At 55.3% G+C, this 54,301-nt stretch carries 60 protein-coding genes (1 of these 60 cut by a window edge); 37 read left to right on the top strand and 23 right to left on the bottom strand.

Translation table 11 applies throughout. The features are described from left to right. The 3 genes from E1297_RS33990 to E1297_RS33980 all read left to right on the top strand — a co-directional run. On the top strand, positions 1-249 hold the 3' portion of the coding sequence (locus E1297_RS33990; protein WP_155145966.1) for a lysozyme inhibitor LprI family protein. It extends 129 nt beyond the left edge of the window; the window shows 249 of its 378 coding nt (coding positions 130-378); the start codon falls outside the window, past its left edge; the stop codon is at positions 247-249. Positions 250-327: 78 nt separating this feature from the next. Next, positions 328-1,515 (top strand): 23S rRNA (adenine(2503)-C(2))-methyltransferase RlmN, encoded by a 1,188-nt coding sequence (gene rlmN, locus E1297_RS33985; protein ID WP_155145964.1) that lies wholly within the window; start codon positions 328-330, stop codon positions 1,513-1,515. A gap of 297 nt (positions 1,516-1,812) precedes the next feature. Further along, positions 1,813-2,370 carry a cytochrome P460 family protein gene (locus E1297_RS33980; RefSeq protein WP_209016170.1) on the top strand — a complete coding sequence of 186 codons (558 nt, stop codon included), beginning with the start codon at positions 1,813-1,815 and terminating at the stop codon, positions 2,368-2,370. Positions 2,371-2,375: 5 nt separating this feature from the next. Here E1297_RS33980 and E1297_RS33975 read toward each other — a convergent pair whose 3' ends face one another. The 3 genes from E1297_RS33975 to E1297_RS33965 form a co-directional block, all read right to left on the bottom strand. Next, on the bottom strand, positions 2,376-4,034 hold the full coding sequence (locus E1297_RS33975; RefSeq protein ID WP_155145954.1) for a U32 family peptidase: 1,659 nt from the start codon (positions 4,032-4,034) through the stop codon (positions 2,376-2,378). Between the two features lie 84 nt (positions 4,035-4,118). After that, positions 4,119-4,463, bottom strand: coding sequence for a hypothetical protein (locus E1297_RS33970; RefSeq protein WP_155145952.1), 345 nt, complete (start codon positions 4,461-4,463; stop codon positions 4,119-4,121). Continuing rightward, positions 4,460-5,392, bottom strand: coding sequence for a DnaJ C-terminal domain-containing protein (locus E1297_RS33965; protein ID WP_155145950.1), 933 nt, complete (start codon positions 5,390-5,392; stop codon positions 4,460-4,462). The genes E1297_RS33970 and E1297_RS33965 overlap by 4 nt, the downstream gene beginning before the upstream one ends. 160 nt (positions 5,393-5,552) lie before the next feature. On the opposite strand from E1297_RS33965, the gene E1297_RS33960 reads away from it, so the two are divergent. Then, positions 5,553-5,936 carry a hypothetical protein gene (locus E1297_RS33960; protein WP_155145948.1) on the top strand — a complete coding sequence of 128 codons (384 nt, stop codon included), beginning with the start codon at positions 5,553-5,555 and terminating at the stop codon, positions 5,934-5,936. Here the strand turns inward: E1297_RS33960 and E1297_RS33955 are convergent, their stop codons facing one another. Further along, positions 5,937-7,040, bottom strand: coding sequence for a cystathionine gamma-lyase (locus E1297_RS33955; RefSeq protein ID WP_155145946.1), 1,104 nt, complete (start codon positions 7,038-7,040; stop codon positions 5,937-5,939). 3 nt (positions 7,041-7,043) lie between these two features. Further along, positions 7,044-7,886 carry a TIGR00730 family Rossman fold protein gene (locus E1297_RS33950; RefSeq protein WP_155145944.1) on the bottom strand — a complete coding sequence of 281 codons (843 nt, stop codon included), beginning with the start codon at positions 7,884-7,886 and terminating at the stop codon, positions 7,044-7,046. A gap of 78 nt (positions 7,887-7,964) precedes the next feature. On the opposite strand from E1297_RS33950, the gene E1297_RS33945 reads away from it, so the two are divergent. The 3 genes from E1297_RS33945 (at position 7,965) to dapD (ending at position 10,474) form a co-directional block, all read left to right on the top strand. Further along, positions 7,965-8,882, top strand: coding sequence for a threonine/serine dehydratase (locus E1297_RS33945; RefSeq protein WP_155145942.1), 918 nt, complete (start codon positions 7,965-7,967; stop codon positions 8,880-8,882). A gap of 45 nt (positions 8,883-8,927) precedes the next feature. Continuing rightward, positions 8,928-9,527: a GntR family transcriptional regulator gene (locus E1297_RS33940; protein ID WP_155145940.1), complete on the top strand. Its 600-nt coding sequence runs from the start codon at positions 8,928-8,930 to the stop codon at positions 9,525-9,527. Between the two features lie 119 nt (positions 9,528-9,646). Then, positions 9,647-10,474: a 2,3,4,5-tetrahydropyridine-2,6-dicarboxylate N-succinyltransferase gene (dapD, locus tag E1297_RS33935; RefSeq protein WP_155145938.1), complete on the top strand. Its 828-nt coding sequence runs from the start codon at positions 9,647-9,649 to the stop codon at positions 10,472-10,474. Between the two features lie 98 nt (positions 10,475-10,572). Here dapD and E1297_RS33930 read toward each other — a convergent pair whose 3' ends face one another. Then, positions 10,573-10,956: a hypothetical protein gene (locus tag E1297_RS33930; protein ID WP_196223468.1), complete on the bottom strand. Its 384-nt coding sequence runs from the start codon at positions 10,954-10,956 to the stop codon at positions 10,573-10,575. 636 nt (positions 10,957-11,592) lie between these two features. Here E1297_RS33930 and E1297_RS33925 point away from each other — a divergent pair. The 3 genes from E1297_RS33925 to E1297_RS33915 all read left to right on the top strand — a co-directional run bounded on the left by E1297_RS33925 (position 11,593) and on the right by E1297_RS33915 (position 14,419). After that, the gene (locus E1297_RS33925; protein WP_155145934.1) at positions 11,593-11,868 is read left to right on the top strand and encodes a hypothetical protein; all 276 of its coding nucleotides are present in this window, start codon (positions 11,593-11,595) and stop codon (positions 11,866-11,868) included. 10 nt (positions 11,869-11,878) lie between these two features. Next, positions 11,879-12,415 carry a phage holin family protein gene (locus E1297_RS33920; RefSeq protein WP_155145932.1) on the top strand — a complete coding sequence of 179 codons (537 nt, stop codon included), beginning with the start codon at positions 11,879-11,881 and terminating at the stop codon, positions 12,413-12,415. Between the two features lie 150 nt (positions 12,416-12,565). Beyond that, a complete protein-coding gene (locus tag E1297_RS33915; protein ID WP_155145930.1) occupies positions 12,566-14,419 on the top strand; it encodes a hypothetical protein in 1,854 nt (617 codons plus the stop codon). Positions 14,420-14,466: 47 nt separating this feature from the next. On the opposite strand, the gene E1297_RS33910 is transcribed toward E1297_RS33915, so the two are convergent. The 3 genes from E1297_RS33910 to E1297_RS33900 are packed head-to-tail and all read right to left on the bottom strand — an operon-like array spanning position 14,467 to position 16,468. Continuing rightward, positions 14,467-15,000: a DUF1007 family protein gene (locus E1297_RS33910; protein ID WP_155145929.1), complete on the bottom strand. Its 534-nt coding sequence runs from the start codon at positions 14,998-15,000 to the stop codon at positions 14,467-14,469. After that, positions 14,997-16,115, bottom strand: coding sequence for a DUF3500 domain-containing protein (locus tag E1297_RS33905; RefSeq protein ID WP_155145927.1), 1,119 nt, complete (start codon positions 16,113-16,115; stop codon positions 14,997-14,999). Before E1297_RS33905 ends, E1297_RS33910 begins: the two co-directional genes overlap by 4 nt. After that, positions 16,112-16,468, bottom strand: coding sequence for a hypothetical protein (locus E1297_RS33900; protein ID WP_155145925.1), 357 nt, complete (start codon positions 16,466-16,468; stop codon positions 16,112-16,114). Before E1297_RS33900 ends, E1297_RS33905 begins: the two co-directional genes overlap by 4 nt. A gap of 149 nt (positions 16,469-16,617) precedes the next feature. On the opposite strand from E1297_RS33900, the gene E1297_RS33895 reads away from it, so the two are divergent. The 3 genes from E1297_RS33895 to E1297_RS33885 all read left to right on the top strand — a co-directional run bounded on the left by E1297_RS33895 (position 16,618) and on the right by E1297_RS33885 (position 19,052). Next, positions 16,618-17,304 (top strand): response regulator transcription factor, encoded by a 687-nt coding sequence (locus E1297_RS33895; RefSeq protein ID WP_155145923.1) that lies wholly within the window; start codon positions 16,618-16,620, stop codon positions 17,302-17,304. 37 nt (positions 17,305-17,341) lie between these two features. Further along, complete coding sequence (locus tag E1297_RS33890) at positions 17,342-18,556, top strand: HAMP domain-containing sensor histidine kinase (protein WP_196223467.1); 1,215 nt, start codon at positions 17,342-17,344, stop codon at positions 18,554-18,556. Positions 18,557-18,707: 151 nt separating this feature from the next. Then, positions 18,708-19,052 (top strand): hypothetical protein, encoded by a 345-nt coding sequence (locus E1297_RS33885; RefSeq protein WP_155145919.1) that lies wholly within the window; start codon positions 18,708-18,710, stop codon positions 19,050-19,052. Here the strand turns inward: E1297_RS33885 and E1297_RS33880 are convergent. Next, positions 19,049-20,107 (bottom strand): transporter substrate-binding domain-containing protein, encoded by a 1,059-nt coding sequence (locus E1297_RS33880; protein ID WP_155145918.1) that lies wholly within the window; start codon positions 20,105-20,107, stop codon positions 19,049-19,051. The genes E1297_RS33885 and E1297_RS33880 overlap by 4 nt on opposite strands. Positions 20,108-20,315: 208 nt before the next feature. Here E1297_RS33880 and dapE point away from each other — a divergent pair, with 208 nt between their 5' ends. From dapE to rnr, 3 genes are read left to right on the top strand one after another with little or no spacing between them, the layout of a single operon-like run. Then, positions 20,316-21,455: a succinyl-diaminopimelate desuccinylase gene (gene dapE, locus E1297_RS33875; RefSeq protein WP_155145917.1), complete on the top strand. Its 1,140-nt coding sequence runs from the start codon at positions 20,316-20,318 to the stop codon at positions 21,453-21,455. A 3-nt stretch (positions 21,456-21,458) separates the two neighbouring features. Next, a complete protein-coding gene (locus E1297_RS33870; protein WP_155145916.1) occupies positions 21,459-22,034 on the top strand; it encodes a TIGR04282 family arsenosugar biosynthesis glycosyltransferase in 576 nt (191 codons plus the stop codon). Positions 22,035-22,091: 57 nt separating this feature from the next. Further along, positions 22,092-24,350 (top strand): ribonuclease R, encoded by a 2,259-nt coding sequence (gene rnr / locus E1297_RS33865; protein ID WP_155145915.1) that lies wholly within the window; start codon positions 22,092-22,094, stop codon positions 24,348-24,350. On the opposite strand, the gene E1297_RS50495 is transcribed toward rnr, so the two are convergent. Together E1297_RS50495 and E1297_RS33855 are read right to left on the bottom strand one after the other, a co-directional pair. Continuing rightward, positions 24,341-24,727, bottom strand: coding sequence for a DUF1801 domain-containing protein (locus tag E1297_RS50495; RefSeq protein ID WP_155145914.1), 387 nt, complete (start codon positions 24,725-24,727; stop codon positions 24,341-24,343). The genes rnr and E1297_RS50495 overlap by 10 nt on opposite strands. Continuing rightward, entirely contained in the window at positions 24,724-25,422 is a 699-nt protein-coding gene (locus E1297_RS33855; RefSeq protein ID WP_209016169.1) for a glutathione S-transferase family protein, read from the bottom strand. The genes E1297_RS50495 and E1297_RS33855 overlap by 4 nt, the downstream gene beginning before the upstream one ends. Positions 25,423-25,504: 82 nt before the next feature. Here E1297_RS33855 and E1297_RS33850 point away from each other — a divergent pair, with 82 nt between their 5' ends. The 3 genes from E1297_RS33850 (at position 25,505) to E1297_RS33840 (ending at position 28,099) form a co-directional block, all read left to right on the top strand. Beyond that, on the top strand, positions 25,505-26,218 hold the full coding sequence (locus tag E1297_RS33850) for a YafY family protein (protein ID WP_155145903.1): 714 nt from the start codon (positions 25,505-25,507) through the stop codon (positions 26,216-26,218). 162 nt (positions 26,219-26,380) lie between these two features. Continuing rightward, positions 26,381-27,598: a lytic murein transglycosylase gene (locus E1297_RS33845; RefSeq protein WP_209016168.1), complete on the top strand. Its 1,218-nt coding sequence runs from the start codon at positions 26,381-26,383 to the stop codon at positions 27,596-27,598. An 84-nt stretch (positions 27,599-27,682) separates the two neighbouring features. Next, the gene (locus E1297_RS33840; protein WP_155145900.1) at positions 27,683-28,099 is read left to right on the top strand and encodes a VOC family protein; all 417 of its coding nucleotides are present in this window, start codon (positions 27,683-27,685) and stop codon (positions 28,097-28,099) included. 115 nt (positions 28,100-28,214) lie between these two features. On the opposite strand, the gene E1297_RS33835 is transcribed toward E1297_RS33840, so the two are convergent. Together E1297_RS33835 and E1297_RS33830 are read right to left on the bottom strand one after the other, a co-directional pair. Next, positions 28,215-29,612, bottom strand: a complete 1,398-nt coding sequence (locus tag E1297_RS33835; RefSeq protein ID WP_155145898.1) for an aspartate aminotransferase family protein — start codon at positions 29,610-29,612, stop codon at positions 28,215-28,217. A gap of 76 nt (positions 29,613-29,688) precedes the next feature. Continuing rightward, positions 29,689-30,336 carry a GntR family transcriptional regulator gene (locus E1297_RS33830; RefSeq protein ID WP_209016167.1) on the bottom strand — a complete coding sequence of 216 codons (648 nt, stop codon included), beginning with the start codon at positions 30,334-30,336 and terminating at the stop codon, positions 29,689-29,691. 177 nt (positions 30,337-30,513) lie between these two features. Between E1297_RS33830 and E1297_RS33825 the strand changes: the two genes are divergently transcribed. From E1297_RS33825 to E1297_RS33805, 5 genes are all read left to right on the top strand, one after another. Beyond that, positions 30,514-31,599, top strand: coding sequence for a polyamine ABC transporter substrate-binding protein (locus tag E1297_RS33825; protein ID WP_155145894.1), 1,086 nt, complete (start codon positions 30,514-30,516; stop codon positions 31,597-31,599). Between the two features lie 72 nt (positions 31,600-31,671). Further along, complete coding sequence (locus tag E1297_RS33820; protein ID WP_155145892.1) at positions 31,672-32,799, top strand: ABC transporter ATP-binding protein; 1,128 nt, start codon at positions 31,672-31,674, stop codon at positions 32,797-32,799. After that, positions 32,799-33,689 (top strand): ABC transporter permease subunit, encoded by an 891-nt coding sequence (locus E1297_RS33815; protein ID WP_155145890.1) that lies wholly within the window; start codon positions 32,799-32,801, stop codon positions 33,687-33,689. Before E1297_RS33820 ends, E1297_RS33815 begins: the two co-directional genes overlap by 1 nt. Next, positions 33,686-34,504 carry an ABC transporter permease gene (locus tag E1297_RS33810; protein WP_155145888.1) on the top strand — a complete coding sequence of 273 codons (819 nt, stop codon included), beginning with the start codon at positions 33,686-33,688 and terminating at the stop codon, positions 34,502-34,504. The genes E1297_RS33815 and E1297_RS33810 overlap by 4 nt, the downstream gene beginning before the upstream one ends. After that, positions 34,501-35,802, top strand: coding sequence for an FAD-binding oxidoreductase (locus tag E1297_RS33805; RefSeq protein WP_155145886.1), 1,302 nt, complete (start codon positions 34,501-34,503; stop codon positions 35,800-35,802). Before E1297_RS33810 ends, E1297_RS33805 begins: the two co-directional genes overlap by 4 nt. 11 nt (positions 35,803-35,813) lie before the next feature. Here the strand turns inward: E1297_RS33805 and E1297_RS33800 are convergent, their stop codons facing one another. The 3 genes from E1297_RS33800 to E1297_RS33790 all read right to left on the bottom strand — a co-directional run bounded on the left by E1297_RS33800 (position 35,814) and on the right by E1297_RS33790 (position 38,654). Continuing rightward, positions 35,814-36,587: an aminoglycoside phosphotransferase family protein gene (locus E1297_RS33800; protein WP_155145885.1), complete on the bottom strand. Its 774-nt coding sequence runs from the start codon at positions 36,585-36,587 to the stop codon at positions 35,814-35,816. Positions 36,588-36,740: 153 nt separating this feature from the next. Then, positions 36,741-37,406: a flagellar hook capping FlgD N-terminal domain-containing protein gene (locus tag E1297_RS33795; protein ID WP_155145883.1), complete on the bottom strand. Its 666-nt coding sequence runs from the start codon at positions 37,404-37,406 to the stop codon at positions 36,741-36,743. Positions 37,407-37,409: 3 nt separating this feature from the next. Continuing rightward, positions 37,410-38,654 carry a flagellar hook-length control protein FliK gene (locus E1297_RS33790; protein WP_155145881.1) on the bottom strand — a complete coding sequence of 415 codons (1,245 nt, stop codon included), beginning with the start codon at positions 38,652-38,654 and terminating at the stop codon, positions 37,410-37,412. 111 nt (positions 38,655-38,765) lie between these two features. Here E1297_RS33790 and E1297_RS33785 point away from each other — a divergent pair, with 111 nt between their 5' ends. The 6 genes from E1297_RS33785 (at position 38,766) to E1297_RS33760 (ending at position 42,451) form a co-directional block, all read left to right on the top strand. Next, on the top strand, positions 38,766-39,047 hold the full coding sequence (locus E1297_RS33785) for a rod-binding protein (protein WP_155146007.1): 282 nt from the start codon (positions 38,766-38,768) through the stop codon (positions 39,045-39,047). Further along, positions 39,031-39,390: a flagellar biosynthesis protein FlgN gene (locus E1297_RS33780; protein WP_155145879.1), complete on the top strand. Its 360-nt coding sequence runs from the start codon at positions 39,031-39,033 to the stop codon at positions 39,388-39,390. Before E1297_RS33785 ends, E1297_RS33780 begins: the two co-directional genes overlap by 17 nt. 208 nt (positions 39,391-39,598) lie before the next feature. Next, positions 39,599-40,810, top strand: a complete 1,212-nt coding sequence (locus E1297_RS33775) for a flagellin (RefSeq protein ID WP_155145877.1) — start codon at positions 39,599-39,601, stop codon at positions 40,808-40,810. Between the two features lie 77 nt (positions 40,811-40,887). Further along, positions 40,888-41,265, top strand: coding sequence for a flagellar biosynthesis regulator FlaF (gene flaF, locus E1297_RS33770; RefSeq protein WP_209016164.1), 378 nt, complete (start codon positions 40,888-40,890; stop codon positions 41,263-41,265). After that, positions 41,262-41,663 carry a flagellar biosynthesis repressor FlbT gene (gene flbT, locus E1297_RS33765; RefSeq protein ID WP_155145873.1) on the top strand — a complete coding sequence of 134 codons (402 nt, stop codon included), beginning with the start codon at positions 41,262-41,264 and terminating at the stop codon, positions 41,661-41,663. The genes flaF and flbT overlap by 4 nt, the downstream gene beginning before the upstream one ends. Beyond that, positions 41,660-42,451 carry a DUF1217 domain-containing protein gene (locus tag E1297_RS33760; RefSeq protein ID WP_155145871.1) on the top strand — a complete coding sequence of 264 codons (792 nt, stop codon included), beginning with the start codon at positions 41,660-41,662 and terminating at the stop codon, positions 42,449-42,451. The genes flbT and E1297_RS33760 overlap by 4 nt, the downstream gene beginning before the upstream one ends. A gap of 49 nt (positions 42,452-42,500) precedes the next feature. Here the strand turns inward: E1297_RS33760 and E1297_RS33755 are convergent, their stop codons facing one another. From E1297_RS33755 to E1297_RS33745, 3 genes are all read right to left on the bottom strand, one after another. After that, complete coding sequence (locus E1297_RS33755; protein ID WP_155145869.1) at positions 42,501-44,072, bottom strand: DUF427 domain-containing protein; 1,572 nt, start codon at positions 44,070-44,072, stop codon at positions 42,501-42,503. Between the two features lie 118 nt (positions 44,073-44,190). Further along, positions 44,191-44,892, bottom strand: coding sequence for a helix-turn-helix domain-containing protein (locus E1297_RS33750; RefSeq protein ID WP_155145867.1), 702 nt, complete (start codon positions 44,890-44,892; stop codon positions 44,191-44,193). Then, entirely contained in the window at positions 44,864-45,151 is a 288-nt protein-coding gene (locus E1297_RS33745) for a hypothetical protein (protein WP_155145865.1), read from the bottom strand. Before E1297_RS33745 ends, E1297_RS33750 begins: the two co-directional genes overlap by 29 nt. A gap of 176 nt (positions 45,152-45,327) precedes the next feature. On the opposite strand from E1297_RS33745, the gene E1297_RS33740 reads away from it, so the two are divergent. The 4 genes from E1297_RS33740 to E1297_RS33725 all read left to right on the top strand — a co-directional run bounded on the left by E1297_RS33740 (position 45,328) and on the right by E1297_RS33725 (position 49,265). Then, positions 45,328-45,795: a hypothetical protein gene (locus E1297_RS33740; protein WP_155145863.1), complete on the top strand. Its 468-nt coding sequence runs from the start codon at positions 45,328-45,330 to the stop codon at positions 45,793-45,795. Beyond that, entirely contained in the window at positions 45,756-46,523 is a 768-nt protein-coding gene (locus E1297_RS33735) for a ribonuclease HII (protein WP_155145861.1), read from the top strand. Before E1297_RS33740 ends, E1297_RS33735 begins: the two co-directional genes overlap by 40 nt. A 106-nt stretch (positions 46,524-46,629) precedes the next feature. After that, the gene (locus E1297_RS33730; RefSeq protein ID WP_155145859.1) at positions 46,630-47,733 is read left to right on the top strand and encodes a site-specific DNA-methyltransferase; all 1,104 of its coding nucleotides are present in this window, start codon (positions 46,630-46,632) and stop codon (positions 47,731-47,733) included. A 149-nt stretch (positions 47,734-47,882) separates the two neighbouring features. Continuing rightward, positions 47,883-49,265 (top strand): adenylate/guanylate cyclase domain-containing protein, encoded by a 1,383-nt coding sequence (locus E1297_RS33725; RefSeq protein WP_155145857.1) that lies wholly within the window; start codon positions 47,883-47,885, stop codon positions 49,263-49,265. A 56-nt stretch (positions 49,266-49,321) separates the two neighbouring features. On the opposite strand, the gene E1297_RS33720 is transcribed toward E1297_RS33725, so the two are convergent. Further along, on the bottom strand, positions 49,322-50,458 hold the full coding sequence (locus E1297_RS33720; RefSeq protein ID WP_155145855.1) for an alkane 1-monooxygenase: 1,137 nt from the start codon (positions 50,456-50,458) through the stop codon (positions 49,322-49,324). A gap of 59 nt (positions 50,459-50,517) precedes the next feature. After that, positions 50,518-51,573, bottom strand: coding sequence for an A/G-specific adenine glycosylase (gene mutY / locus E1297_RS33715; RefSeq protein WP_155145854.1), 1,056 nt, complete (start codon positions 51,571-51,573; stop codon positions 50,518-50,520). Between the two features lie 81 nt (positions 51,574-51,654). Here mutY and E1297_RS33710 point away from each other — a divergent pair, with 81 nt between their 5' ends. Genes E1297_RS33710 through E1297_RS33700 form a run of 3 tightly spaced genes read left to right on the top strand, consistent with a single transcriptional unit; the run spans position 51,655 to position 53,952 of the window. Continuing rightward, positions 51,655-52,161: a DUF721 domain-containing protein gene (locus E1297_RS33710; RefSeq protein WP_155145851.1), complete on the top strand. Its 507-nt coding sequence runs from the start codon at positions 51,655-51,657 to the stop codon at positions 52,159-52,161. Between the two features lie 13 nt (positions 52,162-52,174). After that, positions 52,175-52,840 carry a DsbA family protein gene (locus E1297_RS33705; protein ID WP_155145849.1) on the top strand — a complete coding sequence of 222 codons (666 nt, stop codon included), beginning with the start codon at positions 52,175-52,177 and terminating at the stop codon, positions 52,838-52,840. Further along, on the top strand, positions 52,840-53,952 hold the full coding sequence (locus E1297_RS33700; RefSeq protein WP_155145847.1) for a CaiB/BaiF CoA-transferase family protein: 1,113 nt from the start codon (positions 52,840-52,842) through the stop codon (positions 53,950-53,952). The genes E1297_RS33705 and E1297_RS33700 overlap by 1 nt, the downstream gene beginning before the upstream one ends. Here the strand turns inward: E1297_RS33700 and E1297_RS33695 are convergent. After that, a partial coding sequence (locus tag E1297_RS33695; protein WP_196223466.1) for a tetraacyldisaccharide 4'-kinase occupies positions 53,953-54,301 on the bottom strand: 349 nt, incomplete at its 5' end.

Genomic DNA, 54,301 nt, shown 5'->3' with positions numbered 1-54,301 from the left:
GTAGCGATCGAAACCAGCTACTCCTTCGCTGTCGAAGCAGCAAAAGAGTTGGATGATGTGACTGGGCGGGTCGAGGCTGTGCCCGCGCTGGAGGCATCGCAAAGTGCGTGGGTGGCCTTTCGGGATGCGCAATGTGATGCGGTGGGTGCATCGTACGGAGGCGGCTCTGGTACCGGGATTGCCATAACCTCGTGTCGTGTCGACCTGGGCCGGGCGCGTGTGGATGAGTTGCTGCGCTTTGCAAATTGATTTGCACGATTTCTTTTGATCTTGGCGTACATTCCTATATAGAGGCGCATCCCAAGCCAGAATCCTTCAGGTCTCGCCATGTCTGCCAACGCGCCGATCACTCAAGATGTCATGACAATCCCCCGCAAATTGCCGGAGGGAAAGATCAACCTCGTCGGGCTGACGCGTGATCAATTGCGTGAGACCCTTATCGAACATGGCACGCCGGAAAAGCAGGCCAAGATGCGTACGGGTCAGATCTGGCAGTGGATCTATCAGTGGGGCGTGCGGGACTTCGCCGACATGACCAATCTGGCCAAAGCCTATCGTGCGCAGTTGGCTGAGCATTTCGTCATTGAAATTCCCGAGGTTGTGACGCGTCAGGTGTCCGAGGATGGCACTCGCAAATATCTTTGCCGGATTGCAGGCGGCCATGAGGTCGAAGTGGTGTATATCCCCGAAGAAGACCGCGGGACTTTGTGTATCTCGTCTCAGGTAGGCTGCACACTGACCTGTTCCTTCTGTCACACAGGTACCCAGAAGCTGGTGCGCAATCTGACGGCTGCTGAAATCGTTGGTCAGGTGATGATGGCCCGCGACGATCTTGAGGAATGGCCGACCCCTGGCGCGCCCAAAGACGAAACGCGCCTGTTGTCGAACATTGTCCTGATGGGCATGGGCGAGCCGCTCTATAACTTCGACAACGTCCGCGATGCGATGAAGATTGCCATGGATCCCGAAGGGATTTCCCTGTCACGCCGTCGTATCACCCTGTCGACTTCGGGCGTGGTGCCAGAAATCGCACGCACTGCCGAAGAAATCGGATGTCTGCTTGCGATCTCTTTCCACGCGACCACGGATGAAACGCGCGATGTGCTGGTGCCGATCAACAAGCGCTGGAACATCGAAGAACTGTTGGCAGCTCTGTCCAGCTATCCGAACGCATCTAATTCGGAACGGATCACCTTTGAATACGTCATGCTGGATGGTGTGAATGACAGTGACGAGGATGCACATCGCCTTATCGATCACATCAAGCGCCATAACATCCCGGCCAAGATCAACCTGATCCCGTTCAACGAATGGCCTGGTGCACCGTATAAACGTAGCTCGAACAACCGTATTCGGGCCTTCGCTAACATCATCTATCAGGCAGGATATGCCTCACCCATTCGCAAAACCCGAGGCGAAGATATCATGGCAGCCTGCGGTCAGTTGAAATCGGCCACTGAACGCGCCCGGAAATCTCGCAAGCAGATTGAAGCCGAGGCCGGGTTGAATAGCTAAGGCACTCGTTCAGCCAGCGGTAGCGAGGCTAATCTTAATATTTCAGAGCCTGATTTTGCATTCAAATTCTGGTATATTTAACCCGTTCTGACCAAGGATGGATCGCTTTCACCTTTGCGCACAAGGTGGTGAGGTGACTGGGGTGGTCATGGCAAGTTATTTTAGGGCCGCTATCATTTGTACAAGAGCTGGCAGGCGGCATTAAGGCGAACTGTTCATACAGGTAGGCCAAAAATGATTGTAATCAGTAAGAAAGTAATAAGAAACGCGGCGATGTTGCTTTGTTTCGCGGTCTTAATGACCGGTGCCGCAATGGCGAATGATGAGGATGCACATCTTGCCATCGAAAACCCCGCAGATTTAAGCAAAGAGGACGCAGAGGCGTATTATCGATCGCTGACCAAGCGGATGGAGCGCGGCTATGCCGCTGCACAGCTGGACATCCTTCTCAACTACCAGAACTGGCCGTTGTTCAATGATGCCCCATATATCTCGGCCACTCATGGGCAGCGGTATGTGAACAGCTATGCCAATCGCATGGCCCACAATTACGGTACGCTGCAGGAAGGTGAAGAGCTGCCGATGGGATCGGTTCTTGCAAAAGACAGCATGACCGTGACCGATGAGGGCAACGTCCACCCAGGCGCGCTGTTCGTGATGGAGAAGCTGCACAAAGGGGCCAGCCCTGCAACCGCCGACTGGCGCTATATCATGGTGATGCCGGACGGGTCACTGTTTGGCGACACGATGGGAGACCGCTCCGCCGCTGTTTCCTATTGTCACGAATGCCATGAGGCCGTTGCCGACCGTGATTACACGTTTTTTGTGCCCGAAGAGTATCGCGTCGGTAACTGACCGCCTCAGTTTACATTGTCCGGGAGCTTCAACGCTGTCGCCTCGCTGCGGCTGAGTTGCTCACCTTGTTTACGCTTGGACAACACTTCGCGGGCCAGAGCGTATTTTTCGTCCTGCCAGAAGATCAGGCAGCCATTACAGCCTTTACCGCAGCATCCCTCGGTGCCGATCCGGTTGGTCTTGAACCGGCGCTCGTTACCGTCCTCACCGATTTTTTCAACCAGTTCGTCGCGGCGGCGGGCATAGGCTGTTGCATTGTCGCGACCTGATGTTTCCAGCCCCTGCACCAGTTTGTCGAACCGTATTCGGCTCCAATGTTCATCGGTCAGGGCACGTTCTTTGCGCAGAACGGAATAGATCGGGAACCGGGCGCGCAAGTCATCGATATTTTCATGATCGAAAAGGGTGAAAGGCATGCGGATTACGGTTTTCGTGCTGCCATGCACAACATCCAGACGTGCACCGTCGGAGGCGCGTTCGAAATCGTAGACCCGCAGCAGAACCGTTTCGCGCGAGATCGGCGAGACGAAATCCAGAACGTCACCCGGTTCCAGCTTGTTCTTTACCTCGACCAGAAATGCATCCTCGGTGACCTCAGTGACGATCCCGGCATACTCCCACTGCGCGATGGATGCCGTGTGTTCGTAATCGTGCGCATAGTTAGTCAGACGGCCCTCATGAAAAGCCAGCGTGTAGCCGCGGTTCCCGACGGTTTCGAGCTCGCGCATATAGGGTTTTGGATCCCAGTTATCGGGGTCCGCATTATAGTCATCAATGGCCATACGATAGGCACGTGCAACGATGGCGGCGTAGTATTCCGATTTTCCGCGCCCTTCGACCTTTAGGCTGTCGACGCCGATCTTCAGATACTCATCCAGTTTGGGCATGATGCACAGATCGCGCGAGTTTAGGATGTACGAGCCACGATCATCCTCTTCGATGGGCATCAGATCACCCGGGCGGCAGCCTTCTTCCAGCAGGAACTCGAACAGGTCGGCGTTTTCTTCGGTGATGCGGAGTTCCTGATGCGTGCCGTCCTTGAGGCGTAACTTCAGGCCATAGTTCCAGCGGCAGGAATTGGCACAGTTGCCTTGGTTCGCGCCGCGCTCGGCCATGAAATTCGACAGCAGGCAACGGCCCGAATAGGTCATGCACATGGCACCGTGGACGAATGCCTCTAATTTGATGTCAGGGCATTTCTCTCGAATTTCGACCAGTTCGGGGTAGGACACTTCGCGTGCCAGAACCACAAGCTCGGCCCCCTGATCCTGCCAGAACTTCACCGACAGCCAGGAACAGATGTTGGCTTGGGTCGAGATATGCAGTGGCAGTTCTGGCGCGCGCTCACGCACATATTGGAACACGCCGGGGTCGGCGATGATCAGCCCGTCGGGTTTCACCTTGCGCACGGTGTCAATGTACTCATCCAGCTTCGGGATGTCCTTGTTGTGCGAAAACAGGTTCAGCGTCAGATAGGCGCGACGACCGTGCTGATGACAGAACTCGACCCCTTCGATCACCTCTTCCAGCGAGAACTCGGATTTCGTGCGCAGCGACATGTCAGGTGTGCCGAGATAAACCGCATCCGCCCCATAAAGAATGGCGAGTTTCAATTTTCGCAGATTGCCCGCAGGCATCAGCAATTCGGATCTGGATTGGGTCATGGGCGCACCGGGCTCTGGATCGATGGGGCCTTCTAAGGCAGTTTCATCGAGTCCAGAAGAGCAAACCCGCCATGCATCGACAGCTTAGCTGCGACTGAACCGCGCTGTTCCGATCACCTTGATCAGCGTTTCACGAACTGGTTCAGGCTGCGCCTCGACCGCGTTCAACACCTCTCGCAGTTCTGCCCGCAGGCAGTGCATCTGATCAATCAGAGAGATCATCATCGACAGGGCATCCGCCTCCATGTCGTATTGTTCGTGCAACTCGCAGGCCAGTTCCAGTCGGGCAACGTCCAATGTCTGATAGACCAAGCCTTGTTCGGACTGCTGTGGGATCACGATCTCGGCAGCAAGATATTCAGACAACCGATCCGAGGTCAGGCGGGTAATCGTCGTGATAAGCTCGTCTTCTGTCAGGTAGCGGGTCATGACGGCATTCCTTTGCGCGGATCATAGCTGTGGGTTTCGCGCCATGTCTCCATGAATTGCTTCAATTCATCGTCGATTTTGTCCGGCATCGTGATTGTGAGCTCAATCAGTTGATCCCCACGATCGGACGATCCCCGTTTTTTGACACCCTTGCCGCGCAGGCGAAGGGTCTTGCCGCTGCTGGTACCGGCAGGAACACTGACATTCACGCCACCGTCAATTGTGGGCGCAGGAACTTTGCCACCCAGAACAGCCTCATCAATCGTGATAGGCAGGGAAATGTGAATGTCGTCGCCTTTGCGTTCAAAAACCGGATGTTCGGCGACCGAGATTGTGACCAACGCATCACCGGGTGGCCCTTCACCATATCCCGGTGCGCCCTTGCCGCGCAGGCGAATGGTCTGGCCATCGGTGATCCCGGCAGGGATTTTCACCTCGATCCGATCACCATCTGGCAATGTCAGCTTTTGGCTGGCGCCGAAAACCGCGTCCAGAAAACTGATCTGGAGGGAATAATTGAGATTGTGGCCCGGGGCATGAAATTCGTGCGTGCGCTGCTGGCCGAAACCGCCTTGGCCTCGGTTACGCATAAACTCGGCAAATATGTCGGACATGTCGTCCGGATCGCCATAAGTCGCGCCCGAGCGATATGGGTTGCCCGCCGCCTCGGAGTATTCACGATAGTAGTGTTGCTGCGGGCGCTCCTGACCTGAGGCGTCGATCTCGCCATTGTCGTAGCGGGCGCGGGTTTCAGGATCCTTGAGCAAATCATAGGCGGCCGCTGCCGCTTTGAATTTTGCTTCGGCCTCGGCGTCACCGGGTTTGAGGTCCGGATGGCACTCTTTTGCAATGCGCCGATAGGCTTTCTTGATTTCGGCGTCGCTGGCGTTTTTGGATACACCAAGCACCGAATATGGATCGTCGCTCATCTCACTCTCGCGGGTCGGGGGCAGGTCTGATCTAGATGAATGTGTTCTATCATGCGATTTCAACAGGTCAAAATGAAGAGGCGATTGAATTACCTCGTAAAATTTCGCAATCCTGCTAACATCTGCATGTTTCGAGATGATAACTGACGGAGATCCAAGGATGTCGCGCAGAATTAAGTCCGCTCTGGCCCTGTTGGCCGGGAATGCTGTTGGCCTGTTGCTGGCGATGCTGTTGCTGTCCGGTTTTTCGATCCGGCCCCTGTCGTTCATCGTGGTAGTGCTTGTCTTTACCGTTGTTCAGGTCATTGCAGAGCCACTGATCCTGAAGCTGGGAGAGAAGAAAGCACCAGCGATCAAAGGTGGTATTGCCCTGATCGTGACGTTCGTGGGTCTGCTGGTGACGGATTGGATTACCGCCGGTCTGACGGTTGGTGGCATCTCGAATCTGCTGGCCGCCACCTTGCTAGTCTGGCTTGGGGCGTTGATCGCCAGCGTGGTGCTGCCGATCTACGTTTTCAAAGAACTGCGTGAGCCGAAAAAGTAACTAGGCCAGGGCATCAAGGCTGGTCTTCATGGCCTGCCACAGTTCCTCAACCGGTTCGCAGCCAACCGACAAACGGACGAAGGCGGGGTCAACTTCATCGCCCCAACGCGCGCGACGTTCCGCTGAGCTGTGGACACCGCCAAAGGATGTGGCGGGGCGAAGCAGTGTACAGGAATTGATGAACTGCTCGGCCTTTGCTTCGTTTTCGAGTGTCAGGCTCAGCAGAAATCCAAAGCGTGAGGTTTGCGATTTCGCAAGCGCGTGTGAGGGATCATCCTGCAGTCCCGGGTAGCGGATTTGTTTTACTTCGGCATGTGCGGCAAGCCGTTCAGCCAGCACCTGAGCCGAAGAACACATGCGATCGAACCGTACATCCAGCGTTTCCAGTCCGCGGTGCAACAACCAAGCCTCGTGCGGGCCCGGGATCGCACCGGAAACGCGTCGCCATTCCTCGACCCGTTCCATGATCTGGGTGTTTCGACTGGCCACGTGCCCCATTAACAGATCGGAATGCCCGCCCATGGCTTTGGTGTCCGAGGCGACCACGACATCGATACCCAGATCCAGTGGGCGCTGGCCGAGCGGGGTCATGGTCGTGTTATCGGCGATGGTGATCCCGCTGGCAGCGCGAACCTCAGCCGCAACTGTTGCAAGATCAATCATATCGAGACCTGGGTTTGAGGGACTTTCTACAAAGACCACATCAAACCCTTCGAAACCGTCGGTGCTGAATTCGGTGGTTGCGCGTTCCTCGATCGAAACACCCAACCGTGACAAAAACCTATCCGCCAGCAAGCGGGTTACATAATAACCGTCTGAGGGGATCAGAATGCGCGAACCGGCTGTGACGGTGGCAAGCAGCGCCGCCGAAATCGCACCCATTCCGGACGGGAAAGTCAGGCAGGGTGCGTCTTCCAGATGGGACAGTACGTGTTCCAGATGCACCCATGTCGGGTTATCAACCCGCCCGTAAGTCGCATGTCCATCTGGCGCTCCGGGCAGGTGAAACATGCTGCTTTGCGTTAGCGGCAGGGCAACAGGTTCACCTTTGTCCAGTGCATTGCCGCGCAGGTGGAGCATCTCGCCGGTTTTGGGTGTCTTCATGGCTTAACGTCCCGGAATGACATCGCGTGGCGGGGCTGGTTCCCAGTTTTCGATAATGTCGACGGCCTCTTGTGCAGTATCAACAAAACGGAACAGGTCGAGATCTTCGTCCGAGATCGTGCCAGCGTCTGCCAGTGCTTCCCAGTTGATTACCTTTTCCCAGAATTCGCGCCCGAACAGCAGGAACGGTACGCGCTCCATGCGACCGGTCTGGATCAGGGTCAGGGATTCAAAAAGCTCATCCATGGTGCCGAAACCACCGGGGAAAATGGTGATGGCGCGCGCGCGCATCAGGAAATGCATCTTGCGGATCGCGAAATAGTGGAAGTTGAAGCTTAGTTCCGGGGTGACATATTCATTCGGCGCCTGTTCATGCGGCAGAACGATATTCAACCCGATCGAACAGCCACCGGCATCCTGTGCACCACGGTTGCCTGCCTCCATAACGCCAGGGCCACCGCCGGTGACAATCACGTTCTCACGGCATCCGCTTTCATTGGATTTTTCGGTCATCAGCCGGGCGAATTCGCGCGCTTCGTCATAATACGTGGAAAGGCCTGCCAGCGTTTCAGTGCGAGCGGTGTGCTTTTGAGAAGGCTCGGGAATGCGGGCACCACCAAACATGACGATAGTCGAGGTGATTTCGCGCTCGCTCATGATCATTTCGGGTTTCAGCAATTCCAGCTGCAGGCGTACCGGGCGCAACTCGTCCCGGCACAGAAAATCATCATCAGCAAAGGCAAGGCGATAGGCAGACGAGCGGGTTTGCGGCGTGTCCGGTACTTCGCTTGCGGTCGAGCGGTCGGTCTGAGCGTCGCGGAAGGGGCTGAGGCGGTCTTCTCTCATTGCTGGGGATCCCTGCTTGCGTGTTTTTAAAACAGCTATAGGGTTCGCGGGCAGAGTGCCAGTCACGGAAAGACGAGAATGGATTGGAAAGCGGAAATTTTGGCGGCGGCTGATCGCATCAATGGTCATGCGCAGATCACGCCGGTTATGCAAAGTCATTCATTGGGTCTGGATTACCCGATTGAAATGAAGCTGGAGCACATGCAGCACACCGGCAGCTTTAAGGCGCGCGGAGCGTTCAACACATTGTTGAGCCTTGATGTGCCTGCAGCAGGTGTTGTGGCCGCATCCGGCGGCAACCATGGAGCTGCCGCAGCTTATGCCGCGCGGGCGCTTGGCCATCCTGCGAAGATTTTTGTGCCCGAACTGGCGGGGCCTTCAAAGATCGGGTTGATCGAAAGGATCGGTGCAGACCTGAGCGTTGTTTCCGGTGAATATGCCAACGCCCTGACCATGGCGCGCGCGCATGAAGAGACAAGCGGGGCGATGCAGATTCATGCCTATGATGCACTTGCGACTGTGGCAGGGCAGGGCACCTGTTTTGCCGAGTGGGAGGCACAAGGCCTTCAGGCGGACACAGTGCTGGTCGCTGTCGGTGGCGGCGGGTTGATTGCGGGGGCTTTGGCTTGGTTTCAGGGCGCACGCAAGATTGTGGCCGTTGAACCGGAAACCTCCTGTGCCCTGAATTCGGCATTGCAAGCCGGTGAGCCCATTGATGTCTCGGTTTCGGGGATCGCGGCGAACGCTTTGGGCGCTCGGCGGATTGGTCAGATTTGTTTTGAACTGGCGCAGGGGATGACATCTGTACTGGTATCGGACGAGGCCATTGCTGAGGCGCAGGATAAGTTGTGGCAGGCGCATCGCATACTTGTCGAACCTGCCGGAGCGACCGCTCTGGCTGCGCTGACATCCGGCGCTTACCAGCCGGAACCGGGCGAACGGGTCGCCGTACTGATCTGTGGCGGCAACATTGCCCCGGATCCGTTAAGTGCCTGAATTATCGCCTTGAGGGTCGCGTCGTGGGATTTTATCTATAATCCCATGACTGCGACCATCGCCGATTCCATCTTTGATACTCTGAGCCAACGCATAGTGACCGGCGACCTGCCAGCAGGAGAAAAGCTGCGGCAAGACCATATTGCACGTGCTTTCGAGACCAGCCATGTCCCGGTGCGCGAGGCCCTGTTGCGGCTTGAGGCGCGAGGACTGGCCCGCAGCGAACCGCGGCGCGGGATGCGGGTCACGGCCTTGGATCCTGCAGAGGTTCGCGAAGTCATCGAGATGCGTGTCGCGCTTGAAACCCTGGCACTGCAGCATTCGATCCAGAATTTGACGCCGTCAGCGCTTAAGCTGGCGGACGACGCCCGCGTCGCGTGTGACGAAGCGCAGGATATGCCGACGTGGGAGACCAGGAACCGGATTTTTCACCGGGCCATTTTGACACCCTGTGCCAGGCCGCGTCTTTTGCACACGATTGATGATCTGCATATCGCCAGCGCCCGGCATCTGTTTGCACACTGGCGCCAACGATGGGCACAGCGTGCAGATGCGGATCATGCAGCCATCGTGCAGGCAATGAAGCGTCGCGATGCGGCCACCGCGACCGCGATTTTGGTTCGCCATATCCGTCGCGCAAGCTGATTTTCCCCTTTTGCTCTCAGGATCAGCCGCAAAGCGGTCAATCTGCGTCGCATTGTGCCTTGGTTCCGGCTCTCATATAGGCCAAACCAACGTGAACAGATTCTGCAGGGAGTAGCCCCATGTCCAACGCGCAACTGGAAACAGCAATCGAAGCCGCCTGGGAGGCACGGGATACCATCACGCCCGCAACCACCGGTGAGCAGCGCGAAGCCATCGAAGATACGCTGAACGTACTGGACAGCGGCTCGCTGCGCGTGGCGGAAAAGCTGGAAAGCGGAGACTGGCATGTAAACCAGTGGGCCAAGAAGGCGGTTCTGCTGGGCTTCCGCATCAAGGACATGGAAATCCAGACCGGTGGTCCGCAAGACGGCGGCTGGTGGGACAAGGTGGACAGCAAGTTCGCCGGATGGGGTGAAAACCAGTGGCGCGCCGCAGGCTTCCGCGCGGTTCCGAACTGTGTGGTCCGCAAATCGGCCTACGTAGCCCCCGGCGTCGTTCTGATGCCGTCTTTCGTAAACCTAGGTGCCTATGTCGACGAAGGCACCATGGTCGACACGTGGGCCACCGTTGGTTCGTGCGCCCAGATCGGCAAAAATGTACACCTGTCCGGCGGCGTCGGTATCGGCGGTGTTCTTGAACCGATGCAGGCTGGTCCGACCATCATCGAAGACAATTGCTTTATCGGTGCCCGGTCAGAGGTGGTCGAAGGCTGCATCGTCCGCGAGGGCTCGGTTCTGGGCATGGGCGTCTTCATCGGCAAGTCCACCAAGATCGTCGATCGTGAAACCGGTGAGGTCATGTATGGTGAAGTACCGCCCTATTCGGTGGTTGTTGCGGGCTCGATGCCGTCCAAGAACAACGTCAGCCTGTATTGCGCGGTTATCGTGAAGCGCGTTGATGAAAAGACCCGTTCCAAGACCGGTATCAACGAATTGCTGCGGGACTGATCAAAGTACAAGCCAAGTAATCTAAGATAGGCCGCTGCGATAACCGCAGCGGCCTTCTCAATTTCAGAACTACAGCAAATCGTCAGATGTCGTCGCGGTCATTTTTGCTGCCTGCAAAACCCGGGCAGCAACTCGCGACCAATGTCATTCAACATTTGATCTATTTCCGGAGAGACCAGAAATCTGGAGAATGCTTCCTGCAGGATTTCGTTGATGTCGCTGGAATCTTGATCGTTGTCATAAAACAGTTTCGCGAGACTTATGGCATTCAGTGACACAGATGTTGTGCCGAAGGAAGGGCTCGGTAGTCTGGTTTCAATAAGTGAGCCAACCCTTTGGTTTATACGTTTCTCCGAAAAGACCACGTTGACCACAGCATCTTTTCCCCAATATTTTTCCAGCCAGGATTTGGAAACCATATGATCCACATTGTGCGTGGGTAGCGGGTGATCAAAATCCTCTGACTCCTTGATGACGTCCAACATAGCTTTCCGGTAAAGTGAATAAGATGCACGAACCCAAAGCTGAGAGTAGAACAAGCTGCCATTGTTAGATGGGATTCGGACTTTTCCGGTTAGATATCTGGTGCTGTTCTCAAATCTTCGGCCAACTTTGACTGACACGAGCTCCGGCTGCGTCGAGCGCCAGTTTTCAAGATGCGCCCAACTCTTGAATGCAATTGGTGGTCTGTATCCGTCTTCCAAGAGTGTCAGAAAGTCCAACTCAGTGCTTTTCAACGCAAAAGGAAGCTGATCGGCGTCGTATATTCGTTGCAAGCTGTTCGGCCCTTTCCACTTGTTTGTCCAGTTGGCGTTTTCTACCGGACTTGACGGATAACGCAGTAGAGGACGACCGTTATAAAACTGTTCACGCCGCCCCTTGGCGAGATCTCCTGAGATAATTTACGTCGTGTGGAATTTGGTAAATCTGCAAACGCCAATATGCGCCAATGAGACCATTCCTTGGTCGATGTTCTGCTTAGCGCATCGTGGTGTTTCATACATTCGGACCAAAAGACCTCGGGGCTGAGAGGCTATCAATCGTATCAGGACCGTTTCCGGGAAATGTGCTACGAAAGGACAGATATTCACCTTTATCCAATTTCGGACGGACAAAATATGGCGACAAAAGCTGAGCTTCTAGAAGAGCTTGAAGACCTAAGGGCGAAACTGGCTGAGACCCGGAAAACCAAGTCTTCGCCCGGCGCAGAGACCGGTGAGCCACCCGATGATGACCCTCCAAACGGCGATGAACGAATGTCGCAGCTGGGCGATCTCGAAACACTCTGGCCTGAGATTTCGGAAGAACTGGAGAGGTTTCAACAACATTACCCACGCCTGACGATTGTCGGTGCATTCGCCGCCGGTTTCCTCCTTGGACGTACATCGAAGTGAAAGGGTCATCATGAGCTATTCTTTGCGCAAAGAAATCAGCCGTAGCACGCGCCGAATTGGTCGCAACGCCAACATTGCGTTTCGGGCTGAAAAGACAATCAGCCGAAGACGCTTTGCGGTACTCAGGATGCAGACGGGTATGCTTGCAGCTGCGGGGCTGCTTGCGGGGATCGGGATCATCATGCTTAACGTCGCCGTATTCTTTGTAATTGCCGAGCATGTCGGGAATGCAAATGCGGGGCTTATCCTTGCCGCTGGCGATTTCGTCATAGCGGTAATTCTGGTCATGGTCGCGATGCGTATGACCGCCGAGTCGGAACTGGAGCCTCTGGTAGAGGTACGGGATATAGCGATTGCCGACATAGAAGCCGATCTGGAAGAGGCCTTTGATGAATTAACGGATATCGCCGACGGCGTTCGCCAGATCATCCGCGATCCTCTGGGCGCGCTGATGGGAGGACTGGCAGGCCCGTTGTTGGCCGCTCTGTTCCGCTCGGTTAACTCAGACAACCAGAAGGACAAAGGCGAAAACGGATCGCAGGCTTGAATCTGGTCGGTTCGTGGACTCGAGCCATACCAGCGGTTAGCCGACCGCGCTGATCAATAATGGCTGCGAAACGAGATTTATAGAAACTTCGCCGCACTGTGGCCCAGATTGCCATCCAGATTTACCCAAAAAGCTGTCGGAGTGGTCTGTATGAAATGGTTGTGGGCGTTGTTCGGCGTCGGCGTTGTTCTGTCTGCAATTGTATTGTCCGAAGCGGGGCAGGGTCTTTTGATCGTGCTCATGCTCAGCATGGTTGGCATACCTTTGGCAGTGGCCCTGATGTATGTGCCGATTCCCACCGGGATTCTGGGGATTTACCTGCTCATCCGAACAGTGTTGCGTCATTTGCCGGGGTTCCGGCGGGCGCACGGGTTGGTTCTCTTTGGGCTAAGCGCGGCGCTGGTCGCTGGGGTGATGTATCTAGTTCCGATCTATCACAACCAACAAGTCGACAAAGCTCTTCCACTTGTGGTCGCCGAGGATGTGCCTTTGTCCGGGGCAAAGGCTCAGGGGTTGGTTGTTGGGCTGTATTCCAACGCCGACCGATGCGGTCAAACCTGTGCCGAGTTGCTGATGTCATCACCGGATATTCAGGTGGTGCTTGGCCGTTTTGAGCGGATCAAAGAGGGCGACCCCGCTACACCTCCTGCCGGTTCTGCCACCTGGGGGCTCGTTCCGGCAGGGATCGGTTTGTGCCCGTGGCCGCTAAATCAGGCCTCATCGGCCTTGCGTATCGCGATTGCCGAGGCTGAACTGGACGGTTACTGCTTTGCAGAAGTGCCTATGGCAGAACAGATTGACGTGGTGATCCAGGGCTATGATCTGCCTGGTGATGCTCCGGGCCAGGTCCGGGATGACAAACGTACCGAGCTGTTCCTGCGCAACGGAGACAATCTGAGGTTATCATACCGGACAACAACGGGATTTCGTAGTAAACTGTCCGTGCCGATGGTGTTCTTTTCGGAGGATGGCAATGGGCTTGATTTGGGCCTTTCGCTGGCTCCACCCAAAGAAATGGTTTCATTGGCCAGCCCCGTTCCCGACCTGTCGCGCGTGGCCCTCTATCAATCTGTTCTGCCCGGTGACATTGTTTTACCAAGTTTCGAGGCCTACGCTGAACTGAGCCGGGATCAGCGGGATGCACTGCGAAAGCGAGAAGCTGAGATGCGCAAGCGATTGGCCACTGCGCGTTATGATGCCGCCCTGACTGCCCTGGGATCAGGCGACACGATAGAAATCGCCAAAGGAATCAAGATTGCCAACAGCTATCTGCGCAAGCTGACCGGAGGTGGCGTCAACACATCGGATGTGCCCTTGTTTGTGGCACTGATGTCAGCGCCGGGGGACCCGCAGAGGACGGCGTATCATGTATTGGACGATGCACCACCCGAAGTGCTCATGCCCGTGGTCGATGCAATTCTGGACCGGTTGATCGCGGCAGGCGAAGGGCCGATGCCTGGAAAATCCAAACAACGATATGCTGAGATTCTACGCCTGGCTGAAGATCAGCCCGCCGAAGACATCGCTGCGCGCACCGATCGTCTCGACCAATTGGTCGCCACCCCTTTGGGACGCGAAATGGCCGGTGGCCTGATGGCGTCGCGCGGTATCATTGGGCCGGACCAGGCCGCGATCCTGTTTGATTTTCTTGACGCGCGTATAGCGGACGGAGATCCCGAAGACGGATTTCAAACTGTGTTCCACGGGTTGTGCCTGATGGGGCATCAGGGGGTGTCCTATCTGAACGATATGGCACAACGCGAAAGACACCTTGGCACGGTTAAACACAGCCCCTCGGTGCGAACTTCAGTTTACAATATGGTCCTGATGGGGATGGATGATGATGCGATCCGTCAGATATTGCGTTTCGATAATTATACCGACGCATCACGCCGCCAGTGGGCTGAAAGCATCCTCAGTAAACTCCGCGCCAAAGCGGAAAGCTCGCTTGACCGTCAGAAGGCGCGCGGTGTTGTGCCGCCTTGGCGGCATCTGTGCCTATAGGGTATTTCTGCTGCGAAACCGGTGTCTTACCTCTCTTCCAGTTGACATCATTTATCCGACAATTTGATCGTCATCGTCGATCCGTTCTCTGACCTTTCTATGCTTTGCTTGGGGAAAGCTTCGGACAAATTGACAAAGAAGAAAGGCTGGATGAACCAATTGTGTGACAGACCCTCATACCTGACCGAGAGGCCGATCACGTGCTTGGCGTTGTCGAGTTTCCGAAACCGGGTATTAGCCTGTACCTCAATAACTCCTTCGCCTGCAGCAACGAACTGAAAATCGGGGACCGTAACCAACCGGTTGTCGAATGTGGCTGTGGTTTCGTCGATGATAAGCTCTGTTGCGGCAAGCACCTCCTCTCCGAGCTGTGTGGCTTCGGTGGCCGAGACTTTTCCGTCGCCGTCCAGATCAATATGGGCGAAAATTACAGAGCCTTCATCATACGAGGGCACGATACGTATGTTGAGGACAGCTTGATCGAGACCGATGGAGAGCATGGCTTGCTGTTCGACTTTGCTGTGCGGGTGTGCCGAAAGTGGGCCCGCCAAAAGGAGCAGTGCTACTAGAAAACGCATCATTTTGCTCCGATCCAGGCTGCGCCATAATCGTTAGACGGGTTCCGGTACATGCTGTGCGCGTGCTCCTGCTCTGGTGATTCAGCCAGTGCGTCCTGCGGAGCATATTCGATCACCGTCGAAGGCGCGGTGATCCGATAGTAGGCGAACCCGGGCGCGTCCTGTGGCCCCCACCAACCGAAATATGTGTCGTCCAATTCGGCCATGACGGTCTGTATCTTGGCCGCGTTGTCGTTGTCATTGATGAAACCGAGGCGCGTTTGGATCAGCGAGATGAGAAGGTTTTTTTGCTCTGGGGAAAGGTCACTGCCTTTCACACCTTCTGGTGCAACAACGGTGCCATACTCGCCGGGACCGAGCAGCAAATTGATAGCCGCGTCTCCACGCACGGCATCGGCTTTTTGCAGGTCGGTCAGGCTCTCCAGCACGGCCTGAGCCGCGTCCACTTCATCCTGAATGATGAACACCCTCTTGCCTTCATAATCGATGTATAGTGGTTGGCCTCCGGTCAGCATGGGCGAGAAGGTCACGTCAGCCCCATAAACCGTAACGTTGATTCCCAGATGATGGCCGCCGAACTGGAACATCCATGGTTGCGTCTCAGAGGGCTCGCCAAGAAACGCGACGTAGAATTTATCGACACCGTATTCGCCGAAGGGGTCGTCCGTTGGAAACGTACGCTCTGCGGCGAGCTGATAGTCAATATTGCGAACACCGTCTTCGCTCATGAATTCTGCGATCAGAGCATCCATAAGAGCATATTGCTGCTCGGACAGTGTACCAATGCGCAGCCCGCCTCGTGGAATCATACCTTCGGGGAAGTTCGACCATTTTGAGCGTTGTTCATTGTCGGAGAATGCGTATGTGGCAGCATCCCGTTGGGTCGTGTCGAGCGAGCCAAGAAAGGCGTCCGCAGCCGAGACAATGGCCGAGGTCTTGGCATCCGGAGCACGGTCCTTGAAACTGTCGCGCAGGGGCAGCTCGACCGGGGCTGTATTCACTCCGAAGGCTACGCTCGTGATCAGGCGGGGATTGAGGAAAAAGCCTCCGACAACACCACCGAGGAGTACAGCCGCAGCCATACAGATGATGCCTGTGAAAATCAGGATACGTTTCATGAAGGCTCTCCTTGTTGGTCGACAAAGACAGAGATTGTTGTGTTCCGGTTCAGCGCCGTGGTGATGAAGCCTGAATTCGACGCAGAAACGCGGGCAAAATACTCTTTGCCTTCCGAGAGGTTGATATTGTCGCCGATAACAATCGCGCCGCGCTTGAGCTTGGGAAGCAGCACGTCCAGCACACCGTTGTAGAGGCCTTTCCAGCCGTCGAGGAATACCAGATCCACGTCAGGATCGACGTCTTGCAACGTTTCAAGAGTTTTGAAGACCTGCGCGTCATTCAGTGTGCAGGTCATTTGCGCGTTCGAGCGTGATATCCGCGCAGAGGTTTTCAGTTTGGCACGCTGGGCCATTTCGGTTCTCCGATTTACATCGACCGTCATATGGCCTTGCTGTTTTTCTGCCGCCTTTCTGCAACGTAAAGTTATGTAAAGGTCGACAGCAGCAGCCTTTTCAGATGTGCCAGTTCGCGCCAAAACAAAGAGGAAAGGAGCCCGCTACGATGGCGGAACGCATTCTGCTGATCGATGATGACGCCCGGCTTGCCGAAATGGTCGGCGAGTACTTGCAGGGATTCGGCTACTCTGTGTCCGTGATCGGAAGTGGGGTCGAAGGGCTTGAAGCTCTTCGCGATGGTCAGTTCGATGCGCTGATCCTTGACCTCAGCTTACCGGATATAGATGGGATGGACGTGTTCCGAAGTATTCCCGCTTCGGCAGCCTTGCCGGTCATCATGCTGACAGCGCGTGGTGATCCGATGGACCGCATCCTGGGTCTTGAATTGGGTGCCGATGACTATCTGGCAAAACCGTTTGAACCACGCGAGTTGCTTGCCCGGCTAAAATCGATCATCCGTCGTGGGTCTCGCAATCAACCGACACAGATTATGACATTCGGGCGGCTGGGCATCGATCTCGATGCCATGGAGGCGCGGATCGACGGGCAGCGATGTGATCTGACCAGCTATCAGTTCCAGTTGCTGTCGGCTCTTGCGACCCGCGCTGGACGCGTCCTGAGCCGGGATCACCTCATGAATTATTTGCAGGGCACGGATATTGATGCTTTCGATCGATCCATCGATGTGCATGTCTCACGCATCCGCGCGGCCATAGAGGACGATCCAAAGCACCCCAAAAGGCTGATTACCATTCGCGGGGCAGGTTATCTGTTTGCGAAGTCTCAGGATTGAAATGAAAAGCCGTCTTTTCATACAGGTGGCGCTGGTGATGATCACCGGGCTGGTCCTTTTTGCTGTGTTGGTCTCAGTTTTTTGGAGTCGTGTGTTCGACGCGCGTTTCAACGCGGCAGTGGACAAGCTGACTTCTGATGTATCCGTGCTGCTGTTGCCCGCGGCTGGGGTGCCAGACGCTACGCAGCAGGCAGCGATCCAGCGAATTGCCGAAGGTCTTTCCGTTAACCTGACAGTCTACGGACCAGACGGCCATTTGATTGGCTCCAGCGGGCCACCCGTTCCGCTTTCGCTACAACCAGTCACGGAAGGTCAATGGGAGGAGTTGATCGATGGCACCCATTGGATCAGCCGCCTGGCGGACGGGCGTATTGTCATTGCGGATCTTAGCCTTCTTGGATTTGCCGGTGACAGCTTGGCGGTCACTTTGGTTTTTGGACTTCTGGTCTTGCTTGTATTTTCGCTCATGTATCCGCTGGTTCGGCGCATTACTGTCCGGCTGGAACGCCTCCAGAATGAGGTCGAAGCGATCGGCACTGGTGATCTGTCCAGGCGCGTCACGGTGGAGGGAAATGACGAAATCGCCAAACTGGCGGCCAGTTTTAACGCCTCGACGGAGACCATCGAAGATCTGCTGAACCGCCAGCGCATGCTGCTTGCCAACGCCTCTCACGAGTTGCGCACGCCGCTTGCGCGTATTCGGATAGGGCTTGAACTGTTAGACACAAAAGACACGCCGAAAAGGCGCGCTGGCCTTCGGCAGGACATTGGCGAGTTGAATGCCTTGATCGACGACCTGATAGCCATGGCCCGATTTGACGCGGGGGCAGCGGAGATCTGTTTTGAGCCTCTGGATCTACTGACGCTTGTCTCCGAAGAGGTCAGTCGCGTGGAGGGAGGTACAGTTACCGGAAGCCACGTAGAAGTGTCAGGAGACCGCAGGATGCTGTGCCATTTGATTCGAAACCTGCTGGAGAATGCACAAAAGTACGGTGCTCCGCCGATAGAAGTATCCGTCCGTACCAACGAAAATGGGGTGCAGCTCAAAGTTTCTGACCAAGGTCCAGGCATCTCCCCGAATGAACAGCAGCAGGTCTTGGAACCATTTTATCGGGGCGTAGGAAAACAGAACATTCAGGGTTCTGGATTAGGTTTGTCCCTGGTGGCGCGGATTGCGCAGATGCACGGGGCGCGCGTAGTGATCGAAGATGTGCCTAAGTCTGCGGTTTCAATTGTTTTCCCTCGTCCTTGACGAACGGAAGCAACGTCTCGCACAGCCAAGAATTCCACATTCAACACCGGATACGATTGCTGCGTGCGCTCCTGTCGGTTCCAATCAGTCATTACCAAGGTTAACTTGGTTGAACTTGACCACATTCGGGCATGTCGCTAAGGCCGCGTCTATGGAAAAGCAAAAGAAACCCTCACGCCAGCAAGTCTATACCCTTTTGGTCCAGATTGGTCGCAAAGACGGCGACGGCCTGCCCGAAGGCGCAACCGGGGCGGCGCTTATGTGCTACGCCAGTGGCGTGGACGAGGCAGAAGCCGTGCGTGAGACCGTTGCCATCCTAAAGCAAGCCGACACTGCGCCGCTTGATGTGACAGGTTATGGCACTTTGGCCGAACGCGAGGCACAGGGACATGACATCGAACCTGATGAACGGGCTCTGATGCAGCGTGCGCTTGATGAAAACGCGGTTATCGTAGCGCAAATGACACCGTTTTTCGGGGATCAGGAAACAGTTTAGTTTCGCACTCCAAACCACTTGCGGTAGATTTCGTCATAGGTGCCGTCTTCTCGCAGGAACAGCAGCGCCTGATTGACATCTTCGACCAGTGGGGACCCGGTTGGGAAGGCGATCCCGTAATTCTCACGCAGGAATACACCACCGGTCATGGTCGCAATTTTGCGCCCTTCGTGTGAGGCAAAGTAGGACAGGATAGGTGCGTCGAACACAACGGCGTCGAGTTCTTCGTTCCTGAATGCCGTCAGCATTTGTTCCAGTCCGGCATAACCGCTGTATTGTACCTCGCGCCTTTCAAGGAAACTGGCGGCAGTCGAACCGGATATTGTGCCCACCTGCTTGCCGTACAGGTCGTTGACTGAATTCACGTTGCCGGCAATCGCCTCGACGGTCATGACCGATGTGATACGGGCGGTGAATACCGACACAATGAAAAGCGAAGACACAACAAGTACAACACCCAAAAACCGTCCAAACGGGGTGCGGGGCATACGTTCTTCAAATCCGCCATTCACGACCAAATTGAGCGCCCACCAAAACGACGGGAACCACGCTTCGTTCAGCTTGCGGTCAAAATAGGGTTGTGCGCGCCGCTCAAAGCTCCACATCAACATGCCACCGCCCAGAAGGATGGCAAAGGCCAGACCGATCGCGATGAACAATTCGGCTGACAATAGCGCCTGCAGCAACGATGGCCTGCGCGCCGCATCTGAGGGGACCATGATCTGCAGCCCAGCCTCGAATATGGGCTGGCTGAAATCCATCCGAGCCTCGCGAGAGGCGGTAATCGAGATATTCGCGATGGCAAGATCTGCTGTTCCGTTCTGCACGGCGTCCAGCATATCGGCGAAGGCGTCTACGCGATTGATGGTGTAATCCCAGCCCAGCGACTCAGACAGTGCCTCAAGCAGATCCATCGAGAATCCGGTTTGCGCCTCGTCCTCGACATATGAGAACGGGGGTCGGGTCACAGTCGTGACCGTAAGGGTCTGGGCCTGGCTTTGCTGTGCAAGTACTGCGAAAGTCAGGCAGAGCAGGGCGAAAACTACGCGCATCATTGTCAATTTACCTGTTTCGCGGCCCTCTAACGCAAATGAGGAAGGCGCGGCAAGACAGTCGCAGGGTAAAGGCTGACGATTTCTTGCGGTGTTGTTTCAGGGCACGACACAGATCACACGAAGAATTTGACCGGTTGGGGTTGGCAATCCTTCCAATTCGTTGAATCTGTGCGCGAACCCCGGCGCAAATTAGATTGAGAGGTATCCCATGACCGATCCAGTTCAGTTGACAGCGGATCTGATCCGTTGCCCATCGGTCACACCCGAGGAAGGTGGTGCACTTGTTCTTTTGGAGCGTGTCCTGTCGGACGCCGGGTTCGAATGCGCTCGGGCAGACCGTGGCGATGTCAGTAATCTGTACGCGCGCTGGGGCAAAAAAGGGCATGCCCGCAGTTTTGGTTTCAATGGCCACACCGACGTTGTTCCGGTAGGGGATGAAGCCGCGTGGACGAAGCCGCCTTTTGGAGCCAAGGTCCATGATGGAGTGATGTATGGGCGTGGCACGACCGACATGAAATCGGGTGTCGCAGCATTTGCCGCCGCTGCGATTGATTTTGTGCGTGAAACACCTCCGGACGGGGCGATCATTCTGGCGATCACGGGTGATGAAGAAGGGGATGCGGTGGATGGGACGACCGCGTTGCTGGATTATATGGACAAGGCTGACGAACGTATGTCGGTTTGTTTGGTCGGAGAGCCAACTTGCCCCAACCAGATGGGTGAGATGATCAAGATCGGGCGGCGTGGTTCGATGACGGCGTGGTTTAACGTGACGGGTGTGCAAGGGCATTCGGCCTATCCGCATCGCGCAAAGAACCCGCTGCCGGCCATGGCGCGCCTGATGGACCGATTGGCCAGTCACGAGCTGGATCAAGGCAGTGATCATTTTGATGCCTCGACGCTTGCGGTTGTGAACATTGATACGGGTAATTCAGCGACAAATGTCATCCCGGCGCAGTGTACAGGAGCGGTGAACATCCGGTTCAATGATCTTCATTCTGGTGCCAGCCTCAGCGAATGGCTGCAGACCGAAGCCGATTCCGTTGCCGAGGCTTTCGAGGTGGCGATCGAGACAAAAATCAAAATCTCAGGTGAAAGTTTTCTGACACCTCCTGGGCCGCTGTCGGATCTGGTGGCGAACGCAGTCAAAGCCGAAACTGGTATTCAGCCAGAGCTATCGACCACAGGGGGAACCTCGGACGCTCGTTTCGTCAAGAACCATTGCCCGGTGGTAGAGTTTGGTCTGGTGGGTCGCACCATGCACCAGGTCGATGAGTGTGTTGAAGTTGCGCAAATTGACCAGCTCAAGGCGATCTATTCGCGAATACTGACCGACTATTTTTCCTGATCCATGCAGCGTTCCTTGGTCATCATGGTCAAAGAACCCCGGCCGGGGCGGGTCAAGACGCGTCTTGGGCGCGATATTGGCATGGTTGGCGCGGCCTGGTGGTTCCGGCATCAGACACGTTCATTGATCCGGCGCCTGCGTGATCCGCGCTGGCAGATTGTGTTGGCTGTTTCCCCCGATCGCGAGGGGCTGAACAGCCGGGTCTGGCCTGCCGATCTGACCCGTGCTGCACAGGGGCGGGGTGATCTGGGGCATCGGATGGGGCGGATGTTGCGGGTCGTGCCGAAAGGACCGGTTTGCCTGATCGGTGCTGACATTCCCGGCATCACGCGTCGACATATTGCACGCGCCTTTGATGAGTTGGGAAAGGCTCAGATGGTGTTCGGACCTGCTCCTGACGGCGGTTATTGGCTGGTCGGTGCGCAGCGATACGGTGCGTTGCCAGAAGGTCTGTTTCGTGATGTGCGCTGGTCGACGGAACACGCTTTGGCCGACACGCTTGCCTCGGTACCGGATCTTCGGGTCGCGATGCTGGACCCGTTGCGCGACGTGGATACTGTCGCTGATTTGCGTACCTGACCTAAAGCGCCGTTTTTTGGTCATGACGCAGTCGCATCCCCGTGCTAGGGCGGAAACATGACACGTATTCCAACCAAGCAGGAGGTCCTTGACTGGATCTCGGCGAACCCCACCCTCACTTCGAAACGCGATATCGCCAAGGCCTTTGGCATCAAGGGCGCGGACCGGATCGATCTAAAGCGCATATTGAAAGAGCTTGAGGCCGAGGGGCATCTGGAAAAACGCAAGCGCAGCTATCGCGACCCTGACCGCTTGCCGCCGGTCAGCGTGCTGCAGGTCAAGGCACCCAATTCGGATGGCGATCTGTTTGCGCGCCCGCTGGAATGGCACGGCGAAGGGGTGGAGCCCATCGTTTTGATTGTTGCGCGCGCCAGTGATCCGGCGTTGGGCGAGGGCGACCGCATTCTGGCTCGCCTGACAGTGGTGCATGAGGAAGACCACAATTACGAAGCTCGCTTGATCCGGCGCATTGGCTCGAACCCGCGCCGCATTGTGGGTATTTTTCGCAAGGGCGCCGAAGGCGGGCGGATCGTGCCCATCGACAAGAATGGTCAGACCGACTGGCTGGTTCACGACGGAGCAGTTCACGGCGCCAAAGATGGTGAGTTGGTGGAGGCCGAGCAAGCCGGTCCAAAGAACCGCATGGGCTTGCCCCGCGCGCGCATCGTGGAACGGCTGGGGGATCCTTCAGCTCCGAAGGCCGTTTCGTTGATCGCGATTCACCAACACGGCATTCCGGATGATTTCCCGGACAAGGTGATTGAAGAGGCTGACAAGGCCAAACCTGCCGGTCTGAAAGGGCGGGAAGATTTGCGCGAGATGCCCTTGCTGACCATTGATCCATCAGATGCGCGCGATCATGACGATGCCTGTTATGCCCATGCTGATGATGATCCAAAGAACCCCGGCGGTTATGTAATCTGGGTCGCCATCGCTGATGTCGCCGCTTACGTTCAACCCGGTACCGCATTGGATCGCGAGGCGCGCAAGCGTGGCAACTCCAGCTATTTTCCTGACCGTGTGGTGCCGATGCTGCCGGATCGTCTGTCAGGCGATCTGTGTTCGTTGCACGAAGGTGTCCCGCGCGCTTGTATCGCCGTACGGATGCAAATCGATGCAGACGGTAACAAGATCGGTCATCGGTTCGTCAGGGGTTTGATGCGATCCGCTGCATCTTTGCACTACGCAGAAGTGCAAGAGGCCATTGACGGCAATCCGAATGATCGGACGGGGCCATTGCTGGAACCCGTTCTGAAACCGCTTTATGCCGCCTACGAAGCGCTGAAAAAGGCGCGGGCCGAGCGCCAGCCACTGGATCTGGACCTGCCTGAGCGAAAAATTGTACTCAGCGACGCTGGGGAGGTCGAAAGTGTTGCGTTTCGCGATCGTCTCGACGCGCACCGTCTGATCGAGGAGTTCATGATCCTCGCCAATGTTGCCGCGGCCGAGACCCTGATTGCCAAACGCCGGCCATTGCTGTTCCGGGTGCACGAGGAACCAGCACCCGAAAAGCTGGAGAGCCTGAGGGAGACTGCACAAGCCGCCGGGTTGAACCTTGCGAAAGGTCAGGTGCTGCAAACCCGCCATCTGAATGCCCTGCTGAACGCGGCAGCAGGAACTGAGGATGCTGAGCTGATCAATCTCAGTACGCTCAGGTCCATGGCGCAGGCCTACTATAATCCGGAGAACTTTGGTCATTTTGGCCTGGCACTGCGGAATTATGCGCATTTCACCTCACCCATCCGCCGATATGCAGACCTTATCGTGCACCGTGCGCTGATCACAGCGCATGGCTGGGGCAAGGACGGTCTGACCGAGGAAGAGATCGACAGGCTGGAGGAAACGGCCACCCATATCTCGGACACCGAGCGCCGCTCGATGATGGCCGAGCGGGATACCACGGATCGATATCTGGCGGCCTATCTCAGCGAACGTGTCGGAAACGAATTCTCCGGGCGTATCAGCGGGATTGCCCGGTTCGGGGCTTTTGTGAAGATGGACGAGACCGGCGCGGACGGTCTGGTGCCCGTCCGATCCCTTGGACGCGAATTCTTTCATTTCGACCGTGAGGCGGGAACGCTGATGGGGTCCGACACGGGGTTGATTATCGCAATTGGCCAACGCGTGACAGTGCGCCTGACCGAGGCAACGCCGGTTACTGGCGGGCTGGAGTTGGAATTGCTGTCAATTGACGATCAGGCCCTTCCGCGCGGGCGCGGGTCAAAAGGACGGCCGACACGACGCAAGGCGGTCAGTACCAAGCGGAAGAAAGACAAGATCAAACGCAAGGTCGAGCGCAAACGCCGTCAGAGGTGATAGGTCAACGCCCGGGCGATCAGCCAGCCATGGCGGGTTTCGTCAATCTGATCCGGGCTGTCGAACAGGATTGCCCGGTTCCCGTCGATCCGGTCTTCGCCCGGAAAGGCCGATGTGAATTCGCACATCAACCTGCTTTGGCAATGGACGAAGAGTGCGAACCGCGCTGATTTGTGACCGCCCAGACGGATCGTAGACCCTTTGGGTGCCAGATAGGCTGGCTGACCCCAGCGCAGCGCCTCTTGCAACGGTAGTGCTTTGGGCAATTCCTGCGCCGTTTCAAAGATCAGCTCTCGCAGCTTCAGGACACCGGTACGGGTGTCCTGAGGCAGGGCATCGAAAGCTGCAGAAATGGCGGGGTCTTCAAAAGGTCTCATGCCAGTGGGATCGCTTTTTCCATTCTGTCTACATAACTGTTGATCAGACTATCCTCTTTGATGCGTCGGGTCAGCGGTGTATCTACAGGTGTTGCGCGCATCGCGGCCAGCATGGGCCCGACGCTCATATCCGCCGAGGTTGGGCGATCCCCCAGTAGAAATGGCGATTGCCAGAGATAGGCAGAGATCGCTTCGAGATCCCGTTCGACCCGGTCCAGGCGTTCGGCTGGCGAGAAACGGGCAACACCTTGTGCAACAAGGCCTTTTAGAACCGATTTTCGGATTGAGCTTGAAACAGGCTTTCGGATCAACGCGGGTATTTCGATAAAGAACGTCTTTTGCAGAATAGGCCAGACCTCGTCATTGGCCCAGCGATCCTGCACGATCTGAAAATAAAGATGCTCTTCAGCCATTCTGATCAGGGTACGTGATTGCGCCCTTTGAATGTCGCTGAGGCCCGTATCAAAATTTGCACCATGCGCCTCGAGCCAGTCCCGGATCAGATCGCTGTCGGGGACAAGCCGCTCGGGCGTGCGTAGCACGGGCAGTTTGCTGTGGGGCATCTTGCGCGGGTCAAGCATGTCGGACCTTTGCCATCGATGACCGGATTGCTGCAGCATATAGGCGGTTTTCACGCAGAACGGACTGGCACTGAACAGGCCAAAGGCAGAGGGGTAGGTCAGAAGGGTCAGCATCATTGGCTCCATGGTGGGGATGCCTGATGGATACCCGTCTCTGATGACAGAAAGTGTCATTAGGTTTAAGCTAAGGTTTGTCATGTCTCGTACCGCCCGTCTGTTTCAACTGATGCAAGCCTTGCGTTCTGGTCCGTCGCCAAAGACCTCGGTCCAGTTGGCGCAGGATCTGGGCGTTTCGGCGCGCACTGTGCATCGCGATGTCGACGCCCTGCGTGGGCTGGGAGCTGTCATCGATGGAGAAGCTGGTTTCGGGTTCACTCTGATCGAAGATGCTACGCTGCCCCCGCTGGGGTTTACCGACGATGAGTTGGAGGCACTTGTCCTGGGGTTGCGAGAGGTGCAGGTCATCGGCGATCCCGCGCTATCCGAGGCCGCCGCTGAAGCACTGCGAAAGCTGCAGGGGCGGTTACCGCAGCGTCAGTCGCATCGCCTGAGCCACGCGGTCCTGGCTGCAACCCGCTTTGACCGGCCTGCTGTGCCAACGATCGAAGTGGCCGAGTTGCGTCAGGCCGCCTGGGATGAGCGTTCGATCGAATTTGCCTACACAGATGCAAAGGGTGACAACACACGTCGAAAGGTCAATCCGTTGAGCATCGTTTACATGGACCGGTCCAGCGTGCTGCTCAGCTGGTGCCATCTGAGGCAGGATTTTCGCGTGTTTCGATTGGACAGGATGCAGGAAATGTCCGTGACCGATGAAAGCTTTAGGCCCAATCGCGTGCCATTGCTGCGTGAGGCGCTGGCTCGCATTCGGGCTGAACACACAGCAAAACAACGTGACTCGCAAACCTGAGTGCTTTGTGAATTTTCGTTTTTGCGCTATCCTGAGGTTGAGCAGTAATCAGGAAAAATCGGAATGCGTATATGCGTAGGTGGCGTCATGACCGCCGCATTGTGGGCATCCATCGTGCAGGCGGACACAACAAACAATTCACTTCGGCCGCAGGTCAGGCCAATGTTGGACAATATCCAACTGGCATCGGCAGACGTAACCGTATCGGTTCGTCCGATGCCAAGACCTTCGGCTGAGGTTCATCGCGTGTCAGCAGGTGGAAATGCCAGATTTCAGGCCTGGCTCGGCGCGTTTCGGGAACGCGCGGCAGAACAGGGTTTGTCTCATACAACGCTGGATCGGGCGTTGACGGGAATAAATTATGATAAAGACATCATAAAGAGAGACCGCAATCAGGCTGAGTTCTCGAAACCGATCTGGGAATATCTCGATTCAGCAGTGTCTGATACGCGGATTTCCAATGGTCGCGCGGCATTGGAGCGGAACCGGCAGACGCTGGAGCGGATCGAAACCGAATATGGGGTAGAGAAAGAGGTTGTTACGGCGATCTGGGGGTTGGAAACCTCTTTCGGGACATATCGAGGTGGCAATCAGACCATCCGTTCACTTGCGACTTTGGCGTTCGATGCACGTCGTGCTCAGTTCTTTGAAACGCAGCTGGTGGCAGCGTTGCAGATCATACAGGCAGGCGATGTCAGTACCGGCAACATGATCGGCAGTTGGGCTGGCGCGATGGGTCATACCCAATTCATGCCAACCTCGTATCTGGAACATGCGGTGGATTTCGATGGGGATGGACGACGCGATATCTGGTCCGATGATCCAACGGATGCGTTGGCATCAGCAGCAGCCTATCTGGCGCGTCACGGCTGGACCAAGGGTCAGCCTTGGGGAGTTGAAGTCCGCCTGCCTGAGGATTTCGATTATGCAACGGCCCGGCGGGATCACACCCTGATGCCATCAGAATGGCGCGCGCGTGGAGTTCGGTCCATCGACGGCAGAGCAGTTCCCGATCACGGAAAGGCCGCGATCCTGTTACCTGCAGGTGGGAAAGGTGTGGCGTTGATGATTTTCGACAATTTCAAAGTGATCGAGCGTTACAACGGTGCAGATGCTTATGTGATCGGCATCGGTCATTTGTCCGACAGGTTGATTGGAAAACCTTCATTTCAGGCGGACTGGCCGCGTAGCGACAGAGTGCTGAGCTTCACCGAACGCAAAGAGTTGCAGCAACGTCTGACGCAGGCCGGGTTTGACACCCAAGGGATTGATGGACGAACCGGGCCGAACACGATCGAAGCGGTGCGGGCATATCAATTGGCACAAGGGTTTGTACCGGACGGATATCCGACGCTGAAACTGTTGGAAGGGTTGCGATAAAAAGTTCGCACCTGGGATAACCTTGGTTGTGGTCGCACTGCTATTGCGTTGCAGTAAGCATACTTACCGAAGGGAACACGCAGAATGATTGCCTACGTCACTGTCGGTGTTGACGATATGACGCTTGCGGAACGTTTCTATTCTGCGTTCCTGCCAGCTCTTGGCTACGAGCTGGAAGAGTATCACGGAGACCTGAGTTACGTGTTGCCGGTAGAGCCGGGCCAGACTCCCGTTTCTCCGGATTTCTACGTGAAATCACCCTTTGATGGCGGTCCGGCCTTAGCTGGGAACGGCAACATGGTTGCGTTTCAGGCCAGTGGTCAAAAGCAGGTTCGCGATCTTCACGCTGCAGCGCTTGCTGCGGGTGGTTCTGACGAGGGGCAGCCGGGTTTTCGTGACTCGTATGGACCCAATTTTTATGTTGGCTATCTTCGCGATCCTCAAGGCAACAAGATCGCTCTGTTCGCCAGTAATCCAGACGAACCCGGGCGTGACGGATAAGGCAGGCTTCAAAGGCGACAAAGCTGTCTGTCGTGCTGCCTCACAAAACTTAGCAAAAAAAGGGGTGGGCCTGAATTGGCCACCCCTTTGTTGTTTCGTGCTTACAACCGCCTTCTTACGAAGCCGCCTTCATCAAACCTCTTTCGATGATTTCAGCGTGCGCCTCATCCAGCGATTTGTGAATCCGCACGAACATCTCATCGATTTCCGCCGGAGTCAGGATCAACGGGGGCGAGATGATCATGCGGTCGCCCACGTGACGCATGATAAGATTGTTGGCAAAGCAGCGGTCACGGCAGATGTATCCGATTGTTCCGGGTTCAGACGCGAATTTTGCACGGCTTGCCTTATCGGGAGTCAAAGCAACCGATGCCATCATGCCAACGATCTTGGCTTCGCCGACTAACGGATGGTCGACCAACGCTTCCCATTTTTCTTTCAGGTAAGGGGCCGCGACATCACGCACATGCTCAACAATCTTCTCTTCTTCAAGAATGCGCAGGTTTTCCAACGCGACCGCCGCTGCGACCGGGTGGCCCGAGTAGGTGTAGCCGTGGTTGAATTCGGTACCGCCGATAACTTCTGCAACCTCATCACAGACGATTGACCCGCCAATGGGGGCGTAGCCAGAGCTGAGGCCTTTGGCGATGGTCATGATATGCGGTTTGATACCAACGGTTTCGGACCCGAACCAGTTGCCCGTACGACCAAAGCCGCAGATCACTTCATCCGCGATCAGCAGGATATCATACTTGTCGCATATGCGCTGGATTTCCGGCCAATAGGTGTCGGGGGCAACGATCACACCGCCCGCACCCTGCACTGGCTCGGCGATAAAGGCCGCAACGCGGTCTTCGCCCAGCTCGAGTATCGCCTCCTCCAACTCGCGTGCGCGGGCAAGGCCAAACTCCTCTGGCGATGTATCACCACCTTCCGCCCACCAGTTCGGCTGATTGATGTGGTGAATGTTAGGGATCGGAATACCGCCTTGAGCATGCATGCCAGCCATACCACCCAGCGATGCCGAGCCTACCGAAGAACCGTGATAGGCGTTTTTGCGGCTGATGATGATGTTCTTGTCCGGCTGACCTTTTTCGGCCCAGTACGTGCGAACCAGACGAATGTTGGTGTCGTTCGCCTCTGATCCGCCTGCAGCAAAGAAAACATGGTTCAGATCACCCGGCGCCAGTTCTGCGATTTTCGCGGCCAGAGCGATGGCGGGAACGTGAGTCGTTTTGAAGAACGTGTTGTAATAAGGCAGTTCGCGCATCTGACGGGCTGCAACTTCGGCCAGCTCATCGCGGCCATAACCAATATTGACGCACCACAGACCCGCCATGGCGTCCAGGATTTCCTCGCCTTCGCTGTCCGTCAGGTAAACGCCATTGGCTCGGGTTATGACGCGTGCGCCTTCTTCACCCAGTGATCCATTAGCCGAAAAAGGATGCATGTGATGTGCTGCATCCAGGGCCTGCAACTCAGCAGTTGGCATGTGGTTTGTGATGGTAGACATCGGAGAATCTCCTGCAACAGCGGTTGCGGATCACAATATGATCAAATTTTGTGCTGTCAATCGAATCGAGACAAAACTAGGCGTTGGTGAGGGCGCCGGCCATAAGTTCCATTCCCTGCTCGATGTCTTGTGCGGTAGCGATTGCCGCTTTCTCGGCATCGCCATCGCGCAATGCCACGATGATGTCCTTGTGTCGATCAGGCAGGCTTTGGGTCCCGAATCGTCCACATACAACGCGCAGTGAAGGACCGAACCGAAGCCATAAACGTTCCGCCAGATCCTTGAGAATCGGGGCGTCAGCGTGGGCATAGAGTGTTTCGTGAAAAGCATGGTTCAATCGCAGGTACCCACCAACATCCCCGTCCGCGATGGTGCGGTCCAAACGCTGATCGATCCTTTCGAGCTGGTCTATGTCGGCAGCGGTCATATTCTTTGCCGCTCTTCTCGAAAGGTCTGATTCTATTGACTTTCGCGCAAAAATCATCTGCTCGATATCGTCGTCATTCAGCAGTGGTACACTCACGCGCCGATTGCCTTGAAAGATCAATGCTCCATCCGAGATCAGGCGGCGGATCGCTTCACGAACCGGGGTCATGCCGACGCCCAGAGAATCAGTCAGACCCTGTATCGTGACCGGCTGTCCGGGTATCAAATCGCCAAACATGATCTGTGATTTCAGTGTGCGATAAACTTGTTCATGTGCCGGTTGCTTTGGGTTGTCCATCTGCTCCGAGGATGCCTTATTTTTGATCAAATCCAAGTGGTTCATACCGTTTTGAGGAACCTTCTCTTGTCATGTTCCTTAGCCTCGTGAAACCATACGCTGTATCGAGTGAAAACGCAAAACTTGATCAAATCCAAAAAAAAGGGAAAATACCCTCACACACGCAGGGAGAAGAAAATGAAAATCAAAACGCTGACAATGACAGCGATCGTCGCGTTGGGGACTTCGGCTGCATTCGCCGAAGAAGTACGCGTCTATAACTGGTCAGACTACATCGACGAAGAACTGCTAAGTAAGTTCGAAGAAGAAACCGGTCTGACGCTGATCTATGATGTGTTCGACAGCAACGAGGTTCTGGAAACCAAGATGCTGGCCGGTGGGTCGGGTTACGACGTTGTTGTTCCTTCGGGAACTTTCCTGCAGCGCCAGATCCAGGCTGGGGCGTTTCAGGAACTCGACACGTCGAAACTAGCAAACTCCGGCAACCTTTGGGACGTCATTCAGGAACGCACCGCGGGCTATGATCCAAATAATGCCTATTCGATCAACTATATGTGGGGAACCACTGGGATCGGCGTAAATGTCGACAAGGTCAAAGAAGCGCTGGGCGAGGACGTGGCGCTGAACAGCATGGATCTGGTCCTGAAGCCGGAGAATATGGAAAAGCTGGCCGAATGCGGTGTGCATTTTCTCGATGCCCCAACAGAAATCATCCCGATGGCGCTGCAGTACATTGGTGAAGATCCGGACAGTCACGACAAGGATGTTATCGCAAAGACCGAGGAAATTCTGACCGCAGTACGTCCGTATGTACAGAAGTTCCACAGCTCGGAGTACATCAATGCTCTGGCCAACGGTGATATCTGTGTAGCGGTGGGTTGGTCGGGTGACATCCTTCAGGCCCGTGATCGCGCAGCCGAGGCCGACAACGGTGTGAACATCGAATATTACCCCTTTGCCGAAGGGTCGTTGATGTGGTTCGACCAGATGGCAATACCGATTGATGCACCGAATCCTGAAGGCGCACACAAGTTCCTGAATTTCATTCTGGACGCCAATAACATGGCTGCCGCGTCGAACTATGTGTACTACGCCAACGGCAACAAAGCCTCACAAGAGTTTCTGGAAGAAGACGTGATTGGCGATCCGGCGATTTACCCGGATGAAGCCACGATGCAGAACCTCTATATCACCACTCCTTATCCGGCCAAGACCCAGCGGGTCGTGACCCGTCTTTGGACCAAAATCAAATCGGGCACCTGATCCGATTGCTCAGTGCAAGGCGGCAGGCCCGCCTTGCACATCATTTGTCCAGACCGACATACGGGGGCCGCTTTGAACTCTGACGTCTTCGCGCCGTGGGATGACCCACAGACGAAACCCTTGATCCAGTTTCAGAATGTTACCAAGCGCTTTGGTTCATTCACTGCTATCGACAACCTGTCGCTGGATATTTTCGAACGTGAATTTTTTGCTCTGCTCGGACCATCGGGCTGTGGCAAAACCACGATGATGCGAATGCTGGCCGGGTTTGAAACCCCGACTGAAGGCCACATTCTGCTAAGCGGCCAGGACATTGATCCGATCCCGCCGAACAAGCGGGCGGTCAATATGATGTTCCAGTCATACGCCCTGTTTCCGCACCTGAGCGTCTGGGAAAACATCGCCTTTGGTCTGCGTCGCGACAATATGCCAAAACGGGATCTGGAAGACCGGGTAGAAGAGATGTTGCGCCTGACCCGACTGGAACAGTTTGCGCGCCGCAAGCCGCATCAGATTTCAGGTGGTCAAAGACAACGTGTGGCACTGGCCCGGTCATTGGCAAAGGCTCCAAAACTGTTGCTGCTGGATGAGCCTCTGGGTGCCCTGGATAAAAAGCTGCGCCAGGATACGCAGTTCGAACTTATGGATATTCAGGAGAAAACCGGCACCACCTTCGTGATCGTGACGCATGATCAGGAAGAGGCGATGACTGTTGCCAGCCGCGTTGCGGTCATGGATCAAGGACAGCTCAAGCAGGTGGCAACGCCTGATCGGATCTATGAAAACCCAAATTCGGTTTATGTCGCGGACTTCATCGGCGACGTGAATATCATCGAAGGGCGCGCATCCGCGAACGGGGATGAAACCTATCAGATCGACTGGGCAGAAGGTCAGGCACCTCTGACCGCGACATCTTCTTCCGGGTTTTCGAACGGGCAAAACTGTCATCTGGCGATCCGGCCAGAGAAGGTGGCTATTTCCGCAGAACGGCCTGCGGATGCAATCAACGCGATACAGGGCAAGGTGCACGACATTGCCTATCTCGGTAATCTATCGACCTATCACGTTGAGTTGCCGAACGGCACGATCATCAAGGCGCAAACGGCAAATACCCGTCGTATCTCGCGCCGATCCTTTACCTGGGAAGACCCGGTCTGGCTGTCGTTCACGGCCACGGCTGCGGTTCTGTTGGCCAGCTGATGCGCCGCGCCTTTCTGATTGCCGTTCCTTATCTATGGCTGTTGGCGCTGTTTCTGGTGCCATTCTTCATCGTCATGAAGATTTCGCTGTCGGATACAGCACTGGCGATTCCGCCCTACACCCCAACCTTGGATTTGTCCGAGGGTTGGGCCGGTTTGAAAGACTTCTTCAGCCAGCTTGATTTCGAAAACTACGTCTGGCTGACCGAAGATGATCTCTATTGGAAGGCTTATCTTTCAAGTGTCAAAATCGCTCTGATCTCGACCATTCTGACCCTGATTGTCGGCTATCCCATTGCCTATGGAATGGCCCGGGCACCCGAAGAATGGCGTCCGACTTTGATGATGCTGGTGATCCTGCCCTTCTGGACCTCGTTCCTGATCCGCGTCTATGCGTGGATGGGTATCCTTAGCAACGAAGGGTATCTGAACCAACTGCTCTTGTGGACAGGCATCATCTCGACTCCTCTGACGATCCTGAACACCAATACTGCGGTCTATATCGGTATCGTTTACACCTATCTGCCCTTCATGATCCTGCCCATCTATTCCGCATTGGAGCGTATGGATGGATCACTGATCGAAGCGGCCGAGGATCTGGGATGCTCGCGCCTGCAAGCCTTTTGGCTGGTGACCATCCCGCTGTCGCGCCCCGGTATCATCGCTGGGTGTTTCCTCGTCATGATTCCGGTGATTGGTGAGTTCGTGATCCCGTCTTTGCTGGGCGGATCGGGTACTCTGATGATCGGCAAAGTTCTGTGGGAGGAATTCTTCTCGAACCGTGACTGGCCAGTGGCCAGCGCAGTGGCAGTGGTCCTGTTGCTCATCCTGATCATTCCGATCGTGCTGTTCCAACGGAATCAGCAGAAACAGACGGAGGCCGAGCAATGAACAGGCTGAGCTGGTTCAACGCAGTATCCCTGACGCTGGGGTTTGCCTTCCTCTATATTCCGATGGTTATCCTGATCGTCTTCAGCTTCAATGAAAGCAAGCTGGTGACGGTCTGGGCCGGGTTTTCAACGAAATGGTATGGCGAACTTGCCCAGAACGAGGCCTTTCTTGATGCGGCATGGGTTACTTTGCGTGTCGCTGTTTTCTCCTCAACTCTCGCCACTATTTTAGGGACTGCAGCTGCCTATGTTTTGGTACGTGGTGGTCGTTTCTTTGGCAGAACCCTGTTTTCAGGAATGATCTACGCACCGTTGGTGATGCCCGAAGTGATCACAGGCTTGTCGTTGTTGCTGCTATTCATTGGTATCGGGCTGGATCGGGGTATCCTGACAATTGTTCTGGCGCATACGACCTTCTCGATGTGTTTCGTTTCCGTGGTTGTGTCTTCACGTCTGGTGACTTTCGATCAATCGCTGGAAGAGGCCGCACTCGATCTGGGTTGTTCTCCGGCTCAGGCTTTCCGTCTTGTGACGCTGCCCATCATTGCCCCTGCAGTAATCTCGGGCTGGTTGCTTGCCTTTACCCTGTCATTGGATGATCTGGTGATTGCATCCTTCACCTCCGGGCCTTCGGCCACGACACTTCCGATCAAGATTTTCTCGGCGGTGCGTTTGGGGGTTAGCCCGGAAATCAATGCCTTGTCCACCATCATGATCGCTGTCGTCACAGTGGGCGTCATTACTGCGTCGCTGGTGACCAAGCGCGCGATGATGCGTCAAAGGCAGGATGAAATGGCAGCAGCGCGCGCAGAATGAGGCGGATTTTTCCAGACTACACCTACGGACCCGGTCCGCGCACGAATTGCTGGTGGGATGAAACCATCGACAGCCCGGATTGGCCGATTCAGGACGGCGATCTTAGTGTCGACGTGGCAATTGTTGGTGGCGGGTTTACGGGTATTTCTGCTGCGTTGCACCTTGCCGAGGCGGGCGCTTCGGTTGCGGTGCTTGAGGCTGAAACGCCGGGATGGGGCGCATCCGGGCGCAACGGGGGGTTTTGCTGCCTCGGCGGATCGAAACTCGATCACGCCAAAATGGTCAGGCGATATGGTTCGGGTGAAACCGAGGCTTATGAGCAGGCCGAAACAGACGCCGTATCGCTGGTTGCGAAACTATTGGCGACACATCAGGTTGACGCCGATATCCACTCCAATGGTGAAACGCAATTGGCGCATACACCACGCGCTATGGAGAAACTGCGTCGGAATGCCGATGAAACCGGTGTGCTGCATGAAGCTGCAGATCTTCCGGAACTGGGGTTTGGGGGGAATTTCTTTGGCGGTTACACCACCCCGATAGGGTTTGGTCTTAACCCGCGAAAATACCTGTTTGGAATTTCTGCCGCAGCGCAGTTGCAGGGCGCTCAACTGTTTCAGCAAAGCGCAGTGACCGAGATTAATCGGGCGGCATCAGGATTTGAACTACAGACCCGGAGTGGCAGTATCAAAGCCAGAACCGTCCTGATCTGCACCAACGGATATTCCAGCGAAGATCTGCCGCGTTGGATGGCTGGACGTTATATGCCTACGCAATCGACGGCGATGGTTACGCGTCCGCTAACCGATGCGGAACTTCAGGCGCAAGGCTGGACATCGGATCAGATGTCATATGATACACGTAACCTGCTCCATTATTTCCGCTTGATGCCGGATCGTCGTTTCCTGTTCGGAATGCGCGGTGGGTTGTTATCTTCACCCGGCGCAGAGGCTGGAATTCGTAAGAAAGCCCTCAAGGATTTCAGAACAATGTTTCCAGCCTGGGCAGAGGTAGAAGCCACACATATGTGGTCAGGAATGGTGTGCCTGACACGCGGCTTAACCCCCTATGTCGGACCGGTACCCGGACAACCTGGAATGCTCGCAGGCTTTGCATATCATGGAAATGGGGTCGCGATGGGAACCTATTGTGGCAGGGCGCTGGCCCGCTTGGCGTTGGGTCACAGTATTGAATTGCCTTCCCCTATATCACAACCACCGGGCCGATTTCCTTTGGGAACGTGGCGCCGGGCATTGATGCCCCCGGCCTATGCACTCATGGGATTGGCTGATCTCTGAATGTCTGGTGCCTAAAAAAGGGCTGCGATTTCCAGTTCATACCCTGCGTTATAGTCCACAGCACCTGTCTCCACGCGCCAGAGGCAGTACGCAGCCATACGCCATGCGTACCAGGGGCGCAGGGCCTCATATCGGGCAGCAACATCTGACTGGTTATAGCCAGATAAAAATTCTGCAGTCTCCGACGCGGACAGCGGCTGCCCACGATAAAGCAGCTGCATAGCCGGTGAGAGAAACATTGCCAGATCTTCGCAAGGATCACCCAAAGCCGGGCATTGCCAGTCAATCAGAGTGAGCCCGGTCGGCGAGACAAGGATGTTCCCAGCCACCGGATCTCCGTGGATCAGCTGTCTTTGCGTCAGAGGTTTTACGTGTTTTCGCGGGCGCAATTGCCGTAACTGCGCAACGCGCTTGGATTGACAACCAGCCAGGATACGCTCGCCATGATCAGCAAGGTCCTCACTACCATTGCACCCTTGAGGCGCATCTATATCTACCCGAAGTGAATGCAGGTTTTTGAGCAGTTTCCCGACATTTTCAGCTTGCCTGTTCCATGGCGTCCCGGGGGCGTGATCATAAAACACCCAGCGATCCGGTCCAAAGATCCCGGCCGCCCGCAAGCGGGGCACGAAACCGGTTGAATCAAGGACGTGTAGACATTGGGCCTCAAGCTCTGCATCGTTCCGGAAAAGAGGGTTTCGTAGCTCAGAGTTGTAGAGCTTCAGAACCTTGTCACCGTCGCCACCCACAACCTTCCATACCCGATTGGTGCGCCCTCCATACAGCGTTTCAAAACTGGCGTTGGCACTGACAAAACCCTCGTCAAAGAGTTGCGCGATAAGACCAGTTGGAGGTGAGGAAAGATCAGGCAGGGCTTTTTACCAGTGGCTTGAGGCGAATCGCAATTCGCCAAGACTTGACCTGTCCCACCTGTCAGATCAAGCGCCTGCCCTAACTGCGGTCACATCTCTTGCGGAAATCACGGTGCCGCCTTCTAGTTTTAGTATGATGGTGCCTTCACTTACCTGGGCTTCTACAACGCGGCTGTAGACCGACGCAGGTTTGTCAGACAGCAGCTTTCCGTCTTTGTAGCTTTCGAGAGAGGCCGAGTAGTTGCCAGACGGCAGCGGATTTCCCGATTCATCCATGCCCGCCCAGGTAAACTCTTTTTCAGTTGCCGATACGGAGATGCGGTCAATGACTGTGCCTTCGGCATCCTTGATAACAAGAACGGCCTTATCAGCAGTGTCCTCGGGATTTGCAAAGATCTCGACAGGGGTGTTGTCGAATTGAAAGGCCGAAGCTGAGCGAACATCCATGCCGACCCAGTTGGACAACTCTTCCAACTTTACGCTACCCATAGCCTGAGTAAGAGTGGCGAGCATATCATTGGTCTGAACCTGTTGTTCAACCATGGAAAACTGCGCCAGCTGCGAGGCGTATTCCGAAGAATCAAGGGGCTTGAGCGGGTCTTGATTCCGAGCCTGCGTTGTCAGCATCAGCAGAAAAGTCTCAAAATCTGAGGTCAGGCCCGAGCTTTTCGATTGCTGTGTGGTTTGTTGCTGCGAAGCAGGCTGAGCCGCTGAATTGGTTGCCGAGATCATCGTCTAAAGCCTCATATCCAGACCCCGATCCGGGATCGTTTTTTGAATGGTAGCCGTGTGTTGAAATTCGCTATCAGGCTCAGCCACATCTGGTGTTGCTTCGGAATTATCTGCCTGATTGTCATGATGTGCGTCCGAAGGCGTATCCAGATCGAATGACAAGTTAGCGTATCCCAGTTTTTGGAATTCAGCTGATAACAGCGAAATATGCCTACGCATCAGATCCAGTGTTTCGGGCCGTTCGGCAGCGATCACCAGTTGCAGTCCATCTTCACGACCGTTCAGAACAATAGAGACACGGCCCAGTTCCTCAGGGCTTAGGGCGATTTCAATACTGCCCGCTCCCGGTCGTGCCGTTACCATCGTTGCCATTTGCCCCGCGATGGCGCGCGCGATTTCGGCACGCGCTGTAGGCGGTGCTGAATTCGCGATTGTTCCGCTGTCTCTTGGATTCTGAGTTTGAACTGCTTCCTTTGAGGACGGAATTTCTCCCACTTCTTGCAGCACAAAGGGCTCGTCAGTTCGGTACTCACTGGTTTTCGCCAGCAATTGCATATGCGCAGGAGCTGATAGCATCTGCGGAGCTGAATTGTGAATTTGAACCCGCTGTGGGGTATCACTCAAAGATGCGCGTTTGCTCCAGTGTTCCGGCACTAGATCCATCTTGTTTTCATTGATTGATGAGCTGGAGTCGATCACGCTGACTGCTCGTGTGATAACCGCCTGCTCTGTAATGAGACGTGTTTGATCTGAAGAGGACAGATTTGGCTGACTGGCTTTGCTGTGCCTTTCGAATGAAACAGAAGAGACCCTTAACTCAGAGTTTGTCTGGATTCTGGCCGGATCGATGGGTTTGGCTGACTTCTGATCCGGCAGCATGTTCCCGGCTGGAATTGGATTTCGAGATTGCTGCACCTCAGTCTCATGGAAGCCAGGCTGAGATGCTTTGTCCTTGTCGGGCAGCTCTGTTGCCAACTCCGCTTTGGTAGAAGGGCTAGTTATGGTGTGAACCACAATTTCGGGCTCAGGGTCGGCGTCTGTACGAATTTCATCACCGACTATATCGCCATCAGTTTCCCGTTCAGAGAAGACAGCGGCGTCATCATCGACATCGTCTTGATTTGCGTTCTCGTCAACGATGTCCTGAAATATCAACCCGCCATTGGTTTCACGTTGCTCCGGCTGACTTTTATCGGGATTGGCATTCGGCTGTACCGATGCGGTCATTAATGTCAGAGGGTTGGGCATTTTGCTCCGGCTCCGTTTGTTTGTCCGGAAACTTGCCCGCAGGAGGTTACGTTTATTTTAACCGCTTTCCTCTTTGATCGTGAAAGTTCGAAGCAAATTTCGGAGATAATGATGGAAATCGTGCACACCCCATCCTCAGAGCCAGTCCGACCGGTTACGGAAAGGTTAAAGTCCGCAGCGACGGAGTTGGAAGCGACCTTTCTGGCAGAGATGCTCAAGTCTGCAGGGATGGGAAAATCACGCCAGCTCTTTGGAGGAGGAGCGGGTGAGGATCAGTTCACCTCGTTTCTTGTACAGCACCAGGCGCAGCAATTGGCGCGATCGGGTGGGGTTGGTTTTTCTGAAATCCTGTTCAACGCCATGATGGAGAAAGCGGATGCAAAGAAACCCTGAATCGGACCCGATCAAAGCTCTTGAAGAAGTTTTGGATCTTGAGCGCGCAGCTCTTGTTGATGGAGAGCTGGATAGTCTAGATCATATGTTTCCCGAGAAGGAAAAGCTGATCGGAGCACTCAATGACGTGCAGGTGTTCGACAGTGCTGATTTGATTCGGGTCCAAAAAAAAATCGAGCGGAATCAGACCTTGTTGAATAGCGCAGCGGACGGAATTCGCGCGGTAGCCACCCGTATGGCAGAGCTGCGCCGGGTGCGTCAGGAATTCAGCACATATGACTCATCCGGGCAGCGCAGCGGTTTCGCCGTGCGCAGTCATGCCAAGCTGGAAAAACGGGCATGATCGATGGTTTGAATCAAATGCAAGATTTACGGGCAGCGGGTCTTAGCATTCCGTTAGTGGATCGCGCTCAAAAGTGGTCCCGCACCTGAAACAGCAGGTGGCGCGAACACCGGATGGTACATCGCACAGGTCAGAACGACAAAATGCCTGCGGGTTTCCGCAGGCGCAAATGGGCGACGAATGCCCGAATGAAAAAGGATGAAAGAAAATGTCCAGCATTCTGACAAACAATGGCGCAATGGTCGCGCTGCAGACGCTCAAGTCGGTCAACAAGAACCTGGCGACAACTCAGAACGCGATCTCGACGGGTAAAGATGTTGCGACAGCCAAGGACAATTCGGCTGTTTGGGCGATCTCGAAGGTGATGGAATCCGACGTAAAAGGTTTCAATGCCATCAAAGACAGTCTGGCATTAGGTGAATCGACTGTGGCGGTTGCGCGAAACGCTTCTGAGACCGTTACTGATCTGCTGACCCAGATGAAAAGCAAGATCGTAGCGGCGCAGGAAGACAACGTAGATCGTGACAAGATCAACGCGGACGTTACAGCGCTGAAGGATCAGATCGCTTCGGTTGTTGGCGCGGCACAATTCAACGGTTTGAACTTGGTAGACGGTTCGGCTGGTTCCGCCTCAATCTTGGCTTCTCTGGACCGTGACAACACCGGCAACGTGACCGCATCGTCCATCAACGTTGCGGGCCAGAACCTGTCCACCGGTGGTTATGTCACCAAGCAGGTATTTGACGGGTCGACAGGGTCCTCCACTGGTAATGATCGGGTTGGTGCAACGATCGCAAACACCGCGACCTCGGCAACCGCATTAGTAACTGACGAATCCAGCGGTGCCTTTGCAGCTGGTGACAAAGTGGTTGTGGCTATCGATGACCGTGTTGTCTCATACACGGTTACTGCGGCGGATGCTGCCGCTACGACAACTGGTGATATTGTAGCGGTCGGGCTAAAGGCCAAGATCGAAGAGATGGGCATCACCGGGCTGACCGTCGAATATGACTCCGGCACGGCAGGTACGTTGGCGATCGCAAATAACACCGGTGCGGACATCTCGTTCTCGGCCCAGTTTGTGAATGCTGGATCCGGTGGCCTTGGTGCGATGGCGGGTATTGATGTGTCGACCGGCGCCGGAGCGACAGCTGCTTTGGCCACTGTTGAAACTTTGATCGATACTTCGATTGACGCTTCGGCAGCATTCGGTTCGGCACAGGGGCGGATCGAAACTCAGAAAGAGTTCATCTCGAACCTGTCTGACTCCTTCAAATCGGGGATCGGCGCATTGGTCGATGCCGATATGGAAGAGACGTCGGCACGTTTGCAGGCACTGCAGGTTCAGCAGCAATTGGCAACGCAGTCGCTTTCGATTGCTAATCAGGCGCCGCAATCGATCCTGTCACTGTTCCGCTAATCCTGAACACAGAATGGGGCGCAAGTCTGCGCCCCATTCCTGATTAGCCCAACGAACGCCAATTGGAAGGATCTCCAGTGACCCCTCAAACGCTTGCACAACGCGCTTACGCGCAAACAGCCGCTCCAACACGAACACCTCGCGATACGGAATATGAGGCGATTTCCAAAATCACTCATCGCCTCAAGGCGGCAGCAGCACGCAAGGCTACAGATTTTGGTGCATTCGTGCAGGCACTGCACGAAAATCGGCGTCTATGGACTCTGCTGGCGACGGGAGTTTCGGATGATGACAACGCGTTGCCTCATGATCTGAGGGCACGGATTTTCTATCTCGCGGAGTTCACCGAACAACACAGCAGTCAGGTTCTGGGAAACAATGCAGCAGTTGAACCGTTGCTGGAAATCAACATGGCCGTGTTGCGCGGGCTGCGTCAGATGAGGGCCACGGGATGAGCGGGCTTGTTCTGAAACTTGCACCCAAAGAAAGGGTGTTGATCAACGGCGTGGTTATAGAAAACGGAGATCGCCGCAGTCGCTTTTCAATAATGACGCCGCAGGCAAACGTTCTACGACTGCGCGATGCCATTCATCCGGACGAGGTGAACACGCCGGTGCGACGGGTTTGCTATGCCGCACAACTGGTTCTTTCCGGAGATATGGCGGCTGGCGATGCACGCCAGCAATTGCTGCGGCGGGTCGAGGAATTGAGCCAGGTATTCACGGATGCCGACAGTCGTCGCGTGTTGGGCGAAGCGACCGAGGCGCTGGTCGCAGAACAATACTACAAATGCCTGAAATCACTCCGCTCGTTACTGCCACGTGAAGAGCGACTGATGGCGTACCACCAATGACTTTTCAACCGGTGGTACCTGCGGGGGGAGTGGCAGGCTGGCGATTTCTGCACCGAACTTATGATACTCAACTGCAAACTTTCTCCGCCTCGCCGGTTAATGACAGGGAAACCAAGTACTTCCTTGAGAACATCAGCAATGTGAAGTCGGCTGAGGAGCTCGTCTCGGATCGGAGATTGTTGCAGGTGGCATTGGGTGCGTTTGGGTTGGAAGGTGATATCAACAATCGTTACTTTGTCCAAAAAATCCTGTCGGATGGAACGCGGTCCGATGATGCTTTGGCGAACAGGCTGTCTGACAAACGGTACCGCGAATTTGCTGATGCCTTTGGGTTGGGCCCCGGGGATGTCCGCAAGACTGGTCTGATCACAAATATGGAAGAGGTCGCCCAAAACAATCTGATATCACAGTTTGAGATTTCGGTCGGTGAAACTGATGAGACGATGCGGATGGCGCTTTATGCTCAGCACAAGTTGTCAGATCTGGCATTACAAGGCGGCAGCGAGACCAGAAAGTGGTACGATTTGATGGGTCTGCCGCCGTTGCGCAAAATGATGGAGACCGCTCTGGGTTTGCCAGCTGCGTTCTCTCAACTGGATATCGACAAACAACTTGGCGTGTTTAGGGACAAACTTTCCGATCTGACAGGATCTGCTGAATTATCACAATTCTCTGATCCGGATGCAGTCCGAAAACTGACAGACACCTTTCTTGCCCGCAGTCAGATTGCACAACTCCAGAATACGATTTCACCGGGTCAAACTGCGCTGATTTTGTTGGGTGCGTGAATTTGAGTTGGATTTAGCAGACCTGTGAATGTGAACAGCGTCGATAAATTCATGCATCTAAAACCGCATCAGCTGACGTGCGAAGGGCATAAGATGTGACGGGTCGGGAAACGTTGTGAAGTTTGACATCACCAAGTGGAACCGCATGTTTGCAAGCGGGCTCGATATCTTCAGACACGACGATTCTGTGATTGACCGATTTGCCGAATTCCCCCAACCGAGCCGCAATATTTGCGGCCTGTCCGATCACGGTGAAGTCCAGTCGCTCGCGCGAACCGACATTCCCATATGTGACGCGCCCGAAAGCAACTCCGATAGAACAATCGCAGTGATGATCATTATCCGAGGTTCGAAGTTCCGCCAATCGTTCGACAATCTCGATTGCGGTGCGCTGGGCGTTTGTTCTGGCCGTTGCGGCATCGTCGCCGGCAGGGAAGACAGCCAGGACAGCGTCGCCAATGAATTTCAGAACTTCACCACCATTTTCGTGAATTATGCCCGAGACTGTCTCGAAGAACTCATTGAGCAGTGTAATATACGCGCTGCGTCCCAATTGCTCTTCAAGACTGGTTGAATTGCGCAGGTCACAGAACATAATAGCCGCGTCTATGTCGTCACCGTCGCCGCGGCGAATATCACCCCCCAGCACACGTGCGCCGGTTCGCTTGCCAACATAGGTTTCAAGCAACGCCTGTGCATTTTCGCGTTGCATGAATACTTCATAGTATCGCGCGATAACGGACGAACACTCGAAGACAAGGCCCAGGTTTTCGGTTGTGAACCCATCGGGGTGATCGCAGGTAAGTGTCAGCACGTTCGTACGGCCATCGGAAAAGGGCAGCGGCATCGCCACATAGTCCGTGGCACCTTTGGCGCGTAAATCTTCCATGATTGGAAAGCTGTTATGCGGATTGTCGCTGTTCAGGCGCTGCCGTACCCCGCCAAGCCCGTTTGACACATGGCGCAGGGGACTGTTAGTGAAAGCGGGGTGGTCATAAATCTCGTACGTGGGAGCGAAGGTAGAAATCTCGTCCTCACCCTTTTCCCAGATGTAGTGTTTACCCGCGATCAGGGGATGTAGGGACCATGCCAGAATGCTGAGTCGCTGAATCGCGATCCCATGATCCAGCATCTTTTCAGCAAGCGCTTTGGTGAAGGCTTCCGGAGTATCAACGACCGAAGCGCCCCGCATTAACCAATCTATAAGCGGGCCACTGATGTTGCCATCATCGGGTTCTCGCAACTGGTTTTCGCCGAGATCTACGTTTGTATATGCTGCGGGCATAAAGCCGATATGACCTTGAATAGCCTTGCTTTCGGGCAAGGCGTCTTCATATGCCCAAACCGAGTTTGCAAGCTGTTCACCCGGCAACAGGATGTCGTGGTAGCTGGCAGTCCCTTTGAACGGGCAGAATGTCTGCAACTCTGTTTCGTCACTCAGATCGACGCAAACGTCTTTGCGCGGGACGTAGATCGCAGGCGGCAGACGGGTTTCATACATGACTTTGGCATCGTGGCTTTCAGCCAGCAGGGTATCATCACGATAAATGGCGATCCGACCATTCAACCGTTCAACGGATATCCCATAGCCTTTGATCTTTGGGGTGGCGTGGACGTTCATCAGTAACCTCCTGTGCCCGGGCCTCTATAGGATGGGCCCTGAGGTTGATATTTCCAAGAGGGTCGACGCAGAATTTACCAAATGAGACCGACAATGGCCGCCAACCGATTGGTCAGCATCACACCATCTGGATGACATCCTTTTCGATAGACAACATGTATCCGCGTTTGGCGATGTTCTTGACCAGCAACTCGCTGACCATTTGATTGCCCAACGCGTCACGCAGTCTCTTGATCCTTGTGGCGCCGGCGGCTTCATCACAATCGGCTGCATCCCTGCCGGAAATCATCGCCTCGATCTGAGCACCGGACAGAACTTCATCATCCAGTCGGGATTCCGCCAGTACAGACAGGGTCTCCATCGCGGCCGGTGTCAGCTTGAAATCCATGTTGTTCAGATAAACAGTGTTTTCTTCGCGGCTGATCAGCAGAGAGGTCACCTGAATCCCTGTCCGTTCTATCTGAGCCATGCGCCGGTTCAGCATGACAAGCATGACAAGAAACACCAATGCACTGATCAGCATTGCTGTGGCGAAGACCAGCAGAACAAAAATCACCATGCGATAGCTGGACAACGTATCGGCAAAGGCAGTGCCTGACTGCGCCAGTATTTCCAGCAATCGGATTTCAGCCTGCGACGTCAGATCGCTTTCTATGAACAGTCTCTCAACCCGGGCGTTAAATGCATTCGCATCCGGCAAGGTCCAGAACAGAAAAACGGCGGCTGTGACGAGGATCAAAACGATCGCCGCGATACCCGCGCCGACAAGCCTTACCCCTGAACGCCGGGCCTCAGAAACGGAGATAGAATTTTCCGGCATTGGCCTTCCTCTGATCCAATCCTTCCGATCCGAATACGGTCAGAACATTCAGCAAGGTCCAACCCGAAGCTTTCAGTCGTTGGGCGACCTCCTGCTGGGCCTGTCCTTTGTCGCAGGCCGAAACCTGCATGACGCCGTAGTGAAGGCGCAGAGGGTTATCTTGCTTGGCCTTGTAATCGGCATAACATTCCGCCGCCGCAACGGTGGCTCCAAGCGATATCAGGGTCGCGATAGTCAGAGAAGAGACGATCTGTTTCATAGGCCGCATCCTGCGCATGTGTTTGCGTGATATTCAATAACTCAAAGGGTTTTGCGGCACTGATATTCGATAACAAGCCGTCGTTATTGCTTGTCTGATGGGGGCAGGACCAGAGTTGACCCATCGAATTCGCGGCCAATCTCCGGTTCGCCCCATCATCCGAAAGGACGCGCATCATGCACAAGAAATTCATCGCTCTGATCGTTGCAACAGCTGTCACAATCACTGGTGTTTCGGCATCAAAGGCTCGGGCTGCTGACGCTCATGATATCCTGGGCGGTCTGGCCGCGATTGCGATCATCGGGGCAGGGGTCCACTACTATAATCAGGAAAAGCGCAAGCAACGGACGACGCGCCATCAGACTTATACGCCTCAGCCCTACGTGGCTCAGCCCAGCTACCCGGTGCGCCCTTTGCCACAACACGTTGCGCGGTACGACCTGCCGCAACAGTGCCTGCGCACCTATAACGCCTATTCAAACAATCAGCCGCTTTTGGCCCCGAAATGCCTCAAGAAACACTACAAACATGCCAATAGCCTGCCGCAAGAGTGCAAGGTCGGTTTCTGGAATGGCAAAAAGGTGAAGCGGGCATATGAACCCGCATGCCTGCGCCAGCAAGGTTACCGCGTCGTTTACAAGTAATTACTTTCGAGCAGGAGCGGTGCCAAAGAAGCAGCGCGCAGGAGAGGGTGGTGCAGGCCGCCCTCTCTTTTTGTCTTGCGACGGGGCGCGAAACGCGGTTTTCGATGGGTATGACAAAACCGGATTATTCAATTGAACAGGCGGCAGTGGCGCAGGGGTACCTGCGAATTGCCGGCGTGGATGAGGTTGGCCGCGGGCCCCTGGCCGGACCGGTGGTTGCAGCGGCGGTTATTCTGAACCCCAAGGATATTCCCGAGGGGCTGAACGACTCCAAGAAGCTGACGGCCAAGCGGCGTGTTGCAATGGACGCGGCTGTGCGTGACCGGGCCGAGTTTGCCATTGCCGAGGCTTCGGTTGCCGAGATTGACGAACACAACATCTTGCGTGCCTCGCATCTGGCGATGGAACGCGCAGTTGCTGCCCTGAACCCGCCGCCGGACTATTTGCTGATCGATGGAAACATGATCCCGAGGGGGCTGGCGATCCCGGCGCAGGCGGTTGTCAAAGGCGATGCGCATTCGGTGTCGATTGCGGCGGCTTCTATAATAGCTAAAAACTGGCGCGATCAACTGATGGTGGATTTGGCGCAACAGCATCCTGGCTATGGATGGGAGAAGAACGCAGGCTATCCGTCAAAACAACACAGAGAAGCACTGCAAAATCTCGGCGTGACCCCACATCATAGGCGTTCGTTCAAACCGGTACACAATATCTTGTATCAAGAGTAAATCGTAAGCTGCTGATTCAAAAAAGAAATTGACGGCGAATCGACTTTGACTCATCCTTGTCTCAACCAAATGAGCGCAAAAGCGCCGTGGAACTTGAGGCAGAGATATGACAACGACCAAGACAAAGGGCGCAACCGCGCTCCCTTTAAACATGATTCTTTCCGGGGACTGCATCGAAGTGATGAACAGTCTGCCTGCGGAATCTGTTGACCTGATTTTCGCGGATCCGCCCTATAACCTGCAGCTTAAAGGTCAGTTGCACCGTCCCGATAATTCTCAGGTCGACGCGGTCGATGATCACTGGGATCAGTTCTCGAGCTTTGGTGTCTATGACCAGTTCACTCGCGAATGGCTAAAGGCCGCGCATCGTCTGCTCAAGCCGAACGGCGCGATTTGGGTGATTGGCTCGTATCACAACATTTTCCGCGTTGGTTCGGCTCTGCAGGATGCTGGGTACTGGATTCTGAACGATGTCGTCTGGCGCAAATCGAACCCGATGCCGAATTTCCGTGGCAAACGGTTCACCAACGCGCATGAGACGATGATCTGGGCCTCCAAACGTGAGGGTGCCAAGTACACGTTCAACTACGAAGCTCTGAAGGCGCTGAACGAAGGCGTACAGATGCGCAGCGACTGGGTTTTGCCGATCTGCACCGGGCATGAACGCCTCAAGGATGAAAACGGCGACAAGGCGCACCCGACGCAAAAACCGGAGTCGCTTTTGCACCGTGTTTTGATTGGCTCGACCAATCCGGGCGATGTGATTCTTGATCCGTTCTTTGGTACGGGCACGACCGGTGCTGTTGCCAAGATGCTGGGACGCGAGTTCATCGGGATCGAGCGCGAGGAAAGCTATCGCAAGGTCGCCGAAAAGCGCATCTCGAAGGTTCGCAAGTTCGACCGCGAAGCGCTGGAAGTCAGCGCCAGCAAACGCGCCGAACCGCGCGTTCCTTTTGGCCAACTGGTTGAACGCGGCATGCTGCGCCCCGGTGAAGAACTCTATTCCATGAACCAGCGCCACAAGGCCAAGGTTCGTGCAGACGGAACGCTGGTCGGCGACAATGTCAAAGGCTCGATCCATCAGGTCGGCGCGCATCTGGAAAACGCACCGTCCTGCAACGGATGGACCTACTGGTGCTTTAAACGTGACGGCAAAACGGTTCCGATTGACGTGCTGCGTCAGCAGATCCGGGCGGAACTGCACAACTGAATTCACCCATACCGCCGGTGCCTGTGGCCTGACACAAGGCACTAAGCCTTGCCCCGCCGTATCCGGCGGGGTCTTTTGTTTTCATCTATGGGGTGTTTGGATGGGGCACCGATCCCCATATCCGGCAGTACAACGAGGGAGCATTGGGTATGTCCGATACCACCGCAAACCAATCCCGTTTCGAACGTTTCTTTGTCACGCAGCCGGACAACTTCGATCTGGACAACAAATACACCGAAGCCGCGTTGGAGCGGCACAAGCGAGAAGGGCTGGAACTGGCTGTCCGCGCCCGGTGGATCGCGATGGGTTTGACTGGCATTTTGCTGATTTATCTTAACCCGTATTGGGATGTTCTTTGGTATCATTTCATTCTGCTGCTCATTTGCGCAAATGGCTGGCTGATCCGTAGGGCTGGTCGCGTGGGACAGTCGCGAACGGAATTGCTGCTGATATTCGTGGATCTGCTGATCATGACACTGGGGATGATCATTCCTAACCCGTTCAGCGATGATGTGCGACCGCTGGCGATGCAGTACAGGTTCGACAATTTCCAGTACTTTTTCATCATTCTGGCGGCGGGAACGTTGGCTTATTCTTGGCGTACGGTCATCGCGATCGGATCCTGGACCGCAATGATGTGGACTGCTGGCTGGATCATCGCGTGGTGGGTGGCCACGCCAATTCCCGGCATCACGGAACGCGTCAACGAAGCCTTGGCTGGGTTTCCGGATGTGGCAGAGATGCTGGATCCCAACAGCTTTATGGCACCCCAGCGCATTCAGCAGGTGATTGTCTTTCTAATGGTTGCCGTGACACTTGGAGTATCGATGCGGCGGTTGAACCGATTGCTGATGACCAATGCCGGACTTGAACGCGAGAGAGCAAACCTGTCGCGCTACTTCTCGCCCAACGTGGTCGACGAACTCAGCCAGAATGACGAGCCGCTTAAGCAGGTGCGCAAAGAGAATGTAGCAGTTCTGTTCATCGATATTGTGGGTTTCACGAAATTCGCCTCAGGTCGTGATCCGTATGATGTGATCGAAGTCTTGCGCGGCTTTCATGCGCGGATGGAGACCGAGGTGTTCCGCCATCACGGGACGCTCGACAAATATCTCGGCGACGGATTGATGGCCACTTTTGGCACGCCGGTACCGACGCCCCTGGATGCCAGCAATGCGCTGGCCTGTGCCCGATCGATGGTAGAGGTGATTGATCGCTGGAACCTTGAACGTCGCCGTGCGGGCGAGCCGGAAATCCACGTGGGGATCGGGCTGCACTATGGCTCGGTCGTTCTGGGTGACATTGGCGCCAATCGGCTGGAGTTTGCCGTGATCGGGAACGCGGTGAACGTGGCGGCGAAGCTGGAGGCGATGACCCGTGAATTCGGCGCGCGCGTGGTGATGAGCGACGACTTAAGCACACAGGTCGCCCGAGAAAGCCCAACAGGGTCGGAGTTGATGGCGGGGTTTTCCCGACACGACAACAAATCTGTTCGGGGCGTCGAAAACAACATGAATGTCTGGATGATGTAATTTCAGACAAACCTGTCGGTTGATGCCGCAGTATTGATGCGGTTGAGACGTACGGGTTACGTGCGCGGCATCGGATTCTGGGCTTTGTTGTAAGGTTTCCAGTTGGTCACTTCGGGATAGTACTGACGTCTCCAGGCGCGAACGCGCGGATTCATGACCCGCCGCCAGAGCGGGGGGATCATCGCTGCCACGGTCATAACAGGATACCCGTAAGGCAGTTGTGGGGCGGCCTCTTCGGCATGATGCTGCAACAGCGGGAAGCGGCGACTTGGTTTGAAGTGATGATCAGAGTGACGCTGCAGATTGATGAGTAGCCAGTTCGACGCTTTTTGCGACGCATTCCATGAATGGCGCGGGCGGACTTGTTCATATTTCCCCTCACCCAGATATTTGCGGGTCAGGCCGTAGTGTTCAACATAATTGACCAGCTCCAGTTGCCAGATGGCAGTTCCCGCCTGTACCAGAAACAGGGCCAATCCAGCCCAGCCACCGATCAAAACAGCCAGCAACAGCATCGCACCCTGCAACGCCCAGTACCGCCAAAACGGGTTTGTGGAAGCGGTCCAGGGCAAATCCTTGCGCGCTAGTTTATTGCGCTCAGCATTGAAGGCCGAAACTAGGCTCTGCCGCAGCACACGCGGATAGAAACGGTAGAAGCCTTCATTGTAGCGCGCCGTTACGGGGTCACGCGGTGTACCGACATAGCGATGGTGGACCAGCAGATGCTCTGACCGAAAATGAGAATACAGAACCATCGCAAGCAAAATATCCCCAAGCCAGCGCTCAAGCTTACCCTTCTGATGCATCAGCTCATGGCTGTAGTTGATCCCGATCGTTCCTGAAATTACGCCCATTCCGAAAAACAGGCCAATCTTCTCGATTGTCGAAAGATGGTCGGTGTGCGTCGTGTACCAGATCAGTCCATAAAGCGTGACGAATTGCACCGGCGCCCAATACTTGGTCAGCAGGATGTACCAGCTTAACTGGTCCTCCGAAGTATCAGGATCCGCATTCTCAAGGTTGAGGCCTGTCAGCCGATCCAGAACTGCAAACGCCCACCAAGTCGACAACGGAACCAGCAGAATCCACCATCCTCCGACCAAAGCTGAGAACCAGAGGAGCGGAATCAGAAGATATGAAATCCAGAAAGGCAATGCAGACTGCCAACGAGACATGGTGTCAGATGCGATCATGTTTGGTGCTCCGAATTCCACGTGCAGATTAGTCGGCGTCTGTACATTTGCACAGCGGTCTATTGGCCGCGCCAGAGATCATAGGCCTTTCTCATTACAGTAGGCAGATCGCTGGGTCGGAATTCGTGCTTGTCGAGAATGACCAATGTGTCAGGGGCCACATTTACAGGCAGATCGGCAGACCAGATACGAAGTATCAGGTGGAAGTGGGTGAATGTGTGACGTACCTCGCCGGGCAACTCTTTCCAATCTGCCGGATAGGGAGGGGTTTCGTTCGGGTTTTCCGACCATTCGGACCCGGGCCAGCCAAGCATACCTCCCAAAAGACCTTTGTCGGGACGCCGCTCCATCAACATGGCGCCATCGTCCCGGCGAGCGATATAGACATGCCCCAACCGGGTGGGTTTGGGTTTCTTGGGAGATTTGCGCGGCAACTCTGAGTATGTCCCTGCAAGCTGTGCCTGACATGGGTCTCGCACCGGGCAGATGCCGCAAGCAGCGGACTTTGGTGTGCAGATCGTGGCACCCAGATCCATGACCGCCTGCGCGTAATCACCGGGCCGAATTTCGGGCGTCAAAGCTGCAGCTTTTTCCTTTAGAAATGGCTTTGATCCGGGCAACGGGTCGTGGATGTCGTAGAGACGCGCCATCACGCGTTCAACATTCCCATCCAGAACTGTTTCAGGTTGGTCAAAGGCAATGGCAGAGATTGCGGCAGCGGTATAAGGGCCGATTCCGGGTAGTTTTAGCAACGCGTCATAAGTACTTGGGAACTTCCCGTCGTATTCGTCGGCGACGACACGCGCGCACTTCAATAGATTTCGGGCGCGGGCGTAGTAGCCCAGCCCGGCCCACTCGCCCATCACCTGTTCATCCGGGGCGGCTGCCAGAGATTCGACAGTCGGCCAACGGGTTGTGAAACGAATGAAATAGTCCCGCACAGCAGCTACTGTTGTTTGCTGCAGCATGACTTCGGATAGCCACACCCGATAAGGATCGGGCAGGACACCCATCGCTCGATCTGCTGGGCCAATTCGCCATGGCATTTCGCGGGCATGGCAGTCGTACCACTCCAACAGGGCAGAGCTCACATCAAGTTCATTGGTGTCACGCAAGTTTTATCTAACTCCCTGTCGGGTTTCGCTGGCGCCCGGCTGCATGCCCATTACAATAGCGGCGCAGGAGTTGGAAACCAGATGCAGCGCAGACGTTCCTCGACCCGCGGTTTCAAACGTACCGCGACTTTGCTGAACGACAAGATACGGCGTGCCGGTGAAAGCCGGGGCTTTGCCGTATCAAGATTGCTGACTCATTGGGCCGAAATTGTCGGACAGGATACTGCCTCGATCGCGCGACCCGTGAATGTGGGATATGGCAAAGGCGGGTTTGGCGCGACACTGACCGTGCTGACCACCGGTCCGCAGGCTCCGATGTTGGAAATGCAAAAGGAACAGCTGCGCGACAAGGTGAATGCGGTTTATGGCTATAATGCTATCAGCCGTGTCAAAATTACGCAGACCGCTCCGACAGGATTTGCCGAGGGGCAGGCCAGTTTCGATCACAAGCCGAAACAGGTAAAACCCACAATTGCACCAGAAATTGCCGCCGAGGCAGACAAAGTGTCACGCGATATTCACGATGGTGATTTGCGCGCGGCCCTTGAACGACTGGGCCGCAACGTTTTATCCAAGCAGAAACGCTGAGAAAGGGCTGAGAATGAGCCGTATTGCAACCGTAATCTGTGCGGCCGTAGCCGTGGCCGCAGGCGGCTACTGGCTGACGCAGTCGTCCAACACCGCACCTTCGAACCTGCTGGTTGGCGCTGCCCAGGCGCAGGATGCTGATCTGGACACGTCAACCATCGTTGAAATGGTTCAAGGTGCCGAAGACGCGCCTGTCGAGATCATCGAGTATGCATCCTATACCTGCCCGCATTGTGCGAATTTCCACGCCGGGGCTTACAAGCAACTCAAGAAAGACTTCATTGATACCGGTAAGGTCAAGTTCACCTACCGCGAAGTCTATTTTGACCGTTACGGCCTGTGGGCGTCGATGGTCGCGCGGTGTGCAGGACCCGAGAAGTTTTTTGGTATTACTGATCTGATCTATGAAGGTCAGTCGGAATGGACCCGTGCTGGTGGGCCTGCTGAAATCGTTGACGAACTGCGTAAGATCGGTCGTCGGGCTGGCATCGACAATGACCAGCTTGAGGCTTGTTTGCAGGATGGTACCCGTGCGCAAACGTTGGTGGCTTGGTACCAGGAAAACGCAGAACGTGACGGGATTAATGCCACGCCTTCCTTCATCGTGAACGGCAAGAAAGTCGAGAACCAGTCCTACGACGATTTCAAGAAGCTGATCGAAGAAGAACTGGGCAGCTGATGACTGCACCGCTTGCCGGTCTCAAGGTCGTAGAACTGGCGCGAATTCTGGCTGGCCCCTGGGCTGGCCAGACTTTTGCTGATCTTGGGGCCGAGGTCATCAAGGTGGAATCCCCGGCAGGTGACGATACCCGCGCCTGGGGTCCTCCTTTTGTAACCCGAGATGATGATGTTTCGGCCTCGTATTACCATTCAGCCAATCGCGGAAAGGCATCTGTCACCGCGGATTTTACGACCGAGGAAGGCCGGGAAAAGGTTCTGGCGCTGGTCGCGGATGCCGACATCCTGATCGAGAATTTCAAAGTCGGCGGTCTAAAAAAATATGGCCTGGACTATGACAGTCTCAAAGAACTGAATCCGCGTCTGATTTATTGCTCCATCACCGGCTTTGGTCAGACCGGGCCTTATGCCCACCGTGCCGGATATGACTTTATCATTCAGGGCATGTCGGGGCTTATGTCCGTGACGGGTGAGCCTGACGGACAGCCGCAAAAGGCGGGTGTCGCGATCACTGATGTGTTTACAGGTATATATTCAGTAACGGGCGTTTTGGCCGCACTCCATCAACGGCAAAAGACCGGACTTGGTCAACACGTGGATATGGCGCTGCTGGATGTGGCGGTCGCTGTCACCGCAAATCAGGCTCTGAACTATCTGACAACCGGTGATGTACCGCAGCGAATGGGTAATGCCCACGTAAATCTGGCACCTTATCAGGTATTTGACTGTGCCGATGGTCACATCATCATCGCCACCGGAAATGATCGCCAGTATCAGCGCCTGTGCCGCGTGCTGGGGCTGGACGATATGGCTGAGGCGCCCGAGTTTTTGCGCAACAAGGATCGTCTCGCCAATCGGCGGGTCATGATCGCGCGTCTCAACGGTGCAACTGTTATGCGAGACAAGGCTGACCTGCTGGCTGCTTGCGAAGCCCACGGAATTCCAGCTGGTCCAATCAACACGTTGGACGAAGTGATGGCGGACCCGCAGGTTGTCGCACGCGGGATGAAGATCGATCTGAATGGTGTGCCCGGTGTGCGGTCACCCTTTGTCTTCTCAGAAGCGGAACTGGCCCTGACCCGACCGGCCCCTAAACTGGGCGAAGACGATTGATCATGGCGAAGGCGCTGTGTGCAACAGCATGTCCTTGACCATTTCGGTCTCGGTGATCTGAAGACGTACCGGCAGCGTAATCACCTTGCTTCGAAAGGAAGGTGGCAGGCGGACAGCATCTTTTTCCGTGGTCACCATCTGAGCGCCTAAGGCCTTCGCCTCGTTTTCCAGCCGGGTCATCAAGGCAGGGGTCAGGGGTTGATGGTCGTCCAGAGCCTCGGCCCGCAAGAGCCTTGCGCCTTGTTGGCGAAGGGTTGCAAAGAATTTTTCCGGATGGCCGATCCCGGCAAATGCCAGAACCGGCGTGTCGCTCCAATCCATTCCGGTCTGAAGCGGGCTGACTTCACCG

This window comes from Roseibium sp. RKSG952, from assembly GCF_009711355.1.
The sequence above is the reverse complement of the archived record's forward strand: the minus strand, read 5'-3'. Positions and strand labels throughout refer to the sequence as shown.

Excerpts from the sequence above, each read along its gene's own strand:
- E1297_RS33890 (WP_196223467.1), top strand. The coding sequence starts at position 17,342 with ATGATCACCGGGCTGGTCCTTTTTGCTGTGTTGGTCTCAGTTTTTTGG.
- E1297_RS33960 (WP_155145948.1), top strand. The coding sequence starts at position 5,553 with ATGTCGCGCAGAATTAAGTCCGCTCTGGCCCTGTTGGCCGGGAATGCT.
- E1297_RS33910 (WP_155145929.1), bottom strand. The coding sequence starts at position 15,000 with ATGATGCGTTTTCTAGTAGCACTGCTCCTTTTGGCGGGCCCACTTTCG.
- E1297_RS33795 (WP_155145883.1), bottom strand. The coding sequence starts at position 37,406 with ATGATCTCGGCAACCAATTCAGCGGCTCAGCCTGCTTCGCAGCAACAA.
- E1297_RS33730 (WP_155145859.1), top strand. The coding sequence starts at position 46,630 with ATGACAACGACCAAGACAAAGGGCGCAACCGCGCTCCCTTTAAACATG.
- E1297_RS33915 (WP_155145930.1), top strand. The coding sequence starts at position 12,566 with ATGAAATGGTTGTGGGCGTTGTTCGGCGTCGGCGTTGTTCTGTCTGCA.
- E1297_RS33925 (WP_155145934.1), top strand. The coding sequence starts at position 11,593 with ATGGCGACAAAAGCTGAGCTTCTAGAAGAGCTTGAAGACCTAAGGGCG.
- E1297_RS33780 (WP_155145879.1), top strand. The coding sequence starts at position 39,031 with ATGCAAAGAAACCCTGAATCGGACCCGATCAAAGCTCTTGAAGAAGTT.
- E1297_RS33740 (WP_155145863.1), top strand. The coding sequence starts at position 45,328 with ATGCACAAGAAATTCATCGCTCTGATCGTTGCAACAGCTGTCACAATC.
- E1297_RS33705 (WP_155145849.1), top strand. The coding sequence starts at position 52,175 with ATGAGCCGTATTGCAACCGTAATCTGTGCGGCCGTAGCCGTGGCCGCA.
- E1297_RS33700 (WP_155145847.1), top strand. The coding sequence starts at position 52,840 with ATGACTGCACCGCTTGCCGGTCTCAAGGTCGTAGAACTGGCGCGAATT.
- E1297_RS33900 (WP_155145925.1), bottom strand. The coding sequence starts at position 16,468 with ATGGCCCAGCGTGCCAAACTGAAAACCTCTGCGCGGATATCACGCTCG.
- E1297_RS33855 (WP_209016169.1), bottom strand. The coding sequence starts at position 25,422 with ATGCTGACCCTTCTGACCTACCCCTCTGCCTTTGGCCTGTTCAGTGCC.
- E1297_RS33825 (WP_155145894.1), top strand. The coding sequence starts at position 30,514 with ATGAAAATCAAAACGCTGACAATGACAGCGATCGTCGCGTTGGGGACT.
- E1297_RS33750 (WP_155145867.1), bottom strand. The coding sequence starts at position 44,892 with ATGCCGGAAAATTCTATCTCCGTTTCTGAGGCCCGGCGTTCAGGGGTA.
- E1297_RS33955 (WP_155145946.1), bottom strand. The coding sequence starts at position 7,040 with ATGAAGACACCCAAAACCGGCGAGATGCTCCACCTGCGCGGCAATGCA.
- E1297_RS50495 (WP_155145914.1), bottom strand. The coding sequence starts at position 24,727 with ATGAGACCTTTTGAAGACCCCGCCATTTCTGCAGCTTTCGATGCCCTG.
- E1297_RS33725 (WP_155145857.1), top strand. The coding sequence starts at position 47,883 with ATGTCCGATACCACCGCAAACCAATCCCGTTTCGAACGTTTCTTTGTC.
- E1297_RS33970 (WP_155145952.1), bottom strand. The coding sequence starts at position 4,463 with ATGACCCGCTACCTGACAGAAGACGAGCTTATCACGACGATTACCCGC.
- E1297_RS33950 (WP_155145944.1), bottom strand. The coding sequence starts at position 7,886 with ATGAGAGAAGACCGCCTCAGCCCCTTCCGCGACGCTCAGACCGACCGC.
- E1297_RS33980 (WP_209016170.1), top strand. The coding sequence starts at position 1,813 with ATGACCGGTGCCGCAATGGCGAATGATGAGGATGCACATCTTGCCATC.
- E1297_RS33735 (WP_155145861.1), top strand. The coding sequence starts at position 45,756 with ATGCCTGCGCCAGCAAGGTTACCGCGTCGTTTACAAGTAATTACTTTC.
- E1297_RS33710 (WP_155145851.1), top strand. The coding sequence starts at position 51,655 with ATGCAGCGCAGACGTTCCTCGACCCGCGGTTTCAAACGTACCGCGACT.
- dapE (WP_155145917.1), top strand. The coding sequence starts at position 20,316 with ATGACCGATCCAGTTCAGTTGACAGCGGATCTGATCCGTTGCCCATCG.
- E1297_RS33850 (WP_155145903.1), top strand. The coding sequence starts at position 25,505 with ATGTCTCGTACCGCCCGTCTGTTTCAACTGATGCAAGCCTTGCGTTCT.
- E1297_RS33975 (WP_155145954.1), bottom strand. The coding sequence starts at position 4,034 with ATGACCCAATCCAGATCCGAATTGCTGATGCCTGCGGGCAATCTGCGA.
- E1297_RS33775 (WP_155145877.1), top strand. The coding sequence starts at position 39,599 with ATGTCCAGCATTCTGACAAACAATGGCGCAATGGTCGCGCTGCAGACG.
- E1297_RS33880 (WP_155145918.1), bottom strand. The coding sequence starts at position 20,107 with ATGATGCGCGTAGTTTTCGCCCTGCTCTGCCTGACTTTCGCAGTACTT.
- E1297_RS33720 (WP_155145855.1), bottom strand. The coding sequence starts at position 50,458 with ATGATCGCATCTGACACCATGTCTCGTTGGCAGTCTGCATTGCCTTTC.
- E1297_RS33815 (WP_155145890.1), top strand. The coding sequence starts at position 32,799 with ATGCGCCGCGCCTTTCTGATTGCCGTTCCTTATCTATGGCTGTTGGCG.
- E1297_RS33940 (WP_155145940.1), top strand. The coding sequence starts at position 8,928 with ATGACTGCGACCATCGCCGATTCCATCTTTGATACTCTGAGCCAACGC.
- E1297_RS33945 (WP_155145942.1), top strand. The coding sequence starts at position 7,965 with ATGGATTGGAAAGCGGAAATTTTGGCGGCGGCTGATCGCATCAATGGT.
- E1297_RS33810 (WP_155145888.1), top strand. The coding sequence starts at position 33,686 with ATGAACAGGCTGAGCTGGTTCAACGCAGTATCCCTGACGCTGGGGTTT.
- E1297_RS33920 (WP_155145932.1), top strand. The coding sequence starts at position 11,879 with ATGAGCTATTCTTTGCGCAAAGAAATCAGCCGTAGCACGCGCCGAATT.
- rnr (WP_155145915.1), top strand. The coding sequence starts at position 22,092 with ATGACACGTATTCCAACCAAGCAGGAGGTCCTTGACTGGATCTCGGCG.
- E1297_RS33845 (WP_209016168.1), top strand. The coding sequence starts at position 26,381 with ATGTTGGACAATATCCAACTGGCATCGGCAGACGTAACCGTATCGGTT.
- E1297_RS33755 (WP_155145869.1), bottom strand. The coding sequence starts at position 44,072 with ATGAACGTCCACGCCACCCCAAAGATCAAAGGCTATGGGATATCCGTT.
- E1297_RS33870 (WP_155145916.1), top strand. The coding sequence starts at position 21,459 with ATGCAGCGTTCCTTGGTCATCATGGTCAAAGAACCCCGGCCGGGGCGG.
- E1297_RS33745 (WP_155145865.1), bottom strand. The coding sequence starts at position 45,151 with ATGAAACAGATCGTCTCTTCTCTGACTATCGCGACCCTGATATCGCTT.
- E1297_RS33805 (WP_155145886.1), top strand. The coding sequence starts at position 34,501 with ATGAGGCGGATTTTTCCAGACTACACCTACGGACCCGGTCCGCGCACG.
- E1297_RS33785 (WP_155146007.1), top strand. The coding sequence starts at position 38,766 with ATGGAAATCGTGCACACCCCATCCTCAGAGCCAGTCCGACCGGTTACG.
- E1297_RS33840 (WP_155145900.1), top strand. The coding sequence starts at position 27,683 with ATGATTGCCTACGTCACTGTCGGTGTTGACGATATGACGCTTGCGGAA.
- E1297_RS33835 (WP_155145898.1), bottom strand. The coding sequence starts at position 29,612 with ATGTCTACCATCACAAACCACATGCCAACTGCTGAGTTGCAGGCCCTG.
- E1297_RS33830 (WP_209016167.1), bottom strand. The coding sequence starts at position 30,336 with ATGGACAACCCAAAGCAACCGGCACATGAACAAGTTTATCGCACACTG.
- dapD (WP_155145938.1), top strand. The coding sequence starts at position 9,647 with ATGTCCAACGCGCAACTGGAAACAGCAATCGAAGCCGCCTGGGAGGCA.
- E1297_RS33965 (WP_155145950.1), bottom strand. The coding sequence starts at position 5,392 with ATGAGCGACGATCCATATTCGGTGCTTGGTGTATCCAAAAACGCCAGC.
- E1297_RS33790 (WP_155145881.1), bottom strand. The coding sequence starts at position 38,654 with ATGCCCAACCCTCTGACATTAATGACCGCATCGGTACAGCCGAATGCC.
- E1297_RS33895 (WP_155145923.1), top strand. The coding sequence starts at position 16,618 with ATGGCGGAACGCATTCTGCTGATCGATGATGACGCCCGGCTTGCCGAA.
- E1297_RS33905 (WP_155145927.1), bottom strand. The coding sequence starts at position 16,115 with ATGAAACGTATCCTGATTTTCACAGGCATCATCTGTATGGCTGCGGCT.
- E1297_RS33760 (WP_155145871.1), top strand. The coding sequence starts at position 41,660 with ATGACTTTTCAACCGGTGGTACCTGCGGGGGGAGTGGCAGGCTGGCGA.
- E1297_RS33885 (WP_155145919.1), top strand. The coding sequence starts at position 18,708 with ATGGAAAAGCAAAAGAAACCCTCACGCCAGCAAGTCTATACCCTTTTG.
- flbT (WP_155145873.1), top strand. The coding sequence starts at position 41,262 with ATGAGCGGGCTTGTTCTGAAACTTGCACCCAAAGAAAGGGTGTTGATC.
- rlmN (WP_155145964.1), top strand. The coding sequence starts at position 328 with ATGTCTGCCAACGCGCCGATCACTCAAGATGTCATGACAATCCCCCGC.